Below are 46,777 nucleotides of genomic sequence, written 5' to 3'. Positions count from 1 at the left end.
AGAAGATTCCCATCGAGTTCAGGCGTTTGGTCAGCCGGGTCGCGACGCCCCAGATCTCGATGACGGAGAGCCGGCCCATGAGCCCTTCGCGTTCCTGAGCGGGGATGGAGTCCCAGTGGCAGACCCCGCCGAAGCCAGGGTTATTCTTCGCCCACTTGTTCGCCAGCTTCGCCAACGTCTTGGTGGCGGCGATCCCGACGCAGACAGGCACGCCGACGTTCCGCCGGACAGCAGCCTTCATTGCCCGGCCGAGGGTGAGGAGTTCGTCGGGGGTGCCTTTGACGCCGAGGAAGGCCTCGTCGATGCTGTAGACCTCCAGCCAGGCCGAGTACCGGCCCAGCAGTTCCATGACCCGGGCGCTGATGTCCCCGTACAGCTCGTAGTTGCTGGACAGGGCGACCAGTCCCCATTCCTTGGCCCGGGGTGCGAGTTTGAACCAGGGCTCGCCCATGGGGATGCCGAGGGCTTTGGCTTCGGGGGAGCGGGTGACGGCGCAGCCATCGTTGTTGGATAGCACAATGACGGGCTTGCCCTCCAGGGACGGGTCGAACGCTCGCTCCGCGGAGGCGTAGAAGCAGTTCACGTCCACGTGCGCGATCTGCGGCATGTGCCGCATCAGCGCCGGCTTAGACATCCCACACCCCGGACAGGGTGCAAGGTTCGCGTTTAACGGAAGAACGGGTACTAGACATGGTGCAGGCACCTGGTGGCGACACCCCAGATGACCAGGTCTGACAGGGCCGGCACCCGGATGTCCGGATAGGAGGGGTTCTCGGCCTGGAGCACCACGCCGGCGGCGGTGATCCGCAGCCGTTTGATCGTCAGTTCCCCGTCCACAACGGCGATGACCACGCACCCGTCGCGCGGCTCCAGTGCCCGGTTCACGATCAGTTCGTCGCCGTCACTGATCCCGGCGCGTTCCATCGAGTCCCCGGAGACGCGCACGACGTAGGTGCTGGTGATGTCTTTGATCAGGTGTTCGTTCAGGTCGATCCGGCCATCAAAGTAGTCCTGCGCCGGCGACGGGTACCCCGCCGCGACCGGCACCGGGGAGATCAGCACCGACAACAAAGAGACTCCCGCGTCTATCACGCGGGGACCGACAATAACGCCCACAACACACCTTTATTCGAATATATGTTCGATTTCTTTAGTGTACTCGCAGGCTCGGACATTCCTCATCCATACCGGATTTGCAGCCTACGCAGGGAGGGCCGGGGTCTGTGCGGACGGGGCGGGTTGTACCCAATGGGGACTGCTTTGAGCTCCGCGGAGGGCTCCACCTGCCCGCCAGTGGGCACAACCCATCAGTCCGGGTTCCGCTGCGCATCAACCGGTGTTCGGGCGTCCGCTGGCGCGGCCGGCTGTTGGGTCCAGGGTGCGCCGTCGCCACGGGAACCATTCTCGGAAAACTCGGACCGCATGTGGCGGCAGCTGTGCAGTGCAGACGGCTTTGAACATTTTGTGCAGACCACTTCGAAAACTGACACGTCTGCTCACGGGAGCTGGCGTCACTACCGTTTCATATTTAGTTATGTATTTCGTATTTCGTTATGTTTCATCTTTCAGACGAAAACGAAAGGCTGTATCATGAAGTCATGAGTGAAAATATGGTCGAAGTAGCAGCGCGGCTTTGCCGCTTTCCGGGATGTCAGCGGCCCGCGATGGCATCAGATGCGGGCACGGGCAGGCCCCCTGAATACTGCGATGACCCCTCTCATAACCGCGCTTCAGCGTGGCGCGCACGTCAACGCACCGGCGAGGACAACGCCCGAGAGCCGGAGACGCGCCCCGTGGATTCCGCACGCCAGCGGGCCAGTGAGATCACCGGCCAGGTAAGCGGGATGATTGAGCACCTGGGCCAGCAGTTGACCGCACTCGTGGAAGAGCTGCGAACGGTGGGGGACCCAGGGGCAGCCGAAGCCCAGATCGAATCGGTGGCAAGTGAGGCGGCCGAGCAGGTAGCGGCCGCGAACGCGAGGGCCACCCGGGCCGAGCAGGCTAAACGCCGCGCGGAGGCCGATAAGGAAGAAGCCGACGCGGCCGCCGAGGAAGCAGTCCGAACCGGCGAGCAACTCACCCAGGATCTCGCGGGCGTCCAGGAGGAACTGGCCGCTGCGCAGACTAGGGAAGACCAGCTGGCCCGGGACCTCGAGCAAGCCCAGGCATCGGCTGCCGCTGAACGACAAGAAGCCGAAACAGAGATTGCCGGTCTGCGGACCGACGTGGACGCTGTCCGTGTGCGACTGAACCAGGCTGAACAGGAACGCGACGCCGCCATCGAACGGGCCGGTGCAGAGGAGAAGGCACGTGTTGAAGCAGAGCGGCGTGCCGCAGCAGCGGAAAGCCGCGCGGAGGCACAAACCGCACGTGCTGAACGCGAGGAAGCCGCCGCCTCGGAGGCACGTGACCAGCTGGCCGGCGCCCGGGCCGACGTTGAGGCAGCCCGTGAAGCGGTTGCCGGGATGCGCAGCACCGCGGCAACACTGACGGCCGAACGAGATGCTGCCCGAGCTGACGTGGAACGTGAACGCAGCCACGGAGAGCAACGCGTCAAAGACCTCCACGAAACCTACAAGGGCCAAATCACCCAGCTACGCGATGAACTAACCCAGGCCCGCGTGGCGGAGACCAGACAACGAAGGCCGCGACCACGAGCCGACGGAGAAAATTAGCCGGGGAGGCAGCGCCAGCGGCGAGTGTTGTCGGGCAGCCCCCATGAGAGCCGGGTTTCTCTGAGATATCGTGGGGACGGTCAGCATGGATGTGCTCGTGGGAATACAAAGCAAGCCAGCAACGGTTGTTAGCGGTATGGCACTCAATCCGCATTGCGGTGTTAAAGAAGTAGTGGCCCAGCTGGAACTGGACCACTACCGGTAGGGCTAGCTGAAAAGCCGGTCCTTGATTGTCACAGATACAAGATGCAAGAAAGCCGCGAAGAGGTTTACGTACAGTCCAAACTCCGTAACCGCTCCGCGGCTTCTTGCGTTTCCACAGAAGATTTCCTGACATGCTTTCCCAAGCGCACCACCCCCTCTCCCGGATAGGGCCGCAATACGGCCAGCTGTCCAAGCCTCGGAGAGACTGCAACGCCGCCCAGAAGACCTGGGGCGTTAGAAAGTTAACGCGAACCCCGGACGAGTAATTTCCGAAACCGTGCTTCGGCGTTTCATTGCCCGCCTCTTTGGGCTTCTTGGGTGGCTAATGGGTGGCTACCCACCGGTAGCCCGTAAGGCGTTCGGGCAGAGAAGCGGGCAGCTGTGGCCGAGGCAATCGCCCAAGAACGGGAACGCATCATCGAAGTGCAGGCCCAGTCGCTACGCATGCTCGAAGCGCCCAAAAACCTTGGCCTGAACACCACTGAAGCGGTGCGGTCAGAGGCCCTTTCCTCTAATGCTGATAAGCACCTGAAAATGTCCACCGTTTCCTCGGAGGGAGAGCAGAAACATCAGCAACGCCACGACCAACGTTCCACCGTAGGTCAGGGAAAACTCAACGTTTCCGCCTCAAAGGGCATTATCGGTTACCAGGTAAGCGGCGGAGGAGCGGGGTGGCAGGTGCCGGTAAAGGGTGGTGCGTTTCAGCCCGGTCTTGGCAGTGATCTCCTTCATGGAGAAGCCTTTGTCCCGCAGCAAGGCGGCGTGTTCGAGCTTATCGGCATCGATCACGGAAGGCCGTCCCGTACGCCGGCCGTTGGCAGATGCCACCGCCCGGGCATGTGAGGCCCGTTCTGCCGCGTAGGTCCGTTCCATCTCCGCGAAGAGTGCCAGCAGGACAACCGCTAGCTGAGCCATCGGACTGTTCGGGTTGGAAGTGTCGATAGGAAGGGGATCAGCCAAGGTGCGGACTCCGACGCCGCGTTCCTTCAGTTCGTGGACCAGGTTCAGGGTGTCCCGCACTGTGCGCCCCAGCCGGTCCAGCGTATGGACCACGAGCACGTCTCCGGCTCTGGCGTGACGTAACGCGTCGTGGAGCCCCGCGCGATCCCTTGTGGCGCCGGACTTCTTATCTGAGAAGATCGTCTCGATGCCGGCGGCCGCCAAGGCATCCAACTGCCGGGCGAGGTCTTGCTTCACCGTTGATACACGCGCATAACCAATCTGCATGCCTAAACCGTACCGAAAGTTGTCCCTGTGACAGGTGATTGTGGCGGGAGTTTTGGAACAACATACGGGACAGCCAGATTACGCGGCGTTTAGACGATCCCGACCCGCGGGGGAGTGTCCCACTAGGAGTGTCCCGGTTCTAAGGAAGTGGGACACGTTTGTTCGATTATCCGTTGAGCCTTTCATCAGCGGTTCGCAACAGAAGGACCGACGGACAGTCGAGGATGAAGGCATGAGTTCACAAATGCCGATTGCTATCCGAGCCACTGCATCGTGGAAGATACGTCGGTGGCTGAAGAGTCGTTATCGCAGCATTCGATATGACGCGCGATTCGCCGACGGGCGCGAGGAGTATGGCGTCGACTTGAACGCCGTCCTCCAGGGAGCCCACTTCCCCGCGGACTACTGGAGCACGGTAAACGGTGCAGACCATGCGTGCCCGGAAGAAGGTGCCGGAGCCTGGGTCGACTACCCCTACGGACGACCGCTCTGACCAGCCCCCCGGTGCATTGGGGGAGTGCCCCACAAAGAGTGTCCCGGTTCAAAGGAAGCGGGACATTCCTGTTCCATTGTTCGTGAGGGGCCGTCTAGGGGATGTTGCCTGCTGGACGGGACGACAAGGGACCAGCTATATGGGGCTCGGGCGGAAGTTCTCTAAGCAGTGAGCCAGTGCCTCTTGAAAGCCTTCTACTTCAACCAGCGTGGATTTGCGGCTTGGCCCGTGGGGAACGGATGCGACCTCAAAATCCCGGGGGTGTTCGTAGCCAGGATGAAGCCGACTTGCGCCCCATCGCTGCGGCAGACGCGCCATTCCCCTTCATCCTGGCGTTCCGCATGCCCGGGGAAATTAGGGTTCGTTGACCATGTGAGTTCTTCTGGGTTTTCGTTCATAACTTCATGGTGATCCTGGCCAGCCCAACTCCGCTGATTTCGACACGCGGGCGCCATAGCGGCGGGTGGACTGGAGTGCACGGCCCCGAAGGCAACGATCATGTGGGCGTGAGCGGCGTCGTCCATTCTTCGCCAAAGGCGCCCCTGGGCCGGCCTGTCGCCTGCTCCAGCTCCCAGGCCGGAGTTACGTAGGGCGAATGGAGGTGCGTCCAGCCTGTCTCAGGCGGACGGGCGATGCCTCTGGCTTTGTATTCTCGTGTCGCCGTTCGCAACATCTGACGATAGTCCGCGACTGCAATCAGTTCAGCGCTGAAGTCGCGGTGGGCTGTGTTGCAGTGAAGATGCGTGAGACGGACATTGCCCCACACGTTCAAATGGGAGGCATCGTATTTTGGATCGTAACGGCGAAGAGGAACTATGTGGTCGGGGCTGGCCATTCCTGGGTGATTCTTACGAAGATGGATCTCCACGCTGAGTCCGCATACCTGACAGATATTTCCGTCCCGACGCCACAACATAAGCGCGACTTTTCGCGTGTTTGAGGGTATTTTCTCGTGGTCCAAAGGCCGTTCCCAAGCGGCCCACAGTTCATCAGTCATCTCGTTGTTGGGTATCAAGAGTTCCGGCGGATCTTGCCACGGCCCATGGGGCTTTCGCGGTGTCTTTCGTCGGGGTCCACCCATGGAAGGCGGCAGCACCGCCAACTGTTCTTCCGTAAGTTCAAAAGATCTCAGCGCCGGCTGCTCGTCTGACTCGGTCATTTTCGCTCCTGCGCCAGTGGATTAGTGGTGCAACCCTATCCAGAACAACCGGTACCGGCGCGACTGTGGCGATGCTAGGTCCTGGTCTCCAAAACAGCCAGAACCTGGCGTGCCGCGTCGAGATGGCCGTTAGCGCCGGATCCTGTTCCATTGTTCGCGACGGGCCGGAGCCTTTCTATGGAAGTTTGGGCTGTTGCCAGGTTCCGTAGACAACATGGTGGTCCTTGCGTGATAGGAGCTCCACCGCTGGCCTCATACGAGTAATGGCTTCGCGGTCCCGAAGCCCGTCGAGACTCATCTCAAAGTCCCAGGCTTCCCGTTGGTTCCGGTCAAGGATGAAAGGAAACGCTGGCTCCCTTGAGGCGCTGGGGGCTTGGAACAGAGACTGGATCCCGCCTCCCCCATGAGAGGCCGGGATTGCCTGAATGGGAGAGTTTCTGCGCTCGACGTGCCAGAAGGCATAGACAATCTGTGTGGCGTGGTTGCCTCTGTTGGCGACTTCGACGCTGAAGGAGGTTTTGTCCCGCTCAGCCGTTCCCAAGCCGCCCAGCCATTGTCTTCCAGAGACCGTGACGATGGGGCGATCCCAGCGCCAAGTCCGCCAGGCCACGAAAAGCGCCAGTAGAAACGCCGCCGTGGAAACAATCTCTGAGTAGCCCATGAGGCAATTATGTCTGGGCAATGCGCGGCAGCTAGCACCGTCTCAGTTCCAAGGAAGTGGGACGGCGCTGGTTATCTGATGGCAGGGGAATCCTCCCTGCAAACGCAACGTAAACGCCCGCTACACACCAACTGGCTCTAGTGGAGGCGGCTGATCGCGCGCATCAGTATCTGTTCGCTGACGGCAAGTGCGCGCAATCGGAGAGACACTCGGCGGGATTTCCGTTCGTCCACGGTGCGGCGCCAGGCGTCCTGGTGGTCAGTCAGTGGAGTGCGGTTGTCTGCGCTCGTCGTCTCGTACTCGTAGGGGCAGTGTGCGCCGGTAGTTGCTGGAGAGTGCTCAAGTTCGTGGTGTGCGAGCATGTAGCGCAATGGGGCGGGAACGCCCCGGCCTCCGGGGTGAGCAGCCAGGCTGACGAACTGGGCGAGCAGTGCCGCGCTCACGCTCGCAGAAAGGGCCGCGACGTTCTGCCGTGTCTGTTTCGTGTGTCCGGCGCCCGCGATGTACTTCGGATCATCCAGCAGCCCCTGCCGGTCGAGGGTGGCTTCGCCGACATCGAGTTGCCCGAGGCAGAGCATGCAGGGGCGCCCCGGGACGAGAGTGTGTGAGCGCCAGATTCCGCTGCGGAGACGCCCGTCGGGGAAGGCGTCGAGAGCGATCCCGCCATCGATGACGGGAATGAGGTCGGCGTACGCCAACGAGTTCAGCACCGCGCGAGCCCACGGGCGGTCGACGCAGGAAATGACGATGTCGTAGTCGAGAGCTACGCGAAACCCCTCGGGATCGGTGATGCTCATTTCGTGAGAAACCGCTCTAAACGATTTCGCCGTCGCGGCAGAATTCATTAGGCGGGCTGCGACGGCGACTTTTGATCGGCCGAGTGCTGCGTCGAGCCGAGTTGCCCCGATCATGCGATCCAGGTTTACAGTTTCGACTGCATCGAAGTCCATCACCCCGACCTGGGCGAGCCCGGTCGCGGCGAGTCGTTGAGCAACGTCAAGGCCAACGCTTCCACAACCTACAACGAGCACACGGAGCCTTGAGATAGAAGCCTGCGAGCGGTGACCCCACGAGGAAACTGTGCGCACCTGTGAGGCAGTAACGGCCGGTATTGGTCTGAGCGCGTTGTTCCAGGTGACAGAGAACTTGGGCGATACCGAACGCACCGACTCCGCCCAGGTCGGCTTCATGCGGTCGAACCAGAGTCTGGCGGACCAGGCTTTGTCATGCCCGGCGAGTGTCATCCCCAGGAGCGGCATCTTGGTGAACCCTCGGGCGACGCGCTCGTAGTCGGACTCGGTGTCATGGTCCATTCCGCTGAGGTGCTGCCAGCCATTACCGCCAGGGTGGGAGTGCAGCAGCACCAGGCCCTCGCCACGTGCCTGGGCCTCTGTGGCGGCACGTATCACATAGGTGCTAGTGAATGACGCGTTCCCGTGCACCAGGCGGTCGCCATTGCCCGGAAGGACTACCGACCTGATGACTGCAGTAGTCCGTTCGTTGCCCGTGGAGAAGGTGTAGGTGGCGGCGAGTACGTCCTCTTGGCCGTCCTCGCGGATCAGGTGCTTGAGCATCGCGGTCTCGGCCTCGCCCGTCATGGCTACGGAGTAGCGCATATCAGGCCGCCATCGGGGTCGCGAGCGAGATGAAACCACGCACATGCCGGAGCCAGGCGAGAGCTGGAGACACTGATGTGTCAGTAAGGTTGAACTCGCGAGAATGACGCTTCCACCCCGCCGGGCAGTCGGTCTCGTCCATGTTGGTTTCGGCGAAGGCGACTGAGTCGGGCAGGTGCACCCAGTGCGGTGGGGTCAGAGGCCAGCCTTGCACCTCCGAGAGGCTCACGCCGGTCGAGATGTTCTGGCCAGCCAGAGCTCCTCCGATCGCCATGACCTCGTACATCAGCCGGTTCTCTTCGGCTCTCACCGGGGCACCGACGGAGGCCATGTCATCCATGAAACGTTGTGCCTGCATGCTCAGCGCAGGCAGGTCGCTCACGCGACACCACCGACGTGTTTGGCGGTCACGAACTCGTCGCCGTCCTTGATCTTGACGACGTCCGCATCGCGGAACGTCTCGCTGCCGCCCGTGGGGACGATCCGGGCGAGGTCGTAGCTTGCCGGGTCGACTCCTGCGAGCCGTAGGAGTGCGGCGGCTTCCTGGTCGTCGTCGAAGGACGTGTGAGGCTCGCCGTCGATCGTGAAGTGCACCTTCTGGCGAGTGGTGAACTTGTCTCCATCCTTCAAATTGACGATTTGCTCGTCTCGGATACGCTCCTCGATGCCGTGCTTGGTGGTGAGGAATAGGTCGTGGGTCTTCGGGTTGCGGCCAGCGAGCCGAAGCAGCGATGCTGCCTGCTGATCGTCGTCGGACGTCGGGTATCGCTTGCCGTCGATGTTGATGTGAAAAGTGGAGGTGGCCATGATGGCCTCCGTTCTGTGTAGAGAGTGTCGATTAGTGCAGGCGGCAGAGGCCGCCGGGTTGGGTGTTACTTTTCGTTGCGGACGCCCTTGTGCTGCTTAGTGCTTCCGTTGAGTACGCGACCCGTTTTGGTGTCGCGTTTGAACCAGGTCGTGCCGTGCTTGAATTCGCTGCGGCCCTTCACGGCACCTGTGCGGTGCCCTTTGCCGGTGTTCTTTGCCACTGCTTTCACCTCTCTTCCAGGGAGCTGGGCCGCATCTGTCTGCGGCACTCCCCTTAATATCTGTCTAAAGAGTATCACCCTTAAGGTGATTACGTGATGTTGGTCTGCATATTTCCAGCAGGCAACTAAGCTTGAGCGGTAATTTGCAGTGATATGGCACGGCAGCATCACCCTTAGGGTGATGACAAGGGGGCGCGTTGCGTGTAGACTTTGAGGACGAAGACCTCCGCCGGCTAGCGGAAGACGCAAGTTACGCACAAAGCAATGGGGCCCCGATGTCATCACTGCATATCGGAAGAAGATCCAGCTCCTCTACGCGGCAACCGACGAAAGGGACCTGCGAGCCATCCGGTCGCTGCATCTCGAGCAGCTGGCAGGCGACCGCAAGGGCCAATCTTCGATCCGAATAAATAACAAATTCCGGCTCATCCTGACCTTCGTAACTGAAGGTGACAGGGTGGCCGTGGTCATTGAATTAAGTAACCACTACCAATGAAGGGGAGGTGCCGGAGATGACTGCCGTACTCGCCGAAGCTTTTCCCGCAGGTGGATACCTGGCGGATGAACTAGAAGCGAGGGGATGGACTCAAGCTGAGTTTGCCGAGATTCTCGGACGTCCTCCACAGTTCGTATCCGAGATTGTTTCCGGAAAGAAGGAAATAACTAGGGAATCCGCTGCGCAGATAGGAGCTGCACTCGGCACCAGCGCCGAAATGTGGCTTAAGCTCCAGGACTCCTACTACCTGTGGAAGCAAAGGCAAAACCGGGGCGTTCAACGCCAACTTGAGGAAGTAAAGCTCCGGGCCCGTTCCAATGAACTGGCACCGGTCTCCATTCTGAAAAAAAGGGGTCTAATAACTGCGACAGACCCCCATGGCGAAGCTGAACAGCTTTGCGCCCTGTTCGGGATGACAAGCATTTTTGATGAGCCGCGTCTCCCCATGGCTGCTAGAAGGAGCAACCAGGACGAGGACGTAACCTCCATTCAGATGACGTGGCTCGCCTGCGCCTACCGAAAGGCGGAACAAAAGAGCGTTGGTCCTTTCAACGAATCTGGCCTTAACGAACTGGGCTCCAAGCTGAGTCAGCAAGTGAGGCAACCGGAAGCTTTTGCAGACCTGCCTCAAGCCTTCTCTTCCGTAGGAGTCCGGCTCGTCTACGTCGAAGCTTTCCCTTCAAGCAAAATTGACGGTGCCTCATTTCTACTTGACGACATGCCGGTCATTGCTCTTTCAGGGCGGGGACAGCGAATGGATAAAGTGCTCTTCACCCTTCTCCATGAGACAGCCCACGTTTCGCTCGACCACATCCGAAACGGTCTGGTGATCGACGACGCAGCAGAGGATGCGGAAGCCGCTGTGGAAGAAGAAGCAAACGCACTTGCCGCTTCGTGGGTGCAGCCTCACAAAATGCCCAAAGTTCCAGCGAGAGTGGGACAGGACTGGGTAAATTCCGTTGCAGACGCCAATGGCGTCCATCCAATTGTTGTGATCGGACAACTGCAAAATGCCGGCAAGCTGAACTGGCGAAGTGCCTTAGTTAAGGCAGCGCCATCCGTTACAGAACACCTTCAGACATGGGACAGCAACAGCTGAGCGTTGGCAGATTACCGAGCTGGAAGTCTGGATTCATGCGCTCCGTTAGGATGCAAAAGTGCAGTGATCGGCCCGGATCGATGGTTCCGCTGCGGCGGCGAATGGCCAAGTGATAGACGGGTGCTTTGGCTGAAGCCCGCTGTCGGGGCGATCTGACGATGCTGAGTCCTTGACGGTAAATCTGACACCCACTCCTGGGTTTACGCGCTTCCACTCGCACTTGATGGCGTCTTCGACTTCGCTGGAAGCATTGGCGAAATCGTCCGCAGCAACGTAGTCCCGCCGGTAGCTGAAGTCGGCAACACCGGGGGACATGACTCGGTCCCATCTCACCTTGCCAGCCGACACAAAGGCTCCGCGCCAGCCGGTAATCTCGAGCATAGCCGGGACCAGTTGTCAGTGATGCACTCCGGCAGTAACTGCCCATATCTCATCGCTGTTCGGCTCGCGCCCGAGTGTCGCCGGTGCCTAATAGCCATCGGCGATGGACTCCAGGAGCCACTGGGTGGAGAGCGGATCACGGCGCAGCGTGAACGTACGCAGCGCGGAGTTCGAGGCCAGGCCAACCTGGACCCGCCAGTATTCGACGCTCACCAAGTCACCGCTGCCCACTGCTGCCCGGCGTCTGGTGTCCCACCAGGACTCCCGGGCGAACCAGTGCACCGGATCGGCCATAACGGCCCATATGCGACCGTTATACCTCACCGCCAGGGGGTGCCCGGCAGGGGTGAACCGGACATCCACGGGGGTGTCCAGGGCTGTTTCACTTGCTGTTACTGTCACGGCCGGTCCGCTCTCCCAAATTCCTGTTCATCATTTCTTCCCGGCGCGTTACCGCCGAACTCCACACCCAGGTCCGATAGGTCACCGGACCGTCCTTCCACGTCACTTCCGCGGCTTTCGCCGTCCAGGCGTATACCTCGCCGTCTACCAGCTCCGCGCAGTTCGGGAACCGGATCCACGCTTTCACCGGGATCCCCGGGAACCCGTTCTTGGCCGGGAAATGCTCGAAATCGAGCTCTTCCACAGTCAGCCCGATTGGGCCGGCACGCCGCGCATACTGCGCTTGCAGCGCACTGGCTTGTTCCGGTCCCATAGCACAACCTTAGAACATATATTCGAATAGACACGCCAATAAAAAGCGGCCGGTTAAGCCGCAGATCTTCAGTATGGGGGAGGGGTCTGACAACGAACGGCTTGTACTCAATGGGGACAGCTTTGAGCTGTGCGGAGGGCTCCACCTGCCCCCAGTGGGCACAACCCGTCCAACGCGACTTACAGGGGTTACCGGTCTTGGATGTGCGGCGGGAGTTCGACGGCGGCGGGATCCAGCTCGGGTCTGACGCGCACGAAAGACAGAGGATGCCGGAACGACATGCCGGACCAGGCGACGTCGGCCGCGACTTCGACCACGAGCGGTTCGATCAGCGTTAGGTGCACCGGGCCTTTGTCCTTACTGAATCTGTTCAGCGAGGTTTCGCTGATCTCTTCGGGCCAGGGGTGCCCGGGCTGCCCTGGGCGGAGCTTGCGGCCCAGCTCGCGCCCTGCACGTGTTGAAAGGACTGTAGAGCGGCCGACGATCCGCAGCTGCCCATCAATGGGCAAGCCCGCGATGATCGCTTGGGGCTGCGTCAAGGGCCCTATGACGGCCGCGCAGACAACGTCCAGAACGTTCTTGTGCTTCAACTTCAACCAGGAGCGCGAGGCGTCATATGTCTGCGATCCTCCCTTGAAGACCAACCCTTCAATCCCTGTGGCGGGCAAGTCTTTCAGCCAAGTCTTGGCCAGTTCCGGGTCTGTGGTGGTGGGGGAGAGGGCCAGCGGGGCGGCCCATTCCCGGGCCAGTTCTTCGAGCAGCTGCCGGCGGCCGGCGAACGGGACGCCGCGGACGTCCTGCCCGGCGACGGCCAGAACATCGAAGGCCGCGAACGCGGCCGGCAACTCCTTCACCAGCGCCGGCAGAGCCGCCCTGGAGGCGACCATGCGCCGCTGCAGCGCCTCAAAGTCCAGCCGATCCCTATTCCAGATAACGGCTTCGCCGTCGAGGACGACACCGGGCGGGACCTGAGCCCCGAGGGCTGCGGCCAGGTCAGGCAGGACGCGTGTGAGCTCTTTGCCCTGACGGGACCAGAGCGTCACCCCGTCAAAATTTATGATGGCGATCGTCCGGTACCCGTCCCATTTGGGTTCCGCATAAATTACGCCTGGCAGCGCGCCGGGTGGCGGGAATGTCTTGACGAGTTTCGCCAGGGCAACAGCAACCGGTGGTTGCAGAGCCGGCGGGATGGACTCGCTCATGGGCCCAGCCTAAAGGACGGGCCGTTTCTAGCGCTGCGGGCCGTACTGGATGCCCTCGGCGGTGTACTTCTGGGTGTTCCTTATGGTCTCCGCCATGGCCCGTACGGACTGCGGGTCGTCCTGCCAGCGGCTGCCGTCCCCCGTGCAGGCATGGAACGACACGCCTGCTTCCGTGGCCGCCTGCTGCAGTTCGGCCCACGCTGCTTCCAGGTCTGCCAGCTGCGCGGGCGTCAGCGGCTCGCGTTCCGTGGCCACCACGACGGCGGAGGGCTCCGCTGCAGTTGGTTCCCGGCGCCGGGTGAAGAAGCTTCGCAGTCCCACAGTCCATCTCTCCTTCTGGCAAAGAATGTCCCGCCTGGGATTGGGGGAACCCAGGGGGGACCATTCCACCGTACCAACCCAGCCTGACACGTCCCAGTGAAGATGCATGCTCGCCGGGCTCGCCCTGGTTTCGCTGCGCTTCAACCAGGTAGACGGGCGTCCGCTTCGCGGCCGGCTGTTGGGCCCGGCCCCGACGTCGCAGAGCTCCGCCGTGTCCGGTCCTGTTTGTCTTCGACGTTTTTTGGTTGCTGTCCTTCGGATTCTAGGCGTCCGCTCCACCCGGTCTAGCCCCTGTCGTTCCTCCAGGGGCCTGCGGCGCAGGCATTTCCCTGCGGCGCTCCTTCGTCGCTGATTTCCTTCGGGAATTTCCCGCACCTTGCCCTCCCGGGTAGACAGGGCTCCGTCGGCCGCCGAGCAAGCGAGCTTGCCAGCAACCAAAAAACAACGGGGGAGAGGGGACGCTGGCCGGTCACCATTGGTCGCCCCACTCACCCAACTTCTCGGCAAGAAGGAGCAGCACCATGAACGCAATCACCATCAAGACGGTGACCACCGTGGACACCGGCGAAACGATCGACGGGGTTACCGTGCTGGGCGACTACCACATGAACGGCGGCTACGACTGGATGGAACTTATCGGCGAACACGGCTGGGCCGTGATACCCAGCTGGGGATGCGACGGCTGGGACCTGGGCCACTGGCCCTACGTTATGGTCGCCGGGATCCGCACCGCCGACGGCATCGGCAACCTGTTCGGCATGGCCACGTACTGCGAAGGCGACGTGAGCTGCACGTTCTATCGGACCAAGGCCCGGTTCTGGGAAGCGATCAGCGAACAGGCGTTCTACCAGTGGAAGAACGGACAGGCCCAAGGTCCGGCAGACCTGCCCGAAGCCGCCGCCGAACTGCCCAGCCGCTACCGGATTCCCTCCATGTACCAGGAAGCTGCCTAACCCTCAGCCGAACGGCCTTGCCGGGCGGACAGCCTCCGCCCGGCAAGGCCCCACCCCCACCGATCCACAGCTAAGGACCAAGAACGATGACCGAGACAAACCGAACCGCTGAAACCACCGCCCAGACCGTCGTGTTCCTCGAAACCCTGGCCGACCTCGTTGCGAAGTCCCCGGTGACCTACAGCCCGGAGGCCGCCCAAGACCTCGCCGCGACATCAGGGGCATGGCCGACGTCGTGACCAGCGACGCCCACGTGCACCCCTCACTGTTGGAGACAACCCGGCAGTACGCCGCGCTGGACTGGCACAACGAGATCGTGGCTGTCCTCTTCGCTGCGGAACACCGCTCCACGATGAACTAACAAGCAAAGGTACTCACTTACTCAGATACTCAAATGAGTAAGTGAGTACCCGGCTTTCTCGACAGACGGAACCTGAAAGTGTGCGGGCGGTCCGCCGCTGGTGGCCGGCCTGGTGGGTGGTTGCCGGCGGCGGACCGCCGTTCCCGCCGTTGGATCCGGGAGGGTCACGTGGTGCAGGCGGCAAGACTTCGGTGGGGCCGGCCTTGTGCGGGATCCGTGGGAACCAGGGCAAGGGCAGGCTCGCTGGGCTCGCCCTGGTTTCCGCTGCGCTTCAACCAGTGTTCGGGCGTCCGCTGCGCGGCCGGCTGCTGGGTGCTGCCGGTCCGTCGCAGAGCTCCTGCCCGTCATCACCTTTGTCTACGTCTTCGACGTTTTTTGGTTGCTGTCCTTCGGATTCTAGGCGTCCGCTCCACCCCGTCTAGCCCCTCCGTTCCTCCGGGGCCTGCGGCGGGTGAATTTCCCTCCGGCGCTCCTGCGTCGCTGATTTCCTCCGGGAATTTCCCCCACCTTGCCTGGCGGTAGACAGGGCTCCGTCGGCCGCCGAGCAAGCGAGCTTGCCAGCAACCAAAAAACAACGGGGGAGAGGGGAAGCTGGCCGGTCACCATTGGTCGCCCCACTCACCCAACTTCTCGGCAAGAAGGAGCAACACCATGAACGACTTCATCAAATTCACCGGCCCGGCCGACATCCTGGCCTTCATCCCGCACACGCTGGGCGAGGCACCGAAGGAATCCTTCGTCGCGCTGACCATGCAGGGCAACAAGCTCGGCGCCACCCTCCGCATGGATGCCCCGTTTGGGCTGGAACCGGGCGCCTACGCCCAAACCGTCGTCAGCTACCTGACCGCCGACGAATCCGCCACCGGCAGCCTGCTGGTCATCTACACGGATGAAGACACCGTCGAAAACCCGCGCCCGTACTCCGAGCACGTACAGGCGCTGCGCACCGAACTGGAGACGGCAGGGATGCCCTTGAAGGATGCGTGGCTGGTGACCTCCGAACTGTGGCGGAACTACCTGTGCGAGGACACCATCTGCTGCCCCGACAAGCCGCTGGACGCCATCACCACCAGCAACGGAAACGCCGCCATGATCTACCGGGGGAGTAACGTCACCGGATTCACCCCACCGGCGCCGTTCACCGGCGAAGCGGGAGCCCGCGAAACCATCGCCGCCCACAAACCGGACGGATGGCCCGAGGACTTGGAGGCCAGCCGCGCCACATGGGCCAAGGTTCTGGAAAACCCCAAGAGCCTGACAACGCAGACCGCGCAGGAACTCGCAGGAGCACTCCAGCACCCCACCATCCGGGACTACCTGATGACCGACATCATCACCAACGCCCCGGATCAGTTCACCTCCGTCATGCTCGGCGTTTTCCTCAACCGCCCCGACTGGGCACGCGTGGACACCGCCCAGGAAGTCGCTTTCGAACTGATGAAAGCAACTCCCGAAGGGCAGCGCGCCCCTATGCTGTGCCTGATTGGATGGCTGGAATGGCTCAAAGGAAAGTCCAGCTTCGCCGCCAGGTACTTCAAACTGGCACTGGAAGACGTCGCCGAGTACCGGCTCGCGGAGTTGTTGGCCGAACTGGTCAACCGTGGCCTGCTGGCCGACTGCAGCCGGGACCCCAAGAAGGCCTATGATCGCCGCCTGAGCCGCTAACCGAAGGAGGCCGGACCCCCGCGGGTCCGGCCTTCCCCTTGGGGATCTCTCCCAGGGGCGCGGCGGCCTCCCCCGCTTCGCTCCGCCGGCCGCATTTGACGCTGACGCGGGCGCAGCGACTTTCAGCCAGACCGCAGGAACTGCCGATACTGTGAAAGGACACCGCTGCCCTACACAGCCAAGGAGTCCTGAGCGTGGCCGAATACTTCCGCATGACAGAGGACGATGCCGTTGCCCCGGACACGAGCCCCCTCGAAGACATCCTGGAGCTGAGTCTGCTGACTGCCGGCCCGGTGATCGGACCGGTAGACCGGCCACTGGAAGACCACCGGCTCGACGAGCCGTGACCCCCACGCAGCGCCGACGCTGCACCACAAGCTTCCTCTTGCCGAGGGAAACAAGAGAGCCAGCGCCCCAGGTGCCGGCTCTCTTGTCTTAAGGCAGGCTCGCCGGGCTCGCCCTGGTTTCCGCTGCGCTTCAACCAGTGTTCGGGCGTCCGCTGCGCGGCCGGCTGCTGGGTGCTGCCGGTCCGTCGCAGAGCTCCTGCCCGTCATGACCTTTGTCTACGTCTTCGACGTTTTTTGGTTGCTGTCCTTCGGATTCTAGGCGTCCGCTCCACCCTGTCTAGCCCCTCCTTCGTCGGGGCCTGCGGCGGGTGAATTTCCCTCCGGCGCTCCTGCGTCGCTGATTTCCTTCGGGAATTTCCCCCCCTTGCCTGGAGGTAGACAGGGCTCCGTCGGCCGCCGAGCAAGCGAGCTTGCCAGCAACCAAAAAACAACGGGGGAGAGGGGAAGCTGGCCGGTCACCATTGGTCGCCCCACTCACCCAACTTCTCGGCAAGAAGGAGCAACACCATGAACGCAACACCCGTACTCGAATGGCTCGACCCGGCAACCCTGACCGTGGACACCAACGTCCGCAAGGACGTCGGGCTGACCAAGGAGTTCGTAGCCAGCATCAAGGAACACGGCGTACTGGAACCGGTGATCGCTCACCGTAAGGACGACGGCACCGTGCACGTGCTGATGGGACAGCGCCGCACCCGTGGAGCGGTGGAAGCCGCCCGCCCTCTGATCCCTGTCATGGTCACCGACAGCCCGGACGAAGCGGAAAGGATCGTGACGCAGGTGGTGGAGAACATCCAGCGCGCGGAACTGACCGAGGCAGACGAAGCGGAGGCGTACCACCAGCTGTCCCTGATCGGGGTCTCGGCGGCAGCAATCGCAAAAAAGACCGGACGGACCAAGACGACCGTCGAGGGAGCGTTGAAGGCCAAGGCATCACAGGCCGGAGATGTCGCCCTGGGCAAAGGGTGGAGCATCGAAGAAGCTCTCATCATGGCCGAGTTCGAAGGGGACGAGGACGCTACCGCTGAGTTGGAATCGGTCATCATGGACGAACCGGAGCAGCTGCTCCACGTCGCCCAGCTGCTCCGCGACCAGCGCGAAAGCGCCGCCGCACTCGCCACGCTGATCGCCGAACTGGAAGCCCAGGGCAAGACCGTCGTTGAGGACGCCGGTCACTACGCCGACGAAGAGAACCTTTACGTCTCGGCGGCCAAACGGGCAGACGGGGAACCTGCCACCGACGAGGACGCGAACGCCTATGTGGTCAGCACCGACTACCGGGGCCAGCACAACACCACTCCTGCCATCACCGGATGGAAGGAACTGGGCTTCACGCCGAGGTACGAACGCTACGACGGCGGAAGCAACGCCCAGAAAGGCCCCATGACCGAGGAGCAGAAGGCCGAGCGGAAGACCCTGATCGAGAACAACAAGGCCATGGTGTCGGCCACCACCGTGCGCCGGGAGTTCGTGAAGAACCTGTTGGCCAGGAAGCAGGCTCCGAAGGGCTGGCAGTACTTCACCGTGCACGCGATCACGCACAATTCCGAAACGGCCAGCGGCTACGAAGGAACGGTGGCCGCAGAAATGATCGGCGCGAAGTCAGAAGAGTCCGACCGGTGGGGATGGAACCCACTGCGGGATCACGTGGGCAAATCCACGGCACGGCCCGAGTTCTCCCTGATTGCTCTCGTGTGCGCCGGTTACGAAAAGACGATCGCGAAGGACTCATGGCGATCCCCGTCCCAGACCCACCGGGACTACCTGAACCAGCTGGTCACTTGGGGATACACGCCAAGCGAGGTTGAACAGATCATCATCGACAGCGGCAAGCCAGCCGAGGAAGAAACCGAAGCGGCATAAGAAAGAACCCCTTGCCGGGCGGAACCCCCACCGCCCGGCAAGGCCCCCGACCACTCGCCACGACAGGGCCGGGAACCTCCCAAAAGCGGGCGGTCCGCCGCCCAGGGCGAACCACAGCAGCCACTCACCAGCGGCGGACCGCCAAGTAACGCACCACCACTGACCGCTCAACCGGGTGCCGCGCCACCAGGGACAACGACGTCCACCGGGCAGCCGCACGCAGGACAAGAAATATTCAGTTAGGCTGAATCGATAGATTTCCTTTGCCGAGGAGAACGCAGAAGGGCCGGCCTAACAGCCGGCCCTTCTTGTGTCCCCGGCAAAACACGCCGGGGCGGCAGATAGTTAATATGCTGCTGGCCAGTCGAAACGCTGCCCGACCTCGCAGTGGCGGCTGCGCTCATGCCTACCGCAATTATCGTGCTTGCCGGTGGCATGAGCAGCCTCCCAAAGTGGGCGCAGCGGCCATCATCCGGAGACGCACAAACCCGGGCACCGACGCAATGCCCGAAGGTAGCTGAGTAGGGAGGCTCACCGCCACCATCCGGCCCAGGAAACCAGAATCATCAATACCCGTAGTCACCCATGGCAGTTCATCTTGGTGATTTGAAACCCGTCACCCTGATTGCTGGTGTCTTCCAGTTTCACCCGGGCGACCTTTCCTGTTGGCAAACCCGCGGTTATCTCGTTCGTGGAACCTATAGAGCCCTCGCCCCTATCGATACTCACGGCCATATAGATCCCGCCGGGGCAGCCGTTCGGAGCCATTGACGCGACATCCAAAAAGGTGCTTTTCCACCTTCCGCAGGTGAACTCGGAGTCGCTGAGATATTGGAAGTACACCTGATTGCCGGCGGACGTCCACCCTTGAGCTTCCATCTGCCTAAGTTCGCTATCCGCCCGCTCCGCTGCCTTCCTCGCCTCCTCCGCAACACCGCGTGCCTGTGCACGAGCGGCGCTGGCAGCGTTGTCAGCCGCCCTTTTTGCGGCCGCGGATGCCGACGCCTCGGCGGAAGCTGCGGCCGAGGCCGATACAGCAGATGACTCTGCCTCAGCCCGCTGCTCGGCCTGTGCAGAAAGATTTGCCGCCAAAAAACCGGCGCCGTCGAGCGTCAGTACAGCAGCCAACACGGAAATGATGATGATGCGACCATATTTGCGTTTACGAAGTTCAGAGGCATCCTGCACCCCGGGCATCGCAGGTCCCTGAACTTCATCCATAATTCCCCCAATTTCGCGGCATGGCTAAGGAATGCCTGATGCCAATGGCACAGCTTGGGCTGGCCGCCGGTGCTACGGATAGAGGATGGCTTCCTGTTCCACACTCTGGCCTCTAGGTATAAGCCGGGAGCTAATTAGGTCATTAGACAATATTAGCCACTAGGCGTATAAGTACCCAGCGGCTTGATTTTTCGGTAATCCGGCGGGCAACATTAGCGTTGACGGTTTGCCGAACAATAGATCCGGTAAGCTTGTCTTATCCCACTTCCGGGAGTTTTAACAACAAAGGAAGGGGGGTGAAATATGGGTATCAAGAAAAAGGCCAGACCGCCGTCTGAATGGCGCGAAAAAGCCACAATGACTGTGCAGTTTCTCAAGGACTGCGCACAGATCACCGTGGCTTTTTCAATGCTTGTTCATGCTGTTGGCAACTGGCCGGTCTAGTAGCCATTCACCCAGGCGTCGGCGAGAGCTCTAACTCTCGCCGGCGCCTCTTTCAATTCTGGTGCCCTGTCAGGGTTTCCCTCCGATGCCAACCTTCGTTGTAACCGTTAGAACAATCTCAGAATAACACTCATGGCTAAAAATGTTACACAGAGTTCCATAAAAATGGTTCCCCATGATTCCTTGAGAATGAGTTCCCTTGACAATGACGCCCATTCTCCACGCGGCCACAACGCCACAAGCGCTCATAAGTTAGGGAAACTTCTACAGTCTCCAAGCACACAATAATCTGACGTGCCTGCTAGTGCACCACCTGCCCCACGGCCCGCCGTGCTGTGCCGTAAGTCTGTTCGGCGTCCCGCTCCAGAGTGGGCAGAACCCCTGGTTGGCTAGGCGTCGGAGGGAATCGTCACAGCGACGCCGCATGTGACGATTCCCTCCGACGCTTTCCGGGAGCGCCAGGCGCGCGTCCGGCACTTGGGGGAGCAATACCGCTGAAAAGCTCACCAAGCGCGCCATAGGATGATGCCTGGCAGGTTCACCGCGTGAAGCCCGCGGAATGGTTGGCCTGTTCACGTTCATATTTGGGGGATACATGACTGATCAAATGCCGCTGACCGCCAGGCTTGGTGAACCAGGCCAACGTGACGGCCAAGGATTCGGCACTGGCAACACACTCACCGGTGCCCGGCCTATCACGGTCACTGACGTGGACGGCAATGTCGTCTATGAGAAGCAAACAGCCGACAACCATAAGTCGGCGGACTCGCACATCAGCGTCGCCGGCTACCGGCGAACCGGGGAATGGATTAATGGCGTCGCGTTAGTCGAGCGAATCCCCGCCAGCTTGAAACTCCGGAAAGCTGCGATTGTCCTCGGCGTGCTGGCGATTATCGTCGCCGGTATCAGCATTTTCATCTCCCGTTCCTACGCGCTCGAACCGGAGGGCGCCGTCCGAGGCTGCCATGAGGCCGTGGTGAGTAAACTGCCCGCGGAGGCTAGTCCGGAATTCAAGTCCACGAGCAGCCTCAAGAACTCAACGCAGGCCTACGGCGGCTACCTCTACGTCGTCTCAGGCAATGTTCGCTCACTCGAAATTGACGGCCAGGTCCACGATATGACCTACCGCTGCGAGGTCTATGTAGACAGCAGCGGCGCAGTACACAAGGCGACGGCGGGAACGACGTGGAAGTGACGGCCGGATAGCCATCCTGCTGTACCCCGGAGACAAGGGGGGTCTTCCCCATCTCCACGGTAATAGACGCTCCCAAAGCAAAGTTCGCCAAGGTCGAATGTCTCGGCTGAGAACCGCCGGGGCTTGAGTTAGGACGAACCTCCAGGACTGGTCATGACCTGGGTGTGTGCGGCCCTCAGCGTTTGCGCTTGACCGGCCCAGAGAATTTTCGTAGTTCTTCCATGCACCTTGTACGTCAAACACGCCAAAATGCACTACAAAGCAAGGCAATTCTTCCGTGGACCAGGCCATGGGAAGCGTGAGGACCAGTGCGCCTAAGGTGGTCTGCCGCTGTGGGCAGCTTCTACAGCGGCTCTATTCCGAGGACCAGGAGCGCGGGGCTAAACGCCTGTCAGTTGACGGACCCACCACGGCTGCAGCGGCGTTATTGGAAGCAAATATTAGGGCGAAATACCCTAGAATTAGGGCTGAAAAGCCTTTTCATTCAGTTGAATGATTGGTAGAATTGAAGCAGCAAGTCAGACAGGCGAACGAAACTAATCTTGATACGAAACCAGGTACTGAAAATGACTTCCTCACCCACCGCTTACACGGTCTACACCAAGCCAGAGTGCCCGAACTGCGATCGAACGAAGGACTATTTCGATTCCAACGGCATCACCTACACGTCCGTGGATATCACGGAAGTCCCGGCCGCTTTGGAGTACATCACCGCAGAGCTCGGTTACTCCCAGGCGCCTGTGGTTGTGAACAACTCCGATGACCAGGACCACTGGTCAGGGCTGCGCCGGGACAAGCTCGTCCAGGCCGGCATGAGCCACAGCGCAGCAAAGCAGCATGCCTGAGACAGTGGGGGAGCGGTTCCCGCTCAGCCCCCGGCAAATTATCGATGCTGATTGGTTTGGCCTCCATGCCAACCCGGAAGGCACTATCAACGTCCCCCTCGAGGACCCCTACGAAGCCCTGCCAGACCCCTTCGAGCTAGCACGCGACAACCATCACGACACTTCACGGAAGGCAGTCACCATCATGGCCGGAGAAACCACCATCACCGTCATCGGAAACCTCACCAATGACCCCGAGCTGCGGTTCACCCCTTCGGGCTCTGCGGTGGCAAACTTCACGGTCGCCTCGACGCCCCGGACTTTCGACCGGGCCTCCAGTGAGTGGAAGGACGGCGAGACGCTCTTCCTCCGGGCAGCGGTGTGGCGCGAAGCTGCCGAGAACGTGGCGGAGTCTCTGACTAAGGGCATGCGCGTCATCGTCTCCGGCCGGCTGAAGTCCCGGTCCTACGAAACCAAGGAAGGGGAGAAACGGACCGTGATCGAACTTGAAGTCGACGAGATCGGCCCCTCCCTCCGATACGCGAACGCCAAGGTCAACAGGACCCAACTCAGCAGCCAGGGCGGACAAGCCGGTGGTGGCGGCAACGGCGGCCGGGGGAACGGCAACCCAGCGGGGCAGCCGGCCCCGCAGGAAGACCCATGGGGTCTGCCGACCGCTAACGCCACAGCCGGGGGCTGGGGTAACGGCACCGACTCTGAATCCCCGTTCTGATGTGCCAGTGTCGGGGCCAGCAGTTACGCTGGGCCCCGACACCAGGTTTTCCACCAACCACTATTCAGGCGGGCTCTACGTCCGGAAGGAAATACAAATGACAACCCAGATACGGACGAGGCTGCAGGATTTTGCGCTGGTTGCGCTGGCTGTTTTCTGCACGATCGCGGCGTTCCTGTGGGCACGTAACGCCTTTACTTCAGCTGCTTTCATTGGCGCGGCGATCATCTGTGCAGCTGTTCCAGTCGGCGTTTTACTGGGCAAGAGGAACCCGAAGGCATGGGAGTCGCGTGTCGGATTAGCCCGCAATCTGCTGTGGGTTTCGGTGGCCATCGTCATTGCTTTGTTCGTGCTCGGCAGCGTCTATTCGGCATGAGAATAAGCGCCTGGAGAGTCGGCATCCGTGAACGTAAGTGTTGGGTGCTGTGCAGTAAAAGTGGTGTGGGTTCATGGTGAAACCACGGAAGATTGCGGCGTTTACGCCTTACTACACCGAGGACGAGGCGGGGCAGGTGCGTGCGGCTTTCCTCGCGACAGGTCAGCTGGAAGGTGACGCGAGCGTGTCGGACTTTATTGTTCGGGCCACGATGCGTGAAGTGAAGCGTCTGCAGCGCAAGCACAATGGCGGAAAAGCGTGGCGCCCGGTGATGAGCGGGGAGCTGCGACGCGGACAACGGACAAGGGATGAAATGCAGCACCGGATCGAGGACACGTAATCCATGGGAAAACGGACCGAAGAAGTACACCAGATACAGGTTCCGGCGCCGGTGTCATTCCCCAGGATGCTGTCCCTTGACCAGGTTCAGGAGATCCTGAACCTGGGGATGCCGGCAATGTATACGCTGGTGAGGAGTGGGGAGCTGAGGGCCGCGCAGTTCGGCGGCCGGAACATCTGGCGTGTGCGTGAAGATGACCTCGCGGCGTACATCGACGCGGCCTACGCGAAGACCGCGGAGAGTATCGCGTCAGGCCAGATCCCGGAAGGCGACTTAGCCGCCGACAGCTAAGAATCATCACCGCACAAACCGAACGGCCGGCACATGAGTGCCGGCCGTTTGTCGTCCGGGGGCCAGGCAGTATCGCCGGCGGAACCGATCTGTTTCGTTGCCTGGATTAGGCGGCCCTAGCTAAGCGGGCGGTGCCGAAGCGTCCTCCTGCAGCCCGCGACTCTTACCGCAGGGCCACACGCCCAAAGTTCTCTGAGGGTCTTGACCGCCAGCTCCAGGTGACGGTTCTGTCGGTACCGGATGTCGTCCCGCAGCCGGGTGTGTGTCGTCCCTGCTGGAAGAAAACCGGCCACGGTTGATGGTGGGCCGGCGGCGGCTGTCTGGGGCCAGGGGAAACCTGTCCGTGGGTGAGTTGCGGCGTTCCGAGCTGTGCACATTCGCCGGTCCCGGTGGTGAGGTTCCGGGATCCGGGGAGCTGGCGTTTGTGTGCGGCCGGTGTGGTGGGCCCGGTCGTCCACATGGGTGCGGGAAAAGCCCGAAGGAGTTTAGCTTTTGCCGTGCCCATGTGGACCAGGGGCAACCTTACTCAGCCCCGGAAGCCCCACGATCAGAGGGCGGGGACGCCTCGTTGGTGGTTCGGGTGGTTGCCGGCTTCCGGCGGCTTGCTGCGGCGCCGGATTCGAGTCCGAGTTTTTTGAGTTCGTCGGGGCTCCAGCCGTCTTTGGTGGCGCGGACGTAGGCGCGTTTGTCGTCTCGTTCGGCGTCGGCGAGTTGTTCGCGGAGGTCGGTGATCCGCTGTCGGGTGGTGACCAGGTTCGTGACGGATTCGATGCGTGAGTCCAGGAGGGCGCGGGCCTGTGCTTTGGTCTGTTCAATATCGAGGGCCATGGGTTTGGTGGTGCCTTTCTGTGGGGTTGGTTAGGGTTCGAGGTCGATTCGTTCGCCCGGGACGATGGCGTAGGACGTCGCTGTCGGGCGGGTGGAGACTGGGCGGTGGTTGAGTGCGGTGGAGGGGTGTTGGGGGAAGGAGAGGTGGCTGGTCTTCAGGGATGAGGGGACGGCCGGTTCGTCAGGGCCTTCGATGCGGGCGTTCATGCGGCGTTCGTGGTAGTCGAGGACCTCGGCGAGTGTCGGCCGGTAGTAGGCGTTGACTACCTCTGCCTGGGTGGGCAGGTTGTTGGCGATTCGCAGGGCGAGGGTTTGGGTGTGGTGCCGTTCGTGGGAGGGCAGGATGCCGCGGATGGCGAGTTCGAGTTCGGGGAGCGCTGCTGACTGCGGTGCGGTCAGCGACCTTCCCGTCTCTGTGGCGGCGGGGGACTCGACGGTCTCATTTGTGGGGTGGCCGGCGGCGGCGGGGACGTCCGCCTGGAGGGTGATGCTGTACCCGTCGTCGTGGATTCGGGCGGACGTCCCGGTCGCCTGCCGGAGGTGGCCGGTGGCGAGGGATTCGATGCTGGCGGCGACCTGGTCGGTGTCACCCGAGAGGCGCTCTGTTGCCTCGAGCACGAGGTAGCGCCGGGCGTTGGGTTCGCGGTCGACGTGGAAATCCAGTGAGACACGTCCCGGAGCGGTGGCGGTCGGCGCGAAGTAGTGGGCGGCTTCGAAGCGCACCGCATGGTTCTTGTCATCTTCCAGCATGGTTACCCCCAAGGTTTGGCCGTGTAGACATGGCTACCCTAGCTGCCGGGCGGGACCGGACCCGGGACATCCGGTCGGCGGGTCGCAAAACCAGAAGCGACGGAGCAAGCTATACATTTACACGGGTGTAAATGGGCGTGTCCTGCACCGCTGACGTTGTCGGGTTTGGCACACTGGCTTGTGGGTCCCCGGGTTTTCGGGGTCGCTGCGCTGGGCCGTTTGTGGGGATTGGGGGAATGCGTGTCTGAGGAGAGTGTGTCGCGTTCCCGGATTTCCAAGCGGCGGCGGGAGAACCGGCCTGCGGGGTCGAAGAAGCGCCGTGATCTGTGGGTCACTGCCGAGGAGGAAGCTGCTTTGGTGGCGCGTGCGGCGCGGGAGCAGGTGACGGTCCCGAACCTGCTCATCAGCGCTGCCCTGTCGGAGGGTTCGGAGACGCCGACGGAGCGTAAGGCGGCGATGGCTGAGCTGATGGCGATCCATACGTTGTTGGCGCGGGTGTCGAACAATGTGAACCAGATCGCCCGGCATGCCAACGCCGGCGACGAGTTTCCCCAGGACGCGCAGGCTGCGCTGGCGTATGTGCGAGAGGTCGCGATGCGGATTGACCGGACGATTGAGGGGCTGATGTAGCCGATGATTCCGAACATCACCCGCGGGTCTCGGATGTCCGGGCTGCTCCTCTACCTTGCCTCGACCGACGCGGATAAGACGAAGAATTCCCACACTGACCCGCACCTGGTTGCCGGGGACGCGGCGATCATGGCCTGGTACGACGATGGTGTCTTGGACCGCGACGATGCGGTTGCGATTGCGAAGCATTTGGACCAGCCCCGCAAGGCCTTCGGTGTGGAGGTGGTGCAGAAGGATTTCCGCTGGGACCCGGTCAAGATGGAACGGGTGGCGGACGGTCACAAGCAGGCGGATGTGTGGCACTGCTCGCTGAGCCTCCGCGCCGAAGAGGGCGCCCTCACGGACCAGCAGTGGGGTGATATCGCGAGCGACTTCGTGGACGCGATGGGCTTCACGGAGGCCAGCGGCAAGGCGCAGTGCCGGTGGGTCGCGATCAACCACGGAACGAGTGAGAACGGCAACCACCATATCCACATCGCCGTGTCCATGGTCCGCGAGGACGGCACGAAAGCCTCCACCCACGGCGACTACAAACGCGCGCAAACAACCTGCCGGGAACTGGAAACCAAGTACGGCCTCGAAGAACTCTCTTCCGTGCATGCCACGCGTGGCTACGACCGGGCTGAGAAGGCGACCGCTGCCCGGGATGACCGCGAAATGCACCGTTCCTCCCTGGCCCGGAAAGTGCGGGCCAGCGCCAGTGCCTCAGCAACGGAGGCGGAGTTCGTCCGCCGTGCCCGTGACACCGGATTGTTGGTCCGGCCTCGCTACGCGAAGAACACCACGGATGTCATTGTTGGGTACTCCGTGGCCGAACGTCCCGGACGCGGGGAGCGCCCGATCTGGTTCGGCGGCGGCACCCTGGCATCGGACTTGAAGCTCGGTGCCCTGCGTGAAGAATGGCCGGACAACCCACTCCTGGCTACCGAGGCTGCGGCCGAGTGGAACGCCGCGGCACGGAACAAACGCAAGGTGTCGAAGACCGGGCCTGAGAACGCAACGCCACCTGCGGAAGCATGGGTGGAGTACACCCGCAACGCCACCGCACTGGCGGACCAGCTGCGCACTATTCCGCGGGATGATCACGCGACCTGGGCGAAGGCAGCGCGTGAGGTTTCCGGGGCGTTCGCAGCCTGGTCTTATCGGCTGGAGCCGACGCCGGGGCCGCTGGCCGCCACCGCCGCGGAGCTGTCCCGCACAGCCCAACTGCGGGCTCCCCGGCAGCACAGCAAACCCGTCGCTCTCCCGTCCATTGCCGGTACGGCGATGTTGTTCATGGCCGCGTCGAGCAAAAACAAGACGGCAGCACAGTCGGCACTCATGGTCCAGCTGATCAACACCGCCTTTGCGGTGTACGAAATGCACGCCCAGTCCGGCCGGACCCGCGAAGCCCAGCGCATCCGCTCCGTCGTCGAGGAGCGGCTTGCCCCGTTCACCGCGACCATGCCAAAGGCGGTTCTGGTGGGGGCCGAGCAGCAGCCGGCACGCGAGGCTGGAGTGTCGCCGAGGGCGATCGATATCGCCCGGCGCGGCATGGTGCCCATCCGTCCAGGATCAGCGGTGCCGACGACTCCAACGACGCCGACGCTGACGAAGACCTATCAGCCCAGCCGACGCGATTCCGGGCCGGGACTCGACCGATAAATCACCACCAAGTGCAAGGGGAACACCATGAGTGAATCAGACGGAATGGACGACGTCCTGGACAACGGAATGCGGCAGGCGCTGCTGATGGCCTCACGTATTGCCGAGACCCTGGCCCGACGCCGACAGGAATCCCAACGGCAGCAGGAACACCTGGACTCCCAGGCAGCACACGAAGCCCAGTCACGGCTCACCGCAGAACGCAGCGCAGCCCACGCAGCGCTGGCACCCGTGGAGAAGGACCAGTGGTGGGACAAGGCACAGCCGGCCGACATTGCTACGGCACACGCCGTAGCCGAGGGATGGAAAGACCACGACCCCACCGCCCTGGCAGCATCCGAGAAAATCCGGCATGAAGTCCTCGCCCGGTACGGCATCGACACCCACGACGTCGGCACAGACGCCGCTTACCTGGAGTCAGGTATCCAGACCATCACCACCGAGAAAGCCCGGCTGGATGCGATGGCCCGCAGCCAGGAGGAACAGCGCAAGGCCGCCGCCGAACACGAAAAGGCCATGCAGCTTCTCGCGGCCGCCCGCGCTGAAGAACTCCGCGCCCAAGCCGCGACACTGGCCCGGGAGATGGAACGCCACCAGGTGCCCGTCGAGTACCTAGCCAACCCTGAACTGGCACAGGCCCTGCAGCGGGCCCACAACGCGAAAACCCCCACAGCAACTGCGGCGGCCGACACAGAGATCAAGGAACGCATGTTCCTCATCGGCAAGGACGGCGTGAACGGTCCCGACATTGACCAACTGCGCAAAGAAACCACCGCAAACGTCAACGGCGCCGGCGACTCCCACTTTCAGGATCCGGCGTTCGTGAAAGCCGCCAAGGACATGCACGAAGCCAAACTCCTGACAGAGGGCGGCTTTACGGGCTCAAAGTGGGCGTCACTGGAACAGCGGTACGAACGCGCCGAGAAGGAACTCTTCGCCCGCATGGAAGGCTTCGGAGACGAGATCGAAAACCGCGTTACCGGCAACGACGGCAACCGGCTCAAAGACCAGGGCCTGAAAACGGAAAGCACATCGGCTGCCGGCTACGGCTCAGCTGCCCATCACGAGAAGTTCGCAGAGTCACTGGAAAACAGTGGGGCGAACGAGACCCAGGTCCGGGGCCGCCTCGCGGCAGCCCGCAGCGAAGGCACCCACCCCAGCGCAGCCGTCACCATGGGCAAGAGCGCAGCCAAGGCCCGCAAATCCCCGACGGGGGTCTCTGTGGGCGCTGAGCGAGCCAAGGGCGGGCTATCCCGCTAGCCGCCCTAACGCTCATCTTTGGCTGATGGTTACAGCAGCCAGAGGTCGTGTCGTTTCGGGACGGCGAAAGGTCACTGTTCTTCTTTTGGCCTTGGACGTACTCTTAGCAGAATCCCAAGCCCCGGACGGCGGGTTCTTAGGGAAAGGGAAAGGGTGAATATACGAGATGACACTCAAAGACGAGTGGGACCGACTCGATTCAAAGACGCGTCAGTGGCTTTTGGATAATCCGGGATGTGTGACAGTACCGCGCACTGTCGCTGCCTTGATTAAGCAAAATTCCCGGGGGCACGTCGAAGTCGACGGGCATGGCCAGATGATCCTTTCGCGTGAGGACCTCGATTTCATCCGGGACAAGGGAACGGGCGTGGCCGCCGAACTGGTTAGCGAGGAATTCCGGTTCTTCGATGCAGCTAAACCCGGAGAGCGCGCTTAGACGGCGGGCAGAAGCGATCTGCGCCGGCTGACGTCAACGCCCGCCCGCGTTTACGCGACTGCTGCTGGATGCTTGTGCACCGGCTGCAGGCACTATGACGGGGGAATTACGGCGACGGACATCCTCACAAGTCGGCTGCTGTGACTCAAGTGGGAATGCTCGGATATGTCCAGGTCCGAAATGGCCGGCCTGAGCCCTGCCTGTGAGTTTTTGTCGACAGTGGCGGTTTTATCGCAGCGCTGAATGGCGGCTCTGCGTGTGATTCTCATGATCCCGAGTGGTCTCTTTCCCGGCGGCCGGGAAGCCTAGGATCTGTTGCCTTGGCCGGGACGTTACCCTAACCGCCCAATGGACCAGCTGGATCGCTGTGTTCCTTCTGGCGGTCGGGTCCAGCCGATGGGCTGTACTGACGAGGGCAAGCCAAGCGGCTCCGAGTGCCCGGGCGGCATTGAGTATGTGAAGCTTTGAGCGCACCTGTCCAATGCTCAGCGGCCTGACGGGATGTCATCGGCTATCGCCCTTCCTATCGCTGACCACGGGGGCGGAGCAGAACGAACGCCAGGGGCAAGGCCGGCGTGCCCTTGCCCCTGGCGTTGATCCTGCGCTGTGGTTAGCGGCGGGTGTCGTCGATACCGTCGGTGTCGATGCGTTCCTTGCGGACTTCCTCATCGATGGTGACTTCGTCGGTGACGGTCTCCTTGTTTAGCCGGACGCGCTCAACAGGGACGGTTTCCTTCTCCACGACCGGGCGTTCCTCGTGGAGGACGACTTCGTGTTCCTCGTCGCTGATGTCCGGGCCGCTCACGGCGCTGCCGCGATTTGCGTCGGTGATGGGTTCGCGCTCGATGCGGACTTCTTCGCGCTGGACCGGCACGGTGGTGGTGACGTTCTCGGTGACGACGTACTTGCGCAGCCTTGCGCGGCCGGTTTGCTGCTTCTCAGTGCCGACGTTAAGACGTTCCTCGGAGCGGGTCATGGCGTCATCGGTGGTGGGGCCGGAGGTATCGTGCCCGACTGTGCCGCGCCTGGCATCGGTGGTGTCTTCGTCGCCGGTATGGCTGAAAGCACTGGAGAGGCCGTAGTAGCTGTAAAGCTGGTCTTCCTCGCCCGGCTCCAGGTGGCCGTCCGGGGCAACGCGGGGCGCGTCCTTGACCTTTTCCTTGGTGTACGGGACAACGATGTCCTTGCCGTCCTGGGTGGCGGCTTCCAGCGGAACAAAGGACTCGGACGTGCCGAAAAGTCCGGTCTTGACCGTGACCCAGGTAGGTTCGGAGGTCTGGTCATCGGCGTAGATCTGTCCGATGGACCCGATTTTGCTGCCGTCGGAGCCGACAACGTTGCCGCCCCCGGTTGCCAGTGAATCAAGGTTTTGAGTGCTGATCATGATTTTTTTCCTTCTGGTCTGTCAATAATTTTGGTGTGATCTGCTGCGTAGTGTTTTGGTTGCCGGTGACGTTCTTGCGTCAGTGGCTTCCTCCCGGTGGGGTGAGGGGCTCGTTTGAACCAGTGGTGAGTGTGGTGTTGACGGTCTTCGGCAGGGTGTCGGAATAGTTGCACTTAGGCACGGATGGGAGTGACATCCGTAGTTTTGGGGCGGGCCGGGTTGGGCTAGTGGATGACGGTGCCGGTGGAGTGGACCACGGTTCCGGTGCTTTGGCTGCGGCCACTGACGTCGATCTGTAACCGGCTTTGCTGCAGGGGTGACTCCAAGGCCGTGGACAGGTCAGGCAGTGTGGTGGTTTCCAGCCGGCGCAGCAGGTCCTGAATGTGGGCCCGGTCGGAGACGGTGACTTTCAGGGTCAGGTCCGGCTCTGCGGCGGTTCCGCGCAGCAGTGCCGAGGACGTGACGACGCCGGGCAGAAGGTTCACTTGGTTTTCCACTGCAGTAGCCAGTACGGACGGATCACAGAGGGTCCGGCCTTGGGCACCGTCCGCGTGTAGACGGTAGGCGTCTGCCGTGTTCTTCCGCGGGATCTGGGCGATGATCCACAGCAGGCCCAGCACACCGATGATGAGGCCCGCGACCAGGACGAGTGCTACTGCCCATGACTCGGCAAAGTAGGCAGGTAGCGGCCCTGGAACGACCTTGTCCGCTGCAGATGCTGTGTTGGCCAGGGTGTGCAACGCTCCTGTGGCCTGCAGGAGCAGGCCGATGCCGGCGGCCGTGGCCAGGATGCCCAGGATGGTCAGCCATGTGCGGTTCAGTGATCCAGCTGTCTGTCTCATCGGGATCCTTTGGTTGGTGAGTGGAGCGCTGAAGCTGAGATGCGGCTCAGCCCTTGGATTCGACGGTGGCGGTAACGTCCGGGACCGGGTCAAGCCCGATCTCTGTCAAGCGGTCACGAACGTCTTCTGTTACGCGGGTGCGCAGGTCCCCGGTGTCCCGCAAGGACGTTTTCACGTTCAGGTGTACACGCTTGTGGGTGGCAGTTGCGGAGGCTGAACTGACACCGTCAAGCTGCTGGCATTGGGCCTTGGCCACGTGGGCTACAGCACGGCGGGTCATCACGGTCTCTTGTTCTTGCGTCCGCGGTTCCCCGTCGGTGGCGTCACGGGCGGTGTTGCGTACCGGCAGGGCGGTGAAGCCGCCGGGAATGATCGCGCATAAGAGCAGGGTCAGCCCCACCACGACGGCGGCGATGCCGAGACCCCACATGGCCGGACTGTTCCACGTCAGGGACGTTGACCAGTCCCGTGGTCCTTGCAAGAGTGTGGGCCAGGTGCCGTTAGTCAGCCGGGCAACCGTCAGCCACACGAGCCCGGCGCCGGCGGCCAGAAGCAGGGTCCCGACAATCAGCGCGGGAACGGCGCGGCTGGGACGGCGCCGAAGGCGGGTGGAGCGTCCATCGTTGCGGCTCATAACAACTTCCTTTGCCCGCCGGTGCCGGCGCCGGCGGCGGTGAGCCAGGACACCCGGATGTCGACCTGGCGGACTTCGACACCGGTCAGTTCCATGACCCTGGCCCTGATCCGTTGCCGCAGCGCTTCGGTTGCCTGCCGCAACGGGACGGGGTAGAGCATGCCGACTTCGACGCTGAGCGTGGCGATGTTACCGGCCAGTTCCACGGTGGCCTTGGGCCGGGCAGACAGATCGGCGTGGGTTCCGATGCCCAGGAAACCGCCCGAGGATCCGCCGGCTACCGATTCTTCGCTGGCGACCTGGCTGGCGATTTTTTCGATCACCTTGTCAGCCAGCACCGTTTGCCCGCGTGAGCTGATGCCGCCATCCCCGGTGTCGGAGTCAGTAGCATCGGCTGCGGTGAAAGGCAGCGCGTGGGCGCCTTGGCGGTTCATCGGCTCGATGCTTTACCAAACAGGGCGGCCATGTCCAGTTTCCCCTCAGCCACCCGGCCGATTACCAGGCCGATGAAGCCGAAGACGACCGCTGACACCAGCGCCCACCAGCCGCCGAAAGCCAAAACTATTCCCAGTACCAGGCCTATTGCCAGGGACCACCTTGTCGTAGACATCGTCATTCTCTTCCTCTCGACCTATCCCACCGGACGGGACATCCGCCCGGTGGGCTTGCTGTGTACTTACTGAAGTTCGGTCTTTTGATCCTTCTGGTCCTGCTGGTCTTCATCGGGAAGGTGCACGTCGGTGACATTGATGTTTACTTCCAGCACCTCCAGCCCGGTGGCGTGCTCGACGGACTGGATGACGTTGCGGCGGATGCCCTGGCTGACGTCCACGATGGACACCCCGTACTCAACGATGATGGAAACATCGACGGCCGTTTGGCGTTCGCCCTTTTCGACGCTGACGCCGCCGCTGACGTTCGTCTGGGAACCAGGGATGCGTTCGGTAAGGGCGCTGAAAGCCCGTCGTCCTGCGCTGCCCATCGCGTAGACGCCCGGTACTTCACGGGTGGCGATGCCGGCCAGCTTCTGCACCACGGTTTCCTCGATCGTGGTATCTCCCCGGTCCGTGTGCAGCGCATCGAGCTTCTTCGGCTGCTCCACCGCGTTGAGCTTCTGCTCCTCGGAGGTGGCCACAACGCCGCTGGAAGCTCCGGGAGTTCTGGGTGACTCTGCCATGAAAAACAGCTCCTTCTAAGTGATCGTGATCGTACTTACATAAAAGAAGACGAAGCCCGGCAGGAATCGTCACGTCATCTCACAGATTTTCTTTCACCTCATCGCCGCAGCCCGGTTCCGGCCGGTGCCCGGTTATGGCATATTGGGGCCAAGCGCCGGTACACCAGGCACAGGACGGACAGTGCATGAATGATTACAGCCCTGAACCGGACCTGGATGAGGGAAGTATTGTGGCCCGCGCCCAGGACGGCGACCTGGCAGCCTTCGAGCACCTCGTGAACGCCTACCAGGCCAAGCTCTTTCGGCTGGCGTACCGCATGCTCAACGACCGCGGGGAAGCCGAAGACATCGTCCAGGAAACCCTGACAACGGCCTGGCGCGGACTGCCTATGCTCACTGACGTCAATGCCTTCGGCGGCTGGATCTACCGGCTGGCAACGAACAAATGCCTGGACCTGCTAAGGAAGCGAAGCACCCACGCCGCAGACATCACCGACCCTGAAGAAATCCGCGCTGTCACCGAAACTGGGGCTACCCGCGCACCCACCGGCACCGATCCAGCCCACGAGGCCGAACGGTCCGCCCGACAAGACGGCCTGACCGCAGTCCTGGACACCCTGCCCCCGATGCAACGGGCCTGCTGGCTGCTGCGGGAAATGCACGACCGAAGTTACGCCGAAATAGGTGCCACACTAAAGATGAGCCCCACAGCAGTCCGTGGCACACTCGCCCGGGCACGGCACCAGATAGCAGAAGGGATGACCCAATGGCGCTAGAGGACATCCCCCGCCTCGGCTGCGGGCGCAGCATCGACCGGATCTGGGCCACCATTGAACAACCGCCGAACGAACACGAGAACCAGTGCGAACAATGCCAAACGGCAAGAACCCGCCTGCAAAAACTTAGCGAAGCAACCCGGTCACTGCGCGAACGAGACCTTCACGATCCCGCGCTCAAACCCCGCCCCGGTGTCACGAACGCCATCATGGACGTCGCCCGCGCCGAAATCCGCCGCAGTAAAAGAATCCTCCTGAGCAGCACAGAAAACGGCACCACCGAAATCAGTGAGCAGGCCCTGAGCTCGCTCATACGGCTCGCAGCAGCCGCGATACCCGGCCTCCACGCACGACGCTGCCGCATCGAAATACGTTCGAGCGCCACCAGCATCACCGGTGAAGACCGCCCATCGGTAAGCTCTGCTGATGCCGGACCCCACCTCATCATCAATCTTCGGGTCGCCGCCGCTGCAGGCGTCGACATCCCCCGAACCGTCCAGACGCTGCGACACGAGATCAGCAGCGCTCTTCCAGCAGGCGTCGGTGTCAGTGCCGGAACCATAAACATCACCGTTGAGGACCTCTACGATGTCTGAACAACCCCTCCAAGGCCAAATCATCACCAGCCAGCTGATCGCCTCCCTGGCGGCCCGTACCGCACTGGAAACACCCGGGGTTCTAAGACTCGAACCCACTATTCAGGGCTTCCTTGCCCGCCTAGGCCCAGCAGCCCTGCGCAACCTACGCAACCCCGGCAGCCAGAACGGAACATACCGGCACGACGGGGTCAGCGCCACCATTACCGACGGCACCACCCACGTCCATCTCGACATCGCCACTGATATCGCCTACACCGCCTCCACCGTCGCCGAAACAGTCCGGGAACGTGTCCGCGAGAACATCCGCCACACCGCTCTGAGCCCCGGACCAGTCGACATCAGCATCCTCGCCATAGAACACCACCGCGGGACCACACTCAGCTAACCCGAGAACAAGCGACGACGGCGAGCCCCTGGTTAGGTTGGATGGATGGGGCACGGCGTCCGTGAGTGTTGTCGTTCCTGTTACCACCGAACAGGAGTTGCTACCGCACTTTGGCGATTACCGGCAGCCCATTGGTTGTTGAGCGTCGGTCATTCGGCGGCCAACGGGTTGGCTTGAATGATGATGTTTTTCCCCATAGATCTTCGGTGTAGCAGGTGATAAGGATGAGCCGTCCAGGTACCTTGGCCCAGATTGCGCTGTCCTTCAGGGTGTTCTTGTTTTCCGTAGTGATCTCGTTGACTCTGTATTCGAGTGTTCCTTGATCCGTGGTGAGGGTGAGTCGATCGCCGGGCTTTGACCGGGAACTGATGTTGTTGAATGGCGAAGGTCGCCCTTCCCAGCTGTGCCCAATAATGTATGTGGTGTTTGTAGACCCGGCCCCCGGGACTCCGTAGGGGGTGAGCCAGTAAGCGTCCAAGGTTGGAGGCGGGATGATGGAACTGAGGCGCTTCTCCTGCTCCGCTGGAGACAGTGGCAGGACAGCCTGGTCCAACCCCACCGCCGTATACGTAATGTGCAGCGGCGGGGAACCAGTACCGGAGGCAGCCTCCTCCTCCGACGCTGAATGAGGTGAGCCGGGTGGTGGATCGGACACCGCCTGACCGGCTGCGGGCACGGGGACCGGCAGGCTTGCTCCCCAAACCCTTCACCCGGGGGGGAGATGTCTCCGTGAGGCGGGCGTAGCGCGGGCCCTATGACAACGGTCGCGTCGGGCCCTCAAGAGGCTTTCAGCCTGAGGGGTTCTCCTTGGGGGTGCCGTCCGGGTCTTCCGTTATGGTGGGTTCTTCCGTCGATTTCGTAGCAGGGTTATCGATTCGGGGATCTTCGGGCTCGCCGAGGGGCTGCTGTCCAGTTCCGGGATCGCTCATGATGTCCCTCCAGTGATTCCTATGCCGGTCCATTGTCATGATGCCACCACAAATGCATGTGCAACAGTGTCGACGATGACGGTCAGCGGATTCAAGCGGTCATTGCAACAGGAGTGTTTCGATCGGTTCTGAGCTCTAGGCTTTTGCGTGGCCGGTCGATGGGTTCCTGTGCGACCCATCGAAATCTTCGGCGCTGTGGATGCTCCGGTCGGTGCCTTTGGGAAAGTATTGGCGCAGTAGGCATTCGTGTTTCGTTGATGCCGCGCTGCCAGGGTGAGTTCGGGTTGCAGAACTAGATGTCGATGCCCGCTTTTGCGGACACAGCACCCACCCATTTTTCAAACGCCGGATAGGAGCCTTTTTGTAAAGCTGGGGCGTGCAGGACGGCGAGGCCGGCTTTCGCGGTCGACTTGTGTTGACGGGTCTGGAGGTCATGCGAGCCGCCCCGCAGGCAAGGTGCGGGTTCGCCCAAGGGCCTCTGCCGGTACGTCGGCCTGGCTGAGCGGCCTGCTATTGTCCGTACGTGCAGGAAGGGTGCCGCCCGTGTTCGGGCCTCACCCTTCCCCGGTTCGAGGCGGGTTACTTCTTGAAGGCGTCCTTGACCTTCTCGCCGGCCTGTTTCAGATCTGCTTTGGCCTGGTCGCCCTTGCCTTCGGCTTTCAGGCCCGGATCGCCTTTTGCTTCACCGGCAGCTTCCTTGCCCTTGCCGCCAAGCTTCTCGGCGGCGTTCCCGATCTTGTCGTCCAAACCCACAGTGTCACTTCCTTAGGTTGGTTGCCGCCTGCGGGCTGCCTGCGGCTCACCCTTTCATAGTAAATCGGATCCTTGCAAGATGCTAAGCATGCTGATTAAATCGTATTCATAGCGCCACTACGACGCTGATGGTCCTTTGAAAGGAAGTGCGTCATGGGCATTCTCGGGTTTCTTCTGCTCGGCCTGATCGCGGGAGCCATTGCCAAAGCCATACTCCCTGGTCGGCAAGGCGGGGGCTGGCTGATCACCCTGGTTCTGGGCGTCGTCGGAGCGATCCTCGGCGGATGGATCGGCTCACTGATCTTCGGCGGAGGTCTCGCGGAATTCTTCGACCTCAGGACCTGGCTGCTGGCCATTCTTGGCGCTGTGATCGTCCTGGGAATCTACGGGGCGGTGACCCGCAGGAGCCACGCCTGACCCAGACACCCAGGCTCCGGAATACCGACACCCTATGTCGGTGTCCGGGCGGGGGACCGGCGCCCCTTCACCGGTGCAGTAGCCGGTGCGGGTCAACCAGGGTGAACGCTCGTCCGCCCTGAACAGGCCACCCTCCGGATCTTTGAGCATTCTCGGAACGCATCCCGGAACGGCACCATTCGCAGCAACCCCTAAACCATGGACCCTGCATTAGATGCAGGAAACCTCTAGCTTTCCACCGCAGCGGATCAATACCGGACCACATGTTCGGCGGCCAGCTGAGGGGATGCGTCGGTAGTGTCAGGGTTGAATCCGTGACCTCCGCTCGGCATTGTCAGAAGAGCAGAATCGGGCTTTATTCTGACGCCGTTGAGGCGCCAGCCTGACGCCAGGTTGGGGTGTAGTTCAGCTTGGCCGGCCTGCAAAGACCCCGGTCTGAACGTTCATGTGGGAGACGACGATGTCAACAGAGGACCACTGAAATGCCCGGCAGATGCTTTTGCCCGGATTCGGTCACACTCTGGCCGCACCCTTGTGTTCGCGTCCGGCGCGCCTGCAGCTACTAGAAACATCACCCGTACGAGATGGCAAGCATGGCGCCATGAACCGGGTCTCCATGCCCGGGGGATAACGAAGCAGCTAGACTGTGGGTTTCATGATCTCTAAGACGTCATTCACGATGTCGAGGAGCGGCTTTGCGAGCGGCCCCAGCATCACTGCCCCTGCTTTTAAACGCTCGAGCGCCGAACGCTTCGAGGGCTCATCTTTCGCATTTTTGAGGTCCTCGATCTGCCCGTCGAGGGCCCCAATCTGATGCGGCTCTCTAAGTTGGCCTCGGACGGAGCGTGCAGCCTCCAGGACCTCCTCAAGGGATTGCTCGGTTAAAGAGACCATGACGCTACTGTGAGCGTCGCGATTGTTTCCCATCATTCCGACAGCCATCTGCCCGCCGGACTGGTTGCCCAAAAGCCCGATGTTTGCCTTTTTCTTGAACGAGATCTTCTTTTTCGTCACAACGAGTCGTCCTTCCAATACCTCAGCACCCTTGCGGCTTAAATGCACGGACAGGTCCGTCCACTGCTTGCTGTTGACCTCACGATCGATGACCACTAGCTTCCGGTCTTCAAGAATCCCTACCGTAGCGAAGGTCTGCTCGACAGATAAATTGGTTCGCTGCGCGAGATCCGCGAGCTTCACTCCTTCCTCGAAGGTACCTCGAACGGCGCCATACACTCCATCAAGAACACGAATCAAACGAGCACGGCGCCCCTTTGGTTTGGTGAAACCGGCTTCCATGTCTTGGCGATGAGCAATTTGTATGGCTTGGGACTCGGCGGCCTCTATAGCACGCCGTCGACTTTCTTCTCGATTGCGTGCATCAGCCTCAATTTCCCGCCGTCGGGCCTCTTCACGCCGGCGTTGTTCACTTCTGCTGATGTCAGCGTAAAGCTTTGCCCGGAGTAGTGCGCCTACTTCGTTTCGTTTGGCCCGTAAGGCAACGTACGCCTCCTGGGCAGCCCTTTCCTTCCTACGCTCGATGGCTCCCCGATGCCGTCGCACGAGCCATCCGATGAGACATGCCACGGCAGTCGGCAACCCAAGTGGCAAGGCAATCCACAGCCAATCAGTTAACTCGACCGGTCCGAGACTGAATGTGCTGAGCACGAGGACGATCACAAAAATGACCGCGCCCGCTAGCCATCCCCGCCAAGGTGCAGATCGCGGAATTTTCCACAGGGCAAGAACAAGGCCCAGCATCACCAGAGAAAGAACTATAGACGAGAACCACCGGTAGATGTCAGGCCGCCAGATAAACAGGATTACCAGCAGCGCCGGCACTACCAACAGAACGGCCGTGCCAATGCTGCTGAGGGCACCTTCATCCTTTGCGGTCTTCCCTACAACAAGTGCCCAAATCAGAACAACCACGATCGTCCAGAACCACACCCATTCAGGAGGAAGAACGGATGTCTCAACGAGCGGTGCAAGCGACCCTCTGGATCTCATCTCCCCCCTGCATCTAGACGTATAGATGCAGCATAGAAGTTGTGGTCTGAGTTTTATCTCACTGATTGTTTCAACACGCGCTGTAGGCTTTGGAAAACCTTTGTGAAGACAAGCTACCTAAAAGCCACACGCGTGGCAGGGCCCGCCGAGGGATCAGATCGCTTGAAACTTTAGACATCCACCTCGTCACCGGATGCCGGGTCTTAGTGCCATTGGCTGAGCGATAATGAAGATTCCGTCAACCTGTCTTTGCCCTTACAAGGAGCGCCCGGTTAGCCCGGTGAGATAAATCCGGGAACGTCCCGGGACACCGCTAGAGTCGACCCCAGATCGTGCACCCCGCATGGTTGCTGCTCATTGGGGGATTCATGGCTTCTGGAGACTGGGTAGCCGCTGGAGCGGCCGCCGTGGCCGTGGTGGCGCTGATATTCACGGCGGTCCAAGCCAAGGCCGCGAAAGACCAGGCCAATGCCGCACGTGAGCAGGTCCAGGTGGCCCGCCGGCAGACTGAGGTGCAGGAGCAGCTCTACCGCGATCAGCAGCAGCCGTATGTGTGGCTTGACTACCGCATTGACCCGATCTCGTACTGGTTAGTTGACCTCGTGATCAAGAACGAGGGACCCACGACGGCTCGGAACGTGAAGATCGACATCGACCCCATGATCGGACGCTCCAAACACTTCGGCGACAGGGAACTCGCGAACCTCCCGGGCTTCCTGGAAGGGTTTTCGGCGCTGCCTCCAGGCCGGGAAATGCGATGGAGCCTCGGATCTCACACTGACATCTTCGAGCAAGGCGCACTGGGCCGGCACACCATCACCATCTCACTGGAGGGACCATTCGGCCCGGTTGAGCCGTACAGCTACGTGCTCGACTATGACGACATGAGAGAGTCCGCGCTGAGGGACCCGGGGCACATCGGCCAGGTGGCGAAGGAGCTCAGGGAGATCAAGAAAACCTTTGAGAAAGGCGTGAGCGTCGTCCAAGGTATGGCGGGGGAGCAGTAAGCGCGGGCTGGGGCCTCCGTACGCGGCCATAAGTCAGGCCACCGGACCCGGACGAGCGCTCCAACGTAGCGGACCAGAAAATAGTCTGCCCTGGGCCATCGGCAGATGGCAAAAGGGACGAACGCCTGGCTGTGCAGGACCGCCGCGCCACAGGCGTATGATTTCGCGGACGCGATGGCTTGGGCCGGGTTTGATCCATTTTTACCGGCGCTCTCTATGAATTGACTACTCGGCGATGTCCTCCGCCCATAATTCAGGGTGTTCGTCCTGGAAGGTGCGCATCATCTCGACGCATCGGGCATCATTCAACACCACCACTTCGACGCCCACAAAGCGGAGAGGTTCGAATACGCCGGGGAACGTCTCGTTCCTCCACTGACGTCGCCACGGCCGTGAACCACGCACCGGTAAACGTCGGCCAACCGGTGAAATGAACCCTGCTCTGGAGCTCTACTCCATGACGCGTCAGACGAGTAAGCTGAATGTAGCTACCGTCAGGAGACCAAGATGCCTCAAACCAAGAGTCGGGCGCGGGCCCGGAAAACCGCAGTCGCGGCACAAGATCAGCCCGCCTTTGACGTGCACGTAACGCCGGAACGTCTGCGCCGACTGACAGAGGAGGCCCGATCCGGGCTCATTGCCATGAACGAACTGGTCGTACTGGACAGCTCATCCGCGGCTATCGTTGCGCCCGCCGCCAAGACTGAGGCTCTGCGTGACATCATGGGGGAGCTATCCGCGTTGGATTTGAGCCTGCCGGACATTGACGGTTTGGAATTGTCACGCCGGATCCGTGAATTCTCGGACGCGTACATCTTGATGCTCACAAACTTCCAACACCGTATAGGTCCAATGGCAGCACCTCCTACCTTCGTCCGCTCTTTGACTGCCATTGCGGAAAACATGGAGCAGAGTATTGCGGCGCTGGGTCCGGCCCTTGCCGAAATTGAGACGCCTGTGTCACCGCAGCTTGCCCGCAGTGTGGCGGCGACGGAGAACGCATGGCGGGACCTGGAAGCCGAATTTGGCCTGCTCTCCAGCCTCGAAGTCTCCGAATTGGTCGGCTCCAAGTCGCCAAACCGAAGCTATGCCTCTGATCAGCATGCCAAGGGCAGGCTGATCGCGGTGCAGCGCCCCGGAGGGCTCCGCTATCCAGGATTCCAGATCGACCGCGGCGAGCACACCATCCGGCCCGTTATGGCCGACCTGATCCGTGTCGCCGGTGATGCCGGGCGCTCCGAAACAGGCCTGGCCTTGTGGATGACCTCGCGCACCGGCTATCTTGACGGGGACCGGCCCGTCGATCAGCTTTCCCGGCCCGACAAAGTGGTGGAAGCGGCCCGGCAGTCCTTCAACGTCCAGTGGTGAGGTACGTCCCGGGCAAGCCGTTTGAGCCGGAAGAGCACGTACTGGAGTCCGGCACCCCGCTGTACCGTGTCTTCAGCAATGGCCGTAAAGGTGGCGTAACGGAGTTCAACCCCGGGTTCGGCTCCGCCACCCGGTTCGCTTTCTTCGGAGATCCCGCGATCCCTGTCCTCTACGTGGCACAGACTGAGGAGGCTGCCGTCTGCGAGTCGATCCTGCACGACGTCCCGCCGGGGCCCGGACGGGTCATGTACGACAGCATTGCCGACAAAATCTGCGCGCCTCTGGCCCCCGCACGGGACCTGCGGCTCGTATCCCTGATGGGAGACGGGCCGCGCAAGCTCCAAACCGAAGCCAAACACGTGACCGGCACGATGGCTTCGCAGTACGGTCGCACCGTGCGTTGGGCGGAGGCCGCGCACAAGGCAGGATTCGACGGCCTGGTCTGGATGAGCAACCGCCGCAACACGGACCAGGCCTACGTCTTTTTCGGCGGCAGGGTCAACCCCGGGGACCTGGTGGCGTTGTCCGGGCATGGACGGATCTTTGCCGCCGGCCCGGACTTTGACTGGCTGGCCGATTATCTCGCACAGCTGCATCTTGACATCCTGACCCCATGAGCCAAGGCACCGTTGGCAGGCGAAGTTGACGCTGGACATTGGGCCGAAGGGCTTCTAGCCCGTTTCGAGCGGAGGCACGGAAAAACCGTGGTGGGGCCGGTGTTGCTGCCGAACGCACCATGAGCGGTCCCAGCCGCTAAGCATGCGCCCCTGACGTCCTTGCAGTGAGGTCGACAAGGGCTTGGATGACGGAACGCCCCCATGCGACGTGCGGGTGAAGACTCATGTCCTGAGCGGGTGCGAGAATGCACCTATGTCACTCACGCCCCTCCATCGCGCCCTGGGCCTTTCATCGTCACCACTGGATTTTTCGATGCTGGACAAAGCCATCGAACAACAAATTCAGGAACGCGATGACCTCGACTGGAAGAAGGAGCTGCCCAACCGACAGAATCCCGTCGCTGCTGTGGAGTTCGCGAAGGACGTTGCTGCAATGGTCAACAACGGTGGCGGCATGATCATCTACGGGATGGCCGAATCCGAATCAGTCGCGGCGAACATCGAATCGGTAGATGAGTGGGATGAGTCAACAGAACAGCGGCTTCGCAGTTGGGCATATTCTCTAATCCAGCCTCCAGTACACGGTTTGGAGTTCACGCTAGTCACAGGTCCAGGGAACAGGACGACACAATCCCGGGCGCTGATACTGAACATCCCGGCAAGCGTGGACACCCCACACTTTGTGATCCAGAAAGGGTCTATCCGCGCTCCCCGGCGATATGGTTCCCACACTGTCGACATGAGCGAACGCGACATCGAGCAGGCATACCGCCGTCGGTTCGAGGATCGCCGGACGGCCGAAAGGTCTCTGGCCGATCTGGTGGAGCAAACCGTACTGGGCATGCCCAGGATCGGCGTTTGGCTGGTCGCAGCGGCCAGGCCGACACGTCCTCGTCCGGCACATGCCGGACGAGTCAGCCTTGAGGACGCCCAAAAGATTCTGGCGGCCCTCATGATGGACAATCCTTTCGTGACAGATGGAAAGGGAATGGAAAACGCTGGGTTGAACCCCCGTCCCGGATACCGGAAATGGAGGTCAACAGACGCTTTCAAAGAAGAGATCAGAGGTGTCGTGGACATCCACGATGACGGCAGCGTGAGTCTAGCTGTCAGGGCGTCAGAGAACCCGGACCAAAGCTGGAACAGCGCAACGGATGTCCATGTCATGGCTGCCCAGACCTTGCCGGCCTACATTGTTCAGCTTGTCCGAGCGGCCGCAGACTGGTTATCGCTGGCCGGAGACTTCGAAGTCAGTATCAGCATGTTGGCGCCAGTGAATGGCTACCCGATCTATATCCGGAGCTTTGACATGGGCGGCCGCCTCCGCGACAGAAACGATGTCTCTCCCATACATAAGTTTCAGCCGGTTACGGCGTTGGTCGACCCCGCGGATTCTGAACCGGACTCCTGCTTGGAGGTAGTCCGGGCGCTTGCGCTGGACATCATGAACCAGGGCGGTTCTCCCGCTCTCGGGTCCGTCTACCTGAGGAGTCAAGCCTGACGACGCTCAGACGCTGGCCATTGCGACTCCCTAGTAGCCTCCACCCGATGACTTCAACGGTGTGGTCATGAAGAAAGTCTTGGCGCGCAAGAAGGAAACTGACGTGTCCCAGGCCGATCTCGCCCGCGGGGCTGGTAACGCGCCATCGACGCTGCCCAGGCTGCTTAGCGCCCAGAAAATTCCCGACTTACAGTCAGTTAGGGCAATTGTCTTGGCGTTGGGACTAACCATGCCTGGTGTAGCCGGCCAGGCTGAACGGTGTCTCGAGTAGCGTTGTTAATCGGATGAAACGAGTATCGACCGATTAGGTTGAAGTAGCAGCGTTCGACGCCTTTGCCAATCCTGTGATGAGCCGCTTCAGGCCTAGTCCCAGCAAGCTTGGCCCAAGATCCTTAATTCGTTGGCTTAATGTATGCCAGAGCGACCGGCAGGAACATGTTGAGCTCCTCGTCCCCGAACGTCATGTCTTCATCCACCTGTAGGGCCTTCTGCGCTTTACCGTATGCCTTATTGCTTGTGTCGGGAGCGACCAAGATGGCATCTGCAGTTTCCTTCTCCAGTTCATCTCTTCGCGCGCGAATCTGGTCAGGCGTGAGAATTCCCTCCACCATGTCTGCCATAAGGTGCACGTATTGGTTGCGAATCACTAGAAATTGCTTCGCGGCCGCTCTGTGACTTCCGGCTTTCTTATTTGGATCGAAGCTGAGCTGAAACACGGCATATCCGGCAGAGAGGGTCGCGAGCACCAAGCTTGTACTGAGCCAGAGCGGATCATCCGTGCCCACTGTGGCAATTACACCGCCAAAGGTTAGACCACTCAGAAAGATGTTCGCCCATTTCGAGACTGTCCCCAAGAATGTGAGCCTCTCCCGGTCCTTCTCATGAGTCTTGTGCGTGTACAGCACACGGCCGAAGGACTCGCGGATCACCTGAAGCTGAACGTCAGTAGCCAAATTGTCCTCCAAAAATTTCCCTCCACGTGAAGCATGCCATCAGGTTGTTGTCTTCTGCTTCCCACTTACATGCGCGTTCTGCGTGCTGGATCGCAGCAGTCGTCTTACCCACCCAGCTTCTGCCGTAGGAGACAAAACTGGTCGTTCCGGGCATGTGAGAGAGCCCGCCTGCTCTCGTGAGGAGGTAGCCCAGGAAATCGCGGACTTGATAATCATCGTAGGTTGGGCCTGCTGCAGCGTATTTCCAGGTCTTAAGGAACGTGATGGCTTCCAGCTCCAAGACGCCAGTTGCATCGTCCGTCCGTCATAGAGCTTCAGCGGATAGAAAAGGCTGTGGAGAGATTTGGCTACGACCTCAGCTCGTCCCTGGGCTTCCTCCCGCTCTTTAGTCCTTAGCTCTATGGTTCGTTGAAAACGCACAAATCTGCTTGCTGTTGCCAAGGGAAGGAATCTGCCTTCTGTAGCGGGGGAGGGGACGAAAATTTTCGCGGATCAACGTTGAAGATCTGCTCTGGATTCCTAAGTATCGAGTCCCTGCACACTCTGGGTCTCGTTCAGTGGATGCAACAGTTGAGCCTGGGCCTCAGGCTCCTCTGCGAAGATGCCATCCCCAAACCAAACTCCGGCGCCTTTCCAGATCTCGTAATGGAAGAGCCACTCGGCAGCCCATGGCACAGTGGAGTCGATGAGGAGCATGTTCGCGGTCCATTGGCCTGCCGTATTTAGACACAAGGACCCATCGTCCCAAATGTGTGGCAGGCGCCCGCGGTCGTCAGGCTCCAGCGCAGGCTCGATGACGTTGACGAGGGGTTGGTGGCCCACTTCGAGTGAGACTTCCGTCAGGTATTGCTCCGAAAGCCCTGATGGCTTCAGATGACCACGCCATAGCAAGCTGTTTGGACTCAAACGGATTGTTCCATTCGGGTAAACACTCCTCAGGGCCAAGGCCTGCTGAGCAAGGCTCACCCTTTGGTTCGGCAAGGCTGCCCGCCATAAAAATTATGGTTCCGAACAGGCCGTGTAGCGGTCGCGGTGCCGCTAAGGGCAAGCGTTCCTAACCCGTTCTGCGCCCGAAGCTGGCCTGAGTGCCGGGCGTCGACTTGTGGGCGGCTGAGCGCCCTAGCTCCGGCCAGCGCCGCGTTCTCACCGAGAACCACACTCACACCTTTAAGAACTTGGTCGTTGCCCGCCCGGGCTGCAATTGTATTTATGTCCCGGGCGACTACATCCGCCCACTCGAACAGGGCCTCAGCGCGCCAGGTTTCCCTGACCCAGCAGTCCGCGAAGTTTTCCTCCGGCATCACCGGGTTTGCGACAACGTAATGTCCGTCAATCACCTGAATCTGGTCCCCCAAACTGCTCGCGATAGAACGCAATACGTCGAATAGGTTTCCGCCTGACCGGTATGCACGTGCAGCCAGCGTCGTGATAATCACTGACGATGGGCGCATATCTAGGCGTCCATTGAAGTAGATGTCGCGATGCCGTTTCAGTGTCTGGACAGCGAGCTGCAAGGTGGTCTTGCGGCTCCACGTGGGCACATCCGCAACATCAACGCCCCTCTTGGCCAGGAGGGCTTCCTCTGCTCGTATTTCCTCCAGTGCCACTTCACCGAACCACTTCGCGTAGCCCAGGGGATCAGACCGAAGCCATAACTTAGCGTCATGGTCAGTGATGAGAATGCCTTCGTTCGTCCCGCGTTCTGCTGTTAGATCCGGAATTGACGGCAGCACATCGAGGTGCATCCCTGGGTACTCCAAAGTCCAGCACCTCTCGCTCTCCTCGAGCTTAGGGCGGGGCGCGGAAGATGCAGCAAACTTTCGGAGGCCGACGCCAGTATCCGCCTTCAGCTCGCCCTGAGTGGTTGAAGTGCTCTGAATTCCACGAACTACCACAAGGTCAATGTCGACATCATCGTTGCGGTGAATTCTGCGCGTTACCGTCCCGAGGGCGAATGAACCTTGGACGTAGACCCTGTTTAGGGCCGTCG

59 protein-coding genes and 2 pseudogenes (1 of these 61 running past the window's edge) are annotated in these 46,777 nt (G+C 61.4%); 29 read left to right on the top strand and 32 right to left on the bottom strand.

Translation table 11 applies throughout. The features are described from left to right. Together ACZY1F_RS19010 and ACZY1F_RS19005 are read right to left on the bottom strand one after the other, a co-directional pair. Window positions 1–634, bottom strand: a 634-nt coding sequence (locus ACZY1F_RS19010; protein ID WP_463943927.1) for a Y-family DNA polymerase, incomplete at its 3' end; no start/stop codon positions are given. A gap of 50 nt (window positions 635–684) precedes the next feature. Continuing rightward, window positions 685–1,116: a LexA family protein gene (locus ACZY1F_RS19005; protein ID WP_463943925.1), complete on the bottom strand. Its 432-nt coding sequence runs from the start codon at window positions 1,114–1,116 to the stop codon at window positions 685–687. Between the two features lie 677 nt (window positions 1,117–1,793). On the opposite strand from ACZY1F_RS19005, the gene ACZY1F_RS19000 reads away from it, so the two are divergent. Then, window positions 1,794–2,675: a coiled-coil domain-containing protein gene (locus ACZY1F_RS19000; protein WP_463943923.1), complete on the top strand. Its 882-nt coding sequence runs from the start codon at window positions 1,794–1,796 to the stop codon at window positions 2,673–2,675. A gap of 831 nt (window positions 2,676–3,506) precedes the next feature. Here ACZY1F_RS19000 and ACZY1F_RS18995 read toward each other — a convergent pair. The 7 genes from ACZY1F_RS18995 to ACZY1F_RS18965 all read right to left on the bottom strand — a co-directional run bounded on the left by ACZY1F_RS18995 (window position 3,507) and on the right by ACZY1F_RS18965 (window position 9,063). Beyond that, window positions 3,507–4,106 (bottom strand): recombinase family protein, encoded by a 600-nt coding sequence (locus ACZY1F_RS18995; RefSeq protein WP_463943921.1) that lies wholly within the window; start codon window positions 4,104–4,106, stop codon window positions 3,507–3,509. A 989-nt stretch (window positions 4,107–5,095) separates the two neighbouring features. After that, the gene (locus ACZY1F_RS18990; RefSeq protein ID WP_463943919.1) at window positions 5,096–5,758 is read right to left on the bottom strand and encodes an HNH endonuclease; all 663 of its coding nucleotides are present in this window, start codon (window positions 5,756–5,758) and stop codon (window positions 5,096–5,098) included. 175 nt (window positions 5,759–5,933) lie between these two features. Continuing rightward, window positions 5,934–6,419, bottom strand: coding sequence for a hypothetical protein (locus ACZY1F_RS18985; RefSeq protein WP_463943917.1), 486 nt, complete (start codon window positions 6,417–6,419; stop codon window positions 5,934–5,936). 137 nt (window positions 6,420–6,556) lie between these two features. After that, a complete protein-coding gene (locus ACZY1F_RS18980; protein WP_463943916.1) occupies window positions 6,557–8,035 on the bottom strand; it encodes a ThiF family adenylyltransferase in 1,479 nt (492 codons plus the stop codon). A gap of 1 nt (window position 8,036) precedes the next feature. After that, window positions 8,037–8,417 (bottom strand): hypothetical protein, encoded by a 381-nt coding sequence (locus ACZY1F_RS18975; protein WP_463943915.1) that lies wholly within the window; start codon window positions 8,415–8,417, stop codon window positions 8,037–8,039. Continuing rightward, on the bottom strand, window positions 8,414–8,842 hold the full coding sequence (locus ACZY1F_RS18970; protein ID WP_463943913.1) for a hypothetical protein: 429 nt from the start codon (window positions 8,840–8,842) through the stop codon (window positions 8,414–8,416). The genes ACZY1F_RS18975 and ACZY1F_RS18970 overlap by 4 nt, the downstream gene beginning before the upstream one ends. 65 nt (window positions 8,843–8,907) lie before the next feature. Further along, entirely contained in the window at window positions 8,908–9,063 is a 156-nt protein-coding gene (locus tag ACZY1F_RS18965; protein WP_463943911.1) for a hypothetical protein, read from the bottom strand. Between the two features lie 280 nt (window positions 9,064–9,343). On the opposite strand from ACZY1F_RS18965, the gene ACZY1F_RS18960 reads away from it, so the two are divergent. Together ACZY1F_RS18960 and ACZY1F_RS18955 are read left to right on the top strand one after the other, a co-directional pair. Then, the gene (locus ACZY1F_RS18960; protein ID WP_463943940.1) at window positions 9,344–9,559 is read left to right on the top strand and encodes a type II toxin-antitoxin system RelE/ParE family toxin; all 216 of its coding nucleotides are present in this window, start codon (window positions 9,344–9,346) and stop codon (window positions 9,557–9,559) included. 16 nt (window positions 9,560–9,575) lie between these two features. After that, window positions 9,576–10,658, top strand: a complete 1,083-nt coding sequence (locus ACZY1F_RS18955; RefSeq protein ID WP_463943909.1) for a HigA family addiction module antitoxin — start codon at window positions 9,576–9,578, stop codon at window positions 10,656–10,658. A 468-nt stretch (window positions 10,659–11,126) separates the two neighbouring features. On the opposite strand, the gene ACZY1F_RS18950 is transcribed toward ACZY1F_RS18955, so the two are convergent. From ACZY1F_RS18950 to ACZY1F_RS18935, 4 genes are all read right to left on the bottom strand, one after another. After that, window positions 11,127–11,441, bottom strand: coding sequence for a hypothetical protein (locus ACZY1F_RS18950; RefSeq protein ID WP_463943908.1), 315 nt, complete (start codon window positions 11,439–11,441; stop codon window positions 11,127–11,129). After that, window positions 11,422–11,754, bottom strand: a complete 333-nt coding sequence (locus tag ACZY1F_RS18945; RefSeq protein WP_463943906.1) for a hypothetical protein — start codon at window positions 11,752–11,754, stop codon at window positions 11,422–11,424. Before ACZY1F_RS18945 ends, ACZY1F_RS18950 begins: the two co-directional genes overlap by 20 nt. A 188-nt stretch (window positions 11,755–11,942) precedes the next feature. Then, a complete protein-coding gene (locus ACZY1F_RS18940) occupies window positions 11,943–12,956 on the bottom strand; it encodes an ATP-dependent DNA ligase (protein WP_463943905.1) in 1,014 nt (337 codons plus the stop codon). A 27-nt stretch (window positions 12,957–12,983) separates the two neighbouring features. Then, the gene (locus ACZY1F_RS18935; protein WP_463943903.1) at window positions 12,984–13,277 is read right to left on the bottom strand and encodes a hypothetical protein; all 294 of its coding nucleotides are present in this window, start codon (window positions 13,275–13,277) and stop codon (window positions 12,984–12,986) included. 521 nt (window positions 13,278–13,798) lie between these two features. Here ACZY1F_RS18935 and ACZY1F_RS18930 point away from each other — a divergent pair. The 6 genes from ACZY1F_RS18930 (at window position 13,799) to ACZY1F_RS18905 (ending at window position 18,466) form a co-directional block, all read left to right on the top strand. Then, a complete protein-coding gene (locus ACZY1F_RS18930) occupies window positions 13,799–14,230 on the top strand; it encodes a hypothetical protein (protein WP_463943901.1) in 432 nt (143 codons plus the stop codon). A gap of 86 nt (window positions 14,231–14,316) precedes the next feature. Beyond that, window positions 14,317–14,469: a hypothetical protein gene (locus ACZY1F_RS18925; RefSeq protein ID WP_463943900.1), complete on the top strand. Its 153-nt coding sequence runs from the start codon at window positions 14,317–14,319 to the stop codon at window positions 14,467–14,469. Next, window positions 14,454–14,591, top strand: coding sequence for a hypothetical protein (locus tag ACZY1F_RS18920; RefSeq protein WP_463943898.1), 138 nt, complete (start codon window positions 14,454–14,456; stop codon window positions 14,589–14,591). The genes ACZY1F_RS18925 and ACZY1F_RS18920 overlap by 16 nt, the downstream gene beginning before the upstream one ends. A gap of 651 nt (window positions 14,592–15,242) precedes the next feature. Further along, window positions 15,243–16,256 carry a DUF4192 domain-containing protein gene (locus ACZY1F_RS18915; RefSeq protein WP_463943896.1) on the top strand — a complete coding sequence of 338 codons (1,014 nt, stop codon included), beginning with the start codon at window positions 15,243–15,245 and terminating at the stop codon, window positions 16,254–16,256. 194 nt (window positions 16,257–16,450) lie between these two features. Continuing rightward, the gene (locus ACZY1F_RS18910; RefSeq protein WP_463943894.1) at window positions 16,451–16,603 is read left to right on the top strand and encodes a hypothetical protein; all 153 of its coding nucleotides are present in this window, start codon (window positions 16,451–16,453) and stop codon (window positions 16,601–16,603) included. Between the two features lie 507 nt (window positions 16,604–17,110). Further along, window positions 17,111–18,466, top strand: a complete 1,356-nt coding sequence (locus tag ACZY1F_RS18905) for a ParB/RepB/Spo0J family partition protein (protein ID WP_463943892.1) — start codon at window positions 17,111–17,113, stop codon at window positions 18,464–18,466. Between the two features lie 579 nt (window positions 18,467–19,045). Here ACZY1F_RS18905 and ACZY1F_RS18900 read toward each other — a convergent pair. After that, window positions 19,046–19,687: a hypothetical protein gene (locus ACZY1F_RS18900; RefSeq protein ID WP_463943890.1), complete on the bottom strand. Its 642-nt coding sequence runs from the start codon at window positions 19,685–19,687 to the stop codon at window positions 19,046–19,048. 303 nt (window positions 19,688–19,990) lie between these two features. On the opposite strand from ACZY1F_RS18900, the gene ACZY1F_RS18895 reads away from it, so the two are divergent. From ACZY1F_RS18895 to ACZY1F_RS18865, 7 genes are all read left to right on the top strand, one after another. Beyond that, entirely contained in the window at window positions 19,991–20,131 is a 141-nt protein-coding gene (locus tag ACZY1F_RS18895) for a hypothetical protein (protein WP_463943888.1), read from the top strand. 607 nt (window positions 20,132–20,738) lie between these two features. Next, the gene (locus ACZY1F_RS18890) at window positions 20,739–21,326 is read left to right on the top strand and encodes a hypothetical protein (RefSeq protein ID WP_463943886.1); all 588 of its coding nucleotides are present in this window, start codon (window positions 20,739–20,741) and stop codon (window positions 21,324–21,326) included. Between the two features lie 566 nt (window positions 21,327–21,892). Then, entirely contained in the window at window positions 21,893–22,171 is a 279-nt protein-coding gene (locus ACZY1F_RS18885) for a glutaredoxin family protein (protein ID WP_463943884.1), read from the top strand. A 184-nt stretch (window positions 22,172–22,355) separates the two neighbouring features. Then, the gene (locus tag ACZY1F_RS18880; protein ID WP_463943938.1) at window positions 22,356–22,883 is read left to right on the top strand and encodes a single-stranded DNA-binding protein; all 528 of its coding nucleotides are present in this window, start codon (window positions 22,356–22,358) and stop codon (window positions 22,881–22,883) included. 97 nt (window positions 22,884–22,980) lie between these two features. After that, entirely contained in the window at window positions 22,981–23,259 is a 279-nt protein-coding gene (locus tag ACZY1F_RS18875; RefSeq protein WP_463943882.1) for a hypothetical protein, read from the top strand. Between the two features lie 73 nt (window positions 23,260–23,332). Next, the gene (locus ACZY1F_RS18870; protein WP_463943880.1) at window positions 23,333–23,599 is read left to right on the top strand and encodes a ParB family protein; all 267 of its coding nucleotides are present in this window, start codon (window positions 23,333–23,335) and stop codon (window positions 23,597–23,599) included. 3 nt (window positions 23,600–23,602) lie between these two features. Beyond that, on the top strand, window positions 23,603–23,890 hold the full coding sequence (locus tag ACZY1F_RS18865; RefSeq protein WP_463943878.1) for a helix-turn-helix domain-containing protein: 288 nt from the start codon (window positions 23,603–23,605) through the stop codon (window positions 23,888–23,890). A gap of 522 nt (window positions 23,891–24,412) precedes the next feature. Here the strand turns inward: ACZY1F_RS18865 and ACZY1F_RS18860 are convergent. Both ACZY1F_RS18860 and ACZY1F_RS18855 read right to left on the bottom strand, forming a co-directional pair. After that, window positions 24,413–24,718, bottom strand: a complete 306-nt coding sequence (locus ACZY1F_RS18860) for a hypothetical protein (protein WP_463943876.1) — start codon at window positions 24,716–24,718, stop codon at window positions 24,413–24,415. Window positions 24,719–24,748: 30 nt separating this feature from the next. Next, window positions 24,749–25,468, bottom strand: coding sequence for a hypothetical protein (locus ACZY1F_RS18855; RefSeq protein WP_463943874.1), 720 nt, complete (start codon window positions 25,466–25,468; stop codon window positions 24,749–24,751). 240 nt (window positions 25,469–25,708) lie between these two features. Here ACZY1F_RS18855 and ACZY1F_RS18850 point away from each other — a divergent pair, with 240 nt between their 5' ends. The 4 genes from ACZY1F_RS18850 (at window position 25,709) to ACZY1F_RS18835 (ending at window position 29,438) form a co-directional block, all read left to right on the top strand. Then, the gene (locus ACZY1F_RS18850; protein WP_463943872.1) at window positions 25,709–26,098 is read left to right on the top strand and encodes a MobC family plasmid mobilization relaxosome protein; all 390 of its coding nucleotides are present in this window, start codon (window positions 25,709–25,711) and stop codon (window positions 26,096–26,098) included. A gap of 3 nt (window positions 26,099–26,101) precedes the next feature. After that, a complete protein-coding gene (locus ACZY1F_RS18845; RefSeq protein ID WP_463943870.1) occupies window positions 26,102–27,742 on the top strand; it encodes a relaxase/mobilization nuclease domain-containing protein in 1,641 nt (546 codons plus the stop codon). A gap of 27 nt (window positions 27,743–27,769) precedes the next feature. Further along, window positions 27,770–29,002, top strand: a complete 1,233-nt coding sequence (locus ACZY1F_RS18840) for a hypothetical protein (protein WP_463943869.1) — start codon at window positions 27,770–27,772, stop codon at window positions 29,000–29,002. 265 nt (window positions 29,003–29,267) lie between these two features. Next, on the top strand, window positions 29,268–29,438 hold the full coding sequence (locus ACZY1F_RS18835) for a hypothetical protein (protein ID WP_463943867.1): 171 nt from the start codon (window positions 29,268–29,270) through the stop codon (window positions 29,436–29,438). A gap of 610 nt (window positions 29,439–30,048) precedes the next feature. On the opposite strand, the gene ACZY1F_RS18830 is transcribed toward ACZY1F_RS18835, so the two are convergent. The 6 genes from ACZY1F_RS18830 to ACZY1F_RS18805 form a co-directional block, all read right to left on the bottom strand. Next, entirely contained in the window at window positions 30,049–30,822 is a 774-nt protein-coding gene (locus ACZY1F_RS18830) for a DUF2382 domain-containing protein (protein ID WP_463943865.1), read from the bottom strand. 224 nt (window positions 30,823–31,046) lie between these two features. After that, window positions 31,047–31,664, bottom strand: coding sequence for an Asp23/Gls24 family envelope stress response protein (locus ACZY1F_RS18825; RefSeq protein WP_463943864.1), 618 nt, complete (start codon window positions 31,662–31,664; stop codon window positions 31,047–31,049). A 46-nt stretch (window positions 31,665–31,710) separates the two neighbouring features. Continuing rightward, window positions 31,711–32,298 (bottom strand): DUF6286 domain-containing protein, encoded by a 588-nt coding sequence (locus ACZY1F_RS18820; RefSeq protein ID WP_463943862.1) that lies wholly within the window; start codon window positions 32,296–32,298, stop codon window positions 31,711–31,713. After that, window positions 32,295–32,732 carry an Asp23/Gls24 family envelope stress response protein gene (locus tag ACZY1F_RS18815; RefSeq protein ID WP_463943861.1) on the bottom strand — a complete coding sequence of 146 codons (438 nt, stop codon included), beginning with the start codon at window positions 32,730–32,732 and terminating at the stop codon, window positions 32,295–32,297. Before ACZY1F_RS18815 ends, ACZY1F_RS18820 begins: the two co-directional genes overlap by 4 nt. After that, on the bottom strand, window positions 32,729–32,908 hold the full coding sequence (locus ACZY1F_RS18810) for a hypothetical protein (RefSeq protein WP_463943860.1): 180 nt from the start codon (window positions 32,906–32,908) through the stop codon (window positions 32,729–32,731). Before ACZY1F_RS18810 ends, ACZY1F_RS18815 begins: the two co-directional genes overlap by 4 nt. Window positions 32,909–32,974: 66 nt before the next feature. Further along, the gene (locus tag ACZY1F_RS18805) at window positions 32,975–33,475 is read right to left on the bottom strand and encodes an Asp23/Gls24 family envelope stress response protein (RefSeq protein WP_463943858.1); all 501 of its coding nucleotides are present in this window, start codon (window positions 33,473–33,475) and stop codon (window positions 32,975–32,977) included. Window positions 33,476–33,660: 185 nt separating this feature from the next. On the opposite strand from ACZY1F_RS18805, the gene ACZY1F_RS18800 reads away from it, so the two are divergent. From ACZY1F_RS18800 to ACZY1F_RS18790, 3 genes are read left to right on the top strand one after another with little or no spacing between them, the layout of a single operon-like run. After that, on the top strand, window positions 33,661–34,251 hold the full coding sequence (locus ACZY1F_RS18800; RefSeq protein WP_463943857.1) for an RNA polymerase sigma factor: 591 nt from the start codon (window positions 33,661–33,663) through the stop codon (window positions 34,249–34,251). Then, complete coding sequence (locus tag ACZY1F_RS18795) at window positions 34,242–34,847, top strand: Asp23/Gls24 family envelope stress response protein (RefSeq protein ID WP_463943856.1); 606 nt, start codon at window positions 34,242–34,244, stop codon at window positions 34,845–34,847. Before ACZY1F_RS18800 ends, ACZY1F_RS18795 begins: the two co-directional genes overlap by 10 nt. Then, window positions 34,840–35,235 (top strand): Asp23/Gls24 family envelope stress response protein, encoded by a 396-nt coding sequence (locus tag ACZY1F_RS18790; protein ID WP_463943854.1) that lies wholly within the window; start codon window positions 34,840–34,842, stop codon window positions 35,233–35,235. Before ACZY1F_RS18795 ends, ACZY1F_RS18790 begins: the two co-directional genes overlap by 8 nt. A 100-nt stretch (window positions 35,236–35,335) precedes the next feature. Here the strand turns inward: ACZY1F_RS18790 and ACZY1F_RS18785 are convergent, their stop codons facing one another. The 4 genes and pseudogenes from ACZY1F_RS18785 to ACZY1F_RS18770 form a co-directional block, all read right to left on the bottom strand. Then, entirely contained in the window at window positions 35,336–35,794 is a 459-nt protein-coding gene (locus ACZY1F_RS18785; protein WP_463943936.1) for a class F sortase, read from the bottom strand. 229 nt (window positions 35,795–36,023) lie between these two features. Further along, window positions 36,024–36,164: a hypothetical protein gene (locus ACZY1F_RS18780; protein ID WP_463943853.1), complete on the bottom strand. Its 141-nt coding sequence runs from the start codon at window positions 36,162–36,164 to the stop codon at window positions 36,024–36,026. Between the two features lie 91 nt (window positions 36,165–36,255). Next, window positions 36,256–36,456: pseudogene (locus tag ACZY1F_RS18775) on the bottom strand (hypothetical protein); the annotation flags it as partial. A gap of 287 nt (window positions 36,457–36,743) precedes the next feature. Then, complete coding sequence (locus ACZY1F_RS18770) at window positions 36,744–36,917, bottom strand: CsbD family protein (protein WP_252564128.1); 174 nt, start codon at window positions 36,915–36,917, stop codon at window positions 36,744–36,746. 153 nt (window positions 36,918–37,070) lie between these two features. Between ACZY1F_RS18770 and ACZY1F_RS18765 the strand changes: the two genes are divergently transcribed. Next, the gene (locus tag ACZY1F_RS18765) at window positions 37,071–37,334 is read left to right on the top strand and encodes a GlsB/YeaQ/YmgE family stress response membrane protein (protein ID WP_463943851.1); all 264 of its coding nucleotides are present in this window, start codon (window positions 37,071–37,073) and stop codon (window positions 37,332–37,334) included. A 639-nt stretch (window positions 37,335–37,973) separates the two neighbouring features. Here the strand turns inward: ACZY1F_RS18765 and ACZY1F_RS18760 are convergent. Further along, window positions 37,974–39,263: a hypothetical protein gene (locus ACZY1F_RS18760; RefSeq protein WP_463943849.1), complete on the bottom strand. Its 1,290-nt coding sequence runs from the start codon at window positions 39,261–39,263 to the stop codon at window positions 37,974–37,976. A 446-nt stretch (window positions 39,264–39,709) separates the two neighbouring features. Here ACZY1F_RS18760 and ACZY1F_RS18755 point away from each other — a divergent pair, with 446 nt between their 5' ends. Further along, window positions 39,710–40,348, top strand: coding sequence for a DUF8453 domain-containing protein (locus tag ACZY1F_RS18755; protein ID WP_463943847.1), 639 nt, complete (start codon window positions 39,710–39,712; stop codon window positions 40,346–40,348). 225 nt (window positions 40,349–40,573) lie between these two features. Here the strand turns inward: ACZY1F_RS18755 and ACZY1F_RS18750 are convergent. Next, a pseudogene (locus ACZY1F_RS18750) lies at window positions 40,574–40,714 on the bottom strand (nucleoside deaminase); the annotation flags it as partial. 486 nt (window positions 40,715–41,200) lie between these two features. On the opposite strand from ACZY1F_RS18750, the gene ACZY1F_RS18745 reads away from it, so the two are divergent. The 4 genes from ACZY1F_RS18745 (at window position 41,201) to ACZY1F_RS18730 (ending at window position 44,105) form a co-directional block, all read left to right on the top strand. Next, window positions 41,201–41,716 (top strand): hypothetical protein, encoded by a 516-nt coding sequence (locus ACZY1F_RS18745; protein WP_463943846.1) that lies wholly within the window; start codon window positions 41,201–41,203, stop codon window positions 41,714–41,716. Continuing rightward, complete coding sequence (locus tag ACZY1F_RS18740; RefSeq protein WP_463943844.1) at window positions 41,713–42,333, top strand: RES family NAD+ phosphorylase; 621 nt, start codon at window positions 41,713–41,715, stop codon at window positions 42,331–42,333. Before ACZY1F_RS18745 ends, ACZY1F_RS18740 begins: the two co-directional genes overlap by 4 nt. A gap of 253 nt (window positions 42,334–42,586) precedes the next feature. Continuing rightward, on the top strand, window positions 42,587–43,834 hold the full coding sequence (locus tag ACZY1F_RS18735; protein WP_463943843.1) for an AlbA family DNA-binding domain-containing protein: 1,248 nt from the start codon (window positions 42,587–42,589) through the stop codon (window positions 43,832–43,834). Between the two features lie 67 nt (window positions 43,835–43,901). Then, complete coding sequence (locus ACZY1F_RS18730) at window positions 43,902–44,105, top strand: helix-turn-helix domain-containing protein (RefSeq protein ID WP_463943841.1); 204 nt, start codon at window positions 43,902–43,904, stop codon at window positions 44,103–44,105. A 121-nt stretch (window positions 44,106–44,226) separates the two neighbouring features. On the opposite strand, the gene ACZY1F_RS18725 is transcribed toward ACZY1F_RS18730, so the two are convergent. From ACZY1F_RS18725 to ACZY1F_RS18710, 4 genes are all read right to left on the bottom strand, one after another. After that, window positions 44,227–44,787, bottom strand: a complete 561-nt coding sequence (locus ACZY1F_RS18725; RefSeq protein WP_463943839.1) for an SLATT domain-containing protein — start codon at window positions 44,785–44,787, stop codon at window positions 44,227–44,229. Next, window positions 44,777–45,067 carry a hypothetical protein gene (locus tag ACZY1F_RS18720; RefSeq protein ID WP_463943837.1) on the bottom strand — a complete coding sequence of 97 codons (291 nt, stop codon included), beginning with the start codon at window positions 45,065–45,067 and terminating at the stop codon, window positions 44,777–44,779. The genes ACZY1F_RS18725 and ACZY1F_RS18720 overlap by 11 nt, the downstream gene beginning before the upstream one ends. 239 nt (window positions 45,068–45,306) lie before the next feature. Beyond that, the gene (locus ACZY1F_RS18715; RefSeq protein ID WP_463943835.1) at window positions 45,307–45,753 is read right to left on the bottom strand and encodes a type II CBASS E2 protein; all 447 of its coding nucleotides are present in this window, start codon (window positions 45,751–45,753) and stop codon (window positions 45,307–45,309) included. Further along, a protein-coding gene (locus tag ACZY1F_RS18710; RefSeq protein WP_463943833.1) for an SMODS domain-containing nucleotidyltransferase crosses the window boundary here: on the bottom strand, window positions 45,750–46,777 show its 3' portion. 154 nt of this gene lie beyond the right edge of the window; the window shows 1,028 of its 1,182 coding nt (coding positions 155–1,182); the start codon falls outside the window, past its right edge; it ends in the stop codon at window positions 45,750–45,752. Before ACZY1F_RS18710 ends, ACZY1F_RS18715 begins: the two co-directional genes overlap by 4 nt.

It is taken from the genome of Pseudarthrobacter xylosi, from assembly GCF_055412765.1.
Note: the sequence above shows the minus strand (reverse complement) of the source record. Positions and strands in the feature narration are given on the sequence as shown.

Excerpts from the sequence above, each read along its gene's own strand:
- ACZY1F_RS18915 (WP_463943896.1), top strand. The coding sequence starts at position 15,243 with ATGAACGACTTCATCAAATTCACCGGCCCGGCCGACATCCTGGCCTTC.
- ACZY1F_RS18845 (WP_463943870.1), top strand. The coding sequence starts at position 26,102 with ATGATTCCGAACATCACCCGCGGGTCTCGGATGTCCGGGCTGCTCCTC.
- ACZY1F_RS18830 (WP_463943865.1), bottom strand. The coding sequence starts at position 30,822 with ATGATCAGCACTCAAAACCTTGATTCACTGGCAACCGGGGGCGGCAAC.
- ACZY1F_RS18810 (WP_463943860.1), bottom strand. The coding sequence starts at position 32,908 with ATGTCTACGACAAGGTGGTCCCTGGCAATAGGCCTGGTACTGGGAATA.
- ACZY1F_RS18885 (WP_463943884.1), top strand. The coding sequence starts at position 21,893 with ATGACTTCCTCACCCACCGCTTACACGGTCTACACCAAGCCAGAGTGC.
- ACZY1F_RS18795 (WP_463943856.1), top strand. The coding sequence starts at position 34,242 with ATGGCGCTAGAGGACATCCCCCGCCTCGGCTGCGGGCGCAGCATCGAC.
- ACZY1F_RS18815 (WP_463943861.1), bottom strand. The coding sequence starts at position 32,732 with ATGAACCGCCAAGGCGCCCACGCGCTGCCTTTCACCGCAGCCGATGCT.
- ACZY1F_RS18860 (WP_463943876.1), bottom strand. The coding sequence starts at position 24,718 with ATGGCCCTCGATATTGAACAGACCAAAGCACAGGCCCGCGCCCTCCTG.
- ACZY1F_RS18980 (WP_463943916.1), bottom strand. The coding sequence starts at position 8,035 with ATGCGCTACTCCGTAGCCATGACGGGCGAGGCCGAGACCGCGATGCTC.
- ACZY1F_RS18955 (WP_463943909.1), top strand. The coding sequence starts at position 9,576 with ATGACTGCCGTACTCGCCGAAGCTTTTCCCGCAGGTGGATACCTGGCG.
- ACZY1F_RS18945 (WP_463943906.1), bottom strand. The coding sequence starts at position 11,754 with ATGGGACCGGAACAAGCCAGTGCGCTGCAAGCGCAGTATGCGCGGCGT.
- ACZY1F_RS18805 (WP_463943858.1), bottom strand. The coding sequence starts at position 33,475 with ATGGCAGAGTCACCCAGAACTCCCGGAGCTTCCAGCGGCGTTGTGGCC.
- ACZY1F_RS18995 (WP_463943921.1), bottom strand. The coding sequence starts at position 4,106 with ATGCAGATTGGTTATGCGCGTGTATCAACGGTGAAGCAAGACCTCGCC.
- ACZY1F_RS18735 (WP_463943843.1), top strand. The coding sequence starts at position 42,587 with ATGTCACTCACGCCCCTCCATCGCGCCCTGGGCCTTTCATCGTCACCA.
- ACZY1F_RS18800 (WP_463943857.1), top strand. The coding sequence starts at position 33,661 with ATGAATGATTACAGCCCTGAACCGGACCTGGATGAGGGAAGTATTGTG.
- ACZY1F_RS18895 (WP_463943888.1), top strand. The coding sequence starts at position 19,991 with ATGGGTATCAAGAAAAAGGCCAGACCGCCGTCTGAATGGCGCGAAAAA.
- ACZY1F_RS18840 (WP_463943869.1), top strand. The coding sequence starts at position 27,770 with ATGAGTGAATCAGACGGAATGGACGACGTCCTGGACAACGGAATGCGG.
- ACZY1F_RS18730 (WP_463943841.1), top strand. The coding sequence starts at position 43,902 with ATGAAGAAAGTCTTGGCGCGCAAGAAGGAAACTGACGTGTCCCAGGCC.
- ACZY1F_RS18745 (WP_463943846.1), top strand. The coding sequence starts at position 41,201 with ATGGCAGCACCTCCTACCTTCGTCCGCTCTTTGACTGCCATTGCGGAA.
- ACZY1F_RS18930 (WP_463943901.1), top strand. The coding sequence starts at position 13,799 with ATGAACGCAATCACCATCAAGACGGTGACCACCGTGGACACCGGCGAA.
- ACZY1F_RS18985 (WP_463943917.1), bottom strand. The coding sequence starts at position 6,419 with ATGGGCTACTCAGAGATTGTTTCCACGGCGGCGTTTCTACTGGCGCTT.
- ACZY1F_RS18790 (WP_463943854.1), top strand. The coding sequence starts at position 34,840 with ATGTCTGAACAACCCCTCCAAGGCCAAATCATCACCAGCCAGCTGATC.
- ACZY1F_RS18875 (WP_463943882.1), top strand. The coding sequence starts at position 22,981 with ATGACAACCCAGATACGGACGAGGCTGCAGGATTTTGCGCTGGTTGCG.
- ACZY1F_RS18765 (WP_463943851.1), top strand. The coding sequence starts at position 37,071 with ATGGGCATTCTCGGGTTTCTTCTGCTCGGCCTGATCGCGGGAGCCATT.
- ACZY1F_RS18820 (WP_463943862.1), bottom strand. The coding sequence starts at position 32,298 with ATGAGCCGCAACGATGGACGCTCCACCCGCCTTCGGCGCCGTCCCAGC.
- ACZY1F_RS18900 (WP_463943890.1), bottom strand. The coding sequence starts at position 19,687 with ATGGATGAAGTTCAGGGACCTGCGATGCCCGGGGTGCAGGATGCCTCT.
- ACZY1F_RS18825 (WP_463943864.1), bottom strand. The coding sequence starts at position 31,664 with ATGAGACAGACAGCTGGATCACTGAACCGCACATGGCTGACCATCCTG.
- ACZY1F_RS18755 (WP_463943847.1), top strand. The coding sequence starts at position 39,710 with ATGGCTTCTGGAGACTGGGTAGCCGCTGGAGCGGCCGCCGTGGCCGTG.
- ACZY1F_RS18780 (WP_463943853.1), bottom strand. The coding sequence starts at position 36,164 with ATGAGCGATCCCGGAACTGGACAGCAGCCCCTCGGCGAGCCCGAAGAT.
- ACZY1F_RS18865 (WP_463943878.1), top strand. The coding sequence starts at position 23,603 with ATGGGAAAACGGACCGAAGAAGTACACCAGATACAGGTTCCGGCGCCG.
- ACZY1F_RS18925 (WP_463943900.1), top strand. The coding sequence starts at position 14,317 with ATGACCGAGACAAACCGAACCGCTGAAACCACCGCCCAGACCGTCGTG.
- ACZY1F_RS18990 (WP_463943919.1), bottom strand. The coding sequence starts at position 5,758 with ATGACCGAGTCAGACGAGCAGCCGGCGCTGAGATCTTTTGAACTTACG.
- ACZY1F_RS18870 (WP_463943880.1), top strand. The coding sequence starts at position 23,333 with ATGGTGAAACCACGGAAGATTGCGGCGTTTACGCCTTACTACACCGAG.
- ACZY1F_RS18880 (WP_463943938.1), top strand. The coding sequence starts at position 22,356 with ATGGCCGGAGAAACCACCATCACCGTCATCGGAAACCTCACCAATGAC.
- ACZY1F_RS18940 (WP_463943905.1), bottom strand. The coding sequence starts at position 12,956 with ATGAGCGAGTCCATCCCGCCGGCTCTGCAACCACCGGTTGCTGTTGCC.
- ACZY1F_RS18920 (WP_463943898.1), top strand. The coding sequence starts at position 14,454 with ATGGCCGACGTCGTGACCAGCGACGCCCACGTGCACCCCTCACTGTTG.
- ACZY1F_RS18890 (WP_463943886.1), top strand. The coding sequence starts at position 20,739 with ATGCCGCTGACCGCCAGGCTTGGTGAACCAGGCCAACGTGACGGCCAA.
- ACZY1F_RS18905 (WP_463943892.1), top strand. The coding sequence starts at position 17,111 with ATGAACGCAACACCCGTACTCGAATGGCTCGACCCGGCAACCCTGACC.
- ACZY1F_RS18970 (WP_463943913.1), bottom strand. The coding sequence starts at position 8,842 with ATGGCCACCTCCACTTTTCACATCAACATCGACGGCAAGCGATACCCG.
- ACZY1F_RS18855 (WP_463943874.1), bottom strand. The coding sequence starts at position 25,468 with ATGCTGGAAGATGACAAGAACCATGCGGTGCGCTTCGAAGCCGCCCAC.